We start from the raw sequence: 56,675 nt of genomic DNA on the forward strand, positions 1-56,675 counted from the left end.
GGGCAAGCCCGCTCACCACAGTTACAGTGTTCATCCTTAACTGACTGGCGTCAGGGCTCGCCCCCTCCCACAGTGGACAATGGGCGCCGATTCAAGCTGTCTGTTTTTCTACCCATTTGCCGTAGGCATCAATAAATGCCTGCAGGAACGGCCTGGTCTTTTCCGACACCTTGCCGGCGTCGTCGAACACGCTGCCCGCTCCGCCCAGGTAGGCTTCCGGCTGCTGCATGCATGGCACATCGAGGAACACCAGGGACTGACGCAGATGGTGGTTGGCGCCAAAACCGCCAACGGCGCCCGGCGATACGCTGATGATCGCCCCCGGCTTGCCGCTCCAGGCGCTTTGGCCATAAGGGCGGGAGCCGACGTCAATCGCATTCTTCAATGGCGCGGGTACGGAGCGGTTGTACTCCGGCGTCACAAACAACACCGCGTCGGATGAACGTACCTGCTGACGGAAAGTACTGTAGGCTGCGGGCGGTGATGCCCCGTCGATGTCCTCGTTGTAGAGCGGCAAATCGCCAATTTCCACAATGTTCAACTTCAGGTTGGCGGGGGCCATTTCGGCCAGTGCCAGGGCGACCTTGCGGTTGATCGAGTCTTTTCTCAGGCTGCCAACCAGGACGGCAATCGTGTAGACCTTGCTCATTGGGTTTCTCGACGTCTGACTAAGGGAGCTTGTAGTTATAAAGGCTTCGCAGTGCGTTCACCAGAAGGTTTTGATAATCCTCCAGACGTTTGGCCCGCGATTTGATGCGTAGGAACCGTCTGAAAATGTCAGCGAATAGTATTTTTTTTCAATAGGTAAACTCCCCCTCTTTATGACGGTCTACAGCACCGCGAATTGAGTGTTTATCTCCAGAGGTTCTAAACAGATGGCAGCAGTACTAGTCGGACAGTTTCATGCCAGAGACGCAGAAGGACGCGTGTATTCGGTGCATGAGTTCCAGGAATCCAACCCGGCGCAAGGCGACCTGGCTGGCTCGGCACCCACCACCACCTACAAGCTGGCCATTGGCGACCGGGTAGAAAAACTCGAAGGCGATGAGTTCAAACTGATTCAGTCGGGGACCATTATCGTCCGCGAATCGCAGACCACCCTCGCCTCATAAGCTTGATCGCCCAGGCGTACCTGCTCAGTCCCGGCCATTGACGGCATCGACTGGGCCGGGCGGTCACGGGCTGCGAATTTCCGTCACTTCAAGCCCCGACTCACCGTCCACTTGCTTGAGCGTCACCATCAACCGGCCCCGCTCGCCTTCCACCGCGTACATCACCCGCCTGTAGCCCGGCGAGTTGTACCCCGGATACGCCACCACCTGCTTGACCTGCGTCATGCCCAGCACCGTGCCGACCTGCGCGGCGACTTGCTCCTGGGCACGGATAAATGCCTCAAGCACGAGGTTTTCCGGAACTGATTCATCGTGATTGCTGATGAGGTAAGCAGCCACGCACCCTACGGTCACCAGGACCAGCAGTTGCTTGACCGTTACCCCGAGAACTGTCGAGGGCAGAGGCATATGAGACCAGACCTGTTTTTGTTGTATGTGCCGGTAATCGGCATTGGTCGTTGATGATCAGACTCGCCATTCTAGTGAGGTCCTGGCTGAACGCCAGCGACATACGCGACCCGCACTGTCTTTTTTGCGCACGACGGCATGCGCCATTGAATCCCCACTGCGCTGCACATAGACTCCGGCCATGCGTTTACGTCATATCGAAGTGATTCAGGCCATCCTGCAGACCGGACACCTCGGCACCGCCGCCGAATGGTTGCAACTTCCCGTGGGCGATGTAGACGCGGCCCTCAAGGAGGCCGAGCAGCAATTGGGCTTCATGCTGTTTGCCAGTGTGCGCGGGCGTTTGCAGGCGACACGGGAAACCCTGGAACTGCAGGCAGAAATGGCCCATGTGTACGAAGCCCTGGAACCGGTGCAACGCCTGGCCAGCCGCTTGAAACACCATCACGCCCCCACGTTGCGCGCCTTGTGCACGCCGCCCCTGGCCAATCAACTGCTGCCCCAGAGCATCGCGCTGCTGCGCCGGCGCTTCCAGGACACGCCGTGCAACCTGTCGAGCCAGCCAACCCGGGAAATCGTGCGCAGCCTGCTGCTGCACGAGGCCGAGGTGGGCCTGAGCCTGCATGACCCGGAACATCCGCAAATCCACAGCACGGTGCTGGTCCAAGGCAAATTGCAATTGCTGGCGCCCCACGGCTGGCTCAAGCCCAAGCAGAAGTACATTGCGCTGCAGGACCTGGCCGGGCAAGCGATGATCGGGCTCGAAGGACACGACCCGCTCAGCCGCCTGCTGGACGCCAAGCTGCAAGCATTGCGCCCGCTGCCGGTGGTGCAGACGCGGGTGCAGACCTACCAGATGATGCGCAGCATGGTGGAAGCCGGCGAAGGCCTGGCGATTGTCGACCCGTTCACCGCCTTTGGCGCACGCGAGGCGGGCCTGGATACATGCCCGGTGTCGCCGCCGATCCTGGTCAGCCTGTATGCGCTGACACTCAAGGATGGCGTGACCTCGCCTGCGCTGAATGCGTTACTGGAGATCGTCACGCAAAAGGCCCAGGGCCTGCTGGAAAGTTAACGCCGCTCGGCATCGGTCTTGAACAACCGATACCAGAAAATCGCCACTTCACGGGTTTGCGGGTCGATGCCGCGATAGCGCAGGTGGTCGATCCCGCCCATCACGTAGCCGCAACGCTCATACAGTCGGCAGGCGCCCAGGTTGTTGTTCTGGGTCTCCAGCATCATGCCCGGCAGGTTTTTCTTGCGGCTCCAGAACTGCGCCACATCCAGCAGCGCCTTGGCCACCCCGTGCCGACGGGCAGGCAAGGCCACCGCCAGTTCGTCAACGTGGGCAAAGCCGTTCCAATTGGTGCTGACCACGATATGCCCGACCGCACGATCATCCAGGTAGGCCATGAAGATCGCACTGTCCGGCGCATCGCGAAAACTGGCGAATTCTTCCGGGTCGATGCCATAGCACTTGCGATACGGCACGATGCGCTCCACGGGCCATTGATCGACCCGCCTGCCCATCTCCGGTACGCCATAGGCACTGACCTCAAAGCTGAAATCATTGCCCCACACGTAGGCGTCGAAGCCCTCGTCGGCGACCCGCACACTGAGCCCTGGATACTTCGGGTTCATTACAGCTTGCATAAACATCCTTAACCCTTGATGCAATCGACGGTGTAACAACGACCACTGCCGTCATCTTCGTGTTGTAGCCCGTGAACATCGGCAACAAAACCGGGGAAACTGCTATCGAACGTCCGGGCAAACGCCAGGTAGTCGATGATCGACCGGGTCGACTCGGTAAAGCGCTCGCCCGGCATGATCAACGGAATGCCCGGCGGATAAGGCACCAGCATCACGGCTGCGATGCGTCCTGGCAAGGCATCAATGGACACGGCCTCTACCTCTCCCCTTACCAATTGGTCGTAGGCGTCGGCGGGTTTCATCGCGATTTCCGGCAACACCGTGTACATGCGCTTGAGGTGCCTGGCGGTGGCGTTGCTGCGGTAACAGCCGTGCAATTGATCACACAGGTCGCGCAAACCCAGGCCCTGATAGCGAGCCGGGTCCTGGGCAAACACCGATGGCAAACAACTGGCGAGGCTGACATTCCCGTCGTAACTGCGCTTGAACTCCAGCAACTCGGTGAGCAAGGTACTCCATTTGCCCTTGGTGATGCCCATGGAAAACAACACGAGGAACGAATACAGCCCGGTCTTTTCCACCACCAGCCCACGCTCCCAGAGGAATTTGCTGACCACCGCGGCGGGAATCCCGCGCTCGCTCAAGGCGCCGCCGGCGGTGAGGCCGGGCATCACCAGGGTCACTTTGATCGGGTCCAGCAGCACGTAGTCTTCGGCCACGTCACCAAAGCCGTGCCAGTCATCCTGCGGCAGCAACAGCCAATCCGCGGTGGCGACGCGGTCGATGCCCGCCACCGACGGCGGCTGCCAGATGGAGAACCACCAGTCTTCGGCGGCAATGTGTTGGCGCAGGTTGGCCAGGGCGCGGCGAAAACTCAGGGCCTCGTCGAACATTTCCTGCAGCAGCGAGCGCCCGGCCGGACCTTCCATCATCGCCGAGGCGACGTCCAGGGAGGCGATGATGCTGTACTGCGGCGACGTGGAGATGTGCATCATGAAGGCTTCATTGAAACGGTCGCGGTCCAGTTGGCGCGCGCCGCCGTCCTGCACATGGATCATCGAGGCCTGGCTGAACGCCGCCAGCAGCTTGTGGGTGGAGTGGGTGGTGAACACCAGCGGGCTGTCCGGGGTACGGGAGGTGCCCATGCCGTAGCGCCCGGCAAAGAACTCGTGGAACGCCGCGTAGGCATACCAGGCTTCGTCGAAGTGCAGCACCTCGACACTGCTGCCCAATTGCTGCTTGATCAGCTCGGCGTTGTAGCACAGGCCGTCGTAGGTGGAGTTGGTGACCACGGCCAACTTCACCTTGGGGGGCCGGCCACGGGTCAAGGGGCTGGCGTCGATCTTGGCGCGGATCGATTCCGGGCTGAACTCGCTCAGGGGAATCGGACCGATGATGCCCAGTTCGTTGCGCTCCGGGCACAGGTACAGCGGGATGGCACCGGTCATGATGATCGAATGCAACACCGACTTGTGGCAGTTGCGGTCCACCAGCACCAGGTCATCGCGCCCGACCATGGAGTGCCAGACGATCTTGTTGGCGGTGGACGTGCCGTTGATCACGAAAAAGGTATGGTCGGCGCCGAAGTTGCGCGCGGCACGGGCTTCGGCTTCAGCCAGGGGCCCGGTGTGATCCAGCAGCGAGCCCAGTTCGGGCACCGAGACCGACAAGTCCGAACGCAGGGTGTTCTCCCCGAAGAACTGATGAAACGCCTGCCCCACCGGACTTTTGCGATAGGCCACGCCACCGCCATGGCCGGGGGTGTGCCAGGAATAGTTGGAGTCGGCGGTGTGTTGCACCAGCGCCTTGAAGAATGGCGGCAACAGGCCATCCAGGTAAGTGCGGGCAGCACGGGCCACCTGGCGGGCGAGAAACGGTACGGTGTCTTCGAACAGGTAGAGAATGCCGCGCAGCTGGTTGAGTTCGCTCATGGCATCGGCCGGGGCGTTTTCCAGGGTGACCTGCTCGCCCAGGGCAAAGATCGGCAGGTTCGGCGCCCGCAGGCGCGCCAGGCGGATCAGCTCGACCATGTTTTGCAGCAGGTGGGTATTCTCACCGGCGCCTTCGGCGGCGATCAGCATGCACGCCAGGCCGTGATGGGTCGACGCCACCAGCCGGCCTTCGGCGTAGTCCACGGCGGAAAAGATACTGAAGCCCTCTTGTTCCAACTCCCGGGCGATGCCGCGAACCCGGTCGCCGGCAACGGTGTCGGCCTTGATGTCGCGGTGCACGATAAGCACGGGGAACTTCAGGTCTTTGTACATGAGGGCGTGTAGTCCTGAGGGCTATGCACTCAAGGGTAGAAGCTCGGGGACGATGACGCGAATGAAGATTCTGAAAGCAACGGAGATCAACTGTGGGAGGGGGCTTGCTCCCGATGACGGTATGCCAGCTCATATTTGATTGGCTGATACACCGCTTCGGGGGCAAGCCCCCTCCCACATTTTGATCATACCTACGCAGGGCTATTGTTGTGTTAGCTGGGTCCACAACGCCGGCGCACCCGCCGACTTGGCGATAGCCTCCAACCGCTCCGCATGCTCGGCCAGATCCTGCTCGCTGGCGCGAATGATGGTGGTGGGCTTGCGATCGGCTGGCAGGCGGCGGATTTCCGAAGGGCGGTTGCCGGAGCCTTCCGCCGAGCCACTGCCGTCGGAGGCGTTGCCGGCCAGGGACAGGCTGGTCTGCCCGCCGGTCATGGTCAGGTAAACGTCGGCGAGAATCTCGGAGTCGAGCAAGGCGCCGTGGAGTTCACGGCCGGAGTTGTCGACGCCATAACGCTTGCACAAGGCATCGAGGCTGTTGCGCTGGCCCGGGTGACGCTCACGGGCCATCATCAGGGTGTCGAGGATCGAGCAGTGCTGGGAAATGTCCGCGCGATCCATCTGCCCCATCAGGGCAAATTCGTTATTGATGAAGCCGACGTCGAACGCCGCGTTATGGATGATCAACTGGGCGCCGTTGATGAACTCGAAGAACTCATCGGCCACTTCGGCGAAACGCGGCTTGCCCTTGAGGAACTCGTCGGTGATGCCGTGGACGCCGATGGCGCCTTCGTCACTGTCGCGGTCCGGTTGCAGGTAGACGTGAAAGTGACGACCGGTGAGGCGCCGACCCATGAGTTCGACACAGCCGATTTCAATGATCCGGTGGCCGTCGGTCACCGGCATGCCGGTGGTTTCGGTATCGAGTACAACAGATCGGATCGCCATCAGGGTTCAGCTCTCAACGGTGTGGTGTGCAGTGTGGTGTGAGTCAAGGAGCGCGATGTTAACACGTCGGCCAGCATCAGCTCTGCTTGTAGCCCCGCACTTCGTCCACACCTCTATTGGCAAGCTGGTCGGCGCGCTCGTTCCCCGGATGGCCGATGTGCCCACGCACCCATTTCCAGGTGATGTCATGGCGGTTGCATTGCTCATCGAGCAATTGCCACAGGTCGGCATTCTTGACCGGCTCCTTGGCCGCGGTCTTCCAGCCGCGCTTCTTCCAGTTGACCATCCACTCGTTGATACCTTTCATCACGTATTGCGAGTCGGTGACCAGCAGCACGTTGCAGCGGCGCTTGAGTTCTTCCAGGCCGCGAATGGCGCCCATCAGCTCCATGCGGTTGTTGGTGGTGTTGGCTTCGCCGCCCCACAACTCTTTCTCTACGCCCTTGCACACCAGCAAGGCGCCCCAGCCGCCGGGGCCGGGGTTGCCCTTGCAGGCGCCATCGGTGAAGAGTTCTACGCTATCGGTCATCGGTTACATCCATCAAGACGGGCAGGTCTGAAATCAAAAAAGTTCTACGGTTCGCTTTGCGTGCGGTTGACCTTGGCCATCGGCATCGGCACCAGTTTGCCCATGGGCTGGCGCAGCACCTGGCGCACCGGCCGCAGCCCGACCACGATCTTGCGCGCCACCAATAAATAGAAGCCGCCACCCGACAGTTGCCAGGCGCCCGCGCGACGTTCCCAACCGGCCAGGCGGCCTTGCCACTTGGCCGAGGCAAGCGGCGGACGATAGCACCCGAAGCGGCGTTTCTCCAGCGCGAAGCCCAGCAGGTTCAGCCAGTCCCCGACCCGTGATGGCGAGATGCAGCGCGCCTGGCGCAGGCCATCATGGGCGAACACATGGCGCAGGCCCCAGCTGCTCCAAGGGTTGATGCCGATAATCAGCAAATGGCCACCAGGGCGCACGCTGCTCGCCGCTTCACGCAGCAGACCGTGGGGTGACAGGCAGAAATCCAGGCCATGCTGCAACACCACCACATCGGCGGCGTGCTCGCTCAATGGCCAGGCCTGTTCTTCGCAGACAATCTCCACCCCCGGCAACGGCGCGCCCAGGCGCACATTGCGTTGCACCTGGGGCGCGGCAGGCGGGGTCTGGGCCGACGGACCGTAATGCACCAGGTAGCCGCCAAAGAAACGACCCAACTCGTCTTCGAGCATGCGCCGCTCTTCACCCAGCAAAAATTGCCCGATGGGCCCGGACAGCCATTCACGGGCTGCGCCGATCAGGGCCAGCCACTCAGGATCGGCCTGGGCGAACGCTTTATCAGTCATTGCATTCTCCAACTCGCCTAGACGTTCTAAGATGCACCAATGTGTTCAGCTTGGCGAATCGAAGAATGATACAGATCAGTGCCCTGCCCGCCTTCACCGACAACTACATCTGGTTGTTGCAGGACCCGCAGACCCAACGTTGTGCCGTGGTCGATCCCGGCGACGCCGCGCCGGTACTGGCCTGGCTCGAGCAAAACCCGACGTGGACCCTCAGCGACATCCTGATTACCCACCATCACCACGACCATGTCGGCGGTGTCGAGCAACTCAAGCGGGTGACCGACGCCAAGGTGTATGGTCCGGCCAACGAGACGATCCCGGCGCGGGACATCGCGCTGCAGGATAACGACCGCATCAACGTGCTGGGCTGGGACTTCGACGTCTATGCCGTGCCCGGCCACACCCTGGGCCATATCGCCTTCTACCACCAGGGCGTGCTGTTCTGTGGCGACACCCTGTTCGCCGCCGGTTGTGGCCGCCTGTTCGAAGGCACGCCGGAACAGATGCACACCTCCCTCGAGCGCCTGGCCGCCCTGCCCGCCGACACCCTGGTGTACTGCACCCACGAATACACACAAAGTAACCTCAAGTTTGCCCAGGCGGTGGAACCGCAGAATGCCGACATCTCCGAACGGGTGGAAAACGTCCGTCAACTGCGGGCCCGCGGCGAGATGACGCTGCCGTCCAACCTGGCCCTGGAAAAGCGCACCAACCCCTTCCTGCGTACCTCTGAAACATCCGTTAAACAAAAAGCGGACGAACGGAATGGCCGCGACAACCGCTCTGGGGCCGAGGTATTTGCTAGCTTGAGGGCGTGGAAAGATAAGTTCTAAAGGGACGCAATCTGATACGTAATTTCTGAATGGTTGACCGGAACCAAAGTGCTTTCTAGAATCGCCCGACATTTTTGCCCGGAACTTACTTCCAGCCAATGTCGTCATCTATTCGTAAATCCAACCATTCAGACGCATTGACCCGCCTGGCTCAAGCTGTGGCGGTGGCTGTGTCCGCCACGCTGGCGGGCTGCCAATCGACAAATTTCGCCGCACAATCCACCGTGCAACCCAAGCCCAACCTTGCCGCCAAGATCAAACAGAAACCCGTCATCTGGCTTTCAGAGAAACCTGCTCCAGAAGTGCCCCAGGATGTCTGGGAACGCATGCGCCGGGGCTTTCAATTGCAGGACAACGTGGGTGTCAACCCGCGCATCGAGCAACAGCGCCTGTGGTTCGCCAGCAACCCGTCCTTCCTGGAGAACGCCGGTGAACGCGGCAGCCTCTACATTCATTACATCGTCGAACGCCTTGAAGAACGCAACATGCCCCTGGAGCTGGCGCTGCTGCCGGTGATTGAAAGTGCCTACAACCCGATGGCGTATTCGCGCAGCGATGCCGTCGGCCTGTGGCAGTTCATCCCCTCCACCGGGCGCTACTTCAACCTGCGCCAGACCCGCGCCTACGACGGCCGCCGCGACATCACCGCCTCCACCACAGCCGCCCTGGACTACCTGACCCGTCTGCACGACATGTTCAACGGCGACTGGCTGCTGGCCCTGGCCGCCTATAACGCCGGCGAAGGCACGGTGAGCCGGGCCATCGAGCGCAACGAGAAGCTTGGCCTGCCCACCGACTACTGGAACCTGCCCCTGCCCCAGGAAACCAAGGACTATGTGCCCAAGTTCCTGGCGCTGTCCCAGGTGGTGCTGGCCCCCGAGGCCTATGGCGTCAACCTGAACCCGATTGCCAATACGCCGTACTTCGAAGTGGTCGAGGTCAAGCAAAGCATGGACCTGTCGCGGGTTGCCGCGCTGGCCGAGATCGACGAAGACGAACTGTTCCAGCTCAACCCGGCGCTCAAGCAACGCACCACCCTGGATGGCCCGCAACACCTGCTGGTGCCGAGCTCCAAGGCACAATTGCTCACCAGCACCCTTTCGACGATGAAGCCGGAAGAATTGCTGGCGATGCGCCCGAAAAAGCAGGTGTTCGACGAAGTCGAGACCGCCCGGGTGGCCGGCCGCACCCGCAGCTACAAGGTGCGCAGTGGCGACAACCTCACGCTGATCGCCAAGGCGAACAAGGTCGACGTGCATGACCTGCAGCGCTGGAACAAACTCAACGGCCAGGCCCTCAAGGTCGGCCAGACCCTGGTGATGCAGGACACCCGCAAGCTGGTGGCCAAGGCCGACAGCAAGAAGCCGGTGCAGTACAAGGTCAAGAAAGGCGACTCGCTGTACATCGTCGCCAAGCGCTTCAACGTCGAGATGCAACATCTCAAGCGTTGGAACCCCCGTACTGGCCAGGCGCTGAAGCCGGGGCAGATGCTTGTAGTGTCTGGGCCGCGCTAAGGTTTTAAGAACACTGCAGAACCAATGTGGGAGGGGGCTTGCCCCCGATAGCAGTTTATAAGCCACCAGATTCATTGGCTGATCCACCGATATCGGGGCAAGCCCCCTCCCACACTGAATCTCCAGTGTTCCCAACTGGCTTTTTCCATCCGGAACAAGCTGTTACTGTACCGATCATAAAGCCCAAGCCGCCTGGATCGGATCCCTGACTTGAAGCGTCCCCTCCTTCTACTAATAAGTCTGGCCTTGAGCTTTGGTGCGAACGCGACAATAACCGAGAGCCACGGTTACACGCAGTTCGGCACGCTCAAGTACCCGGCCAAATTCACCCACTTCGATTGGGTAAACCCTGCAGCGCCGAAAGGCGGGACCTTGCGGGTCATGGCATTTGGCACCTTCGATACCCTCAACCCCTACACGTTCAAGGGTTCAAGCCCGGTTTCCACCCCCAACTTCCTGCAATACGGCGTCAATGAGCTGAACGAGCCGTTGATGGTCGGCACTGGTCAGTACGCGCCTTCCGGCGACGAGCCCACCTCCAGCTACGGGCTGATTGCCCAGTCGGTGGAATACAGCGAGGACCGCAGTTGGGTGGTGTTCAACCTGCGTCCGCAGGCGCGCTTCCACGATGGCAAGCCGATCACGGCCTATGACGTGGCATTTTCCTATCGCACCCTGCTGACCGAAGGCCACCCCCAGTACCGCACCAACCTGCAGGAAGTGGCGCGGGTGGACATCCTCAACCCTCACCGCATCCGCTTTGTGTTCAAGCGTGCCGGCAACCCGTTGCTGATCCTGCGCCTGGGCGAATTGCCGGTATTGCCTCAGCACTATTGGAAAAACCGCGACTTCAAGGCGACCACCTTCGAGCCGCCCCTGGGCAGCGGGCCGTACCGTATCAGCAAGGTCACCCCTGGACGCCAGCTGGTGTTCGAACGGGTCAAGGATTACTGGGGCAAGGACTTGCCGGTCAACCAGGGTTTCTATAACTACGACAAGGTCGAGGTGGAGTTCTACCGCGACAGCGATGTGGCCTTCGAAGCGTTCAAGGCCGGCGAGTTCGACATTTATATCGAGCACCAGGCCAAGAACTGGGCCAATGGCTACAACTTCCCGGCGGTGAGCCGTGGCGAAGTGATCAAGGCGCAGATCGCCCACCAGATCCCGACCCAAAGCCAGGGCCTGTTCATGAACACCCGGCGCCCGACCTTCAGCCAGACCAAGGTGCGCGAAGCCCTGGGGTTGATGTTCGACTTCGAGTGGACCAACCGCACCCTGTTCAGCAGCGCCTACAAACGCACGCTCAGCTATTACCCCAACAGCGAATTCGCCGCTACCGGGGTGCCAACCGGCCATGAATGGCTGATGCTCTCCCCCTACCGCGACCAGCTGCCGCCCAACCTGTTTACCCAAGCCTTCAGCCTGCCCCAGACCGACGGGCGCGGCATCCCCCGCGAAACCCTGCGCCGCGCCCTGGCGCTGCTGGGCGAAGCCGGCTGGAAGCTGTCGGGCCAACGCCTGCTCAACAAGGACGGGCAACCGCTGCGCTTCGAGATCCTGCTGGTCAACCCGAACCTGGAGCGCATCCTGCAGCCCTATGTCGAGAACCTGATCAGCATCGGCATCGACGCACGCCTGCGCACCGTCGACCGCGCCCAGTACAAGCAACGCCTGGATCAATTCGATTTCGACATGATCCTGATCACCCTCAACCAGACCTTGAGCCCCGGCCTCGAACAGTGGCAGTACTTCCACTCCAGCCAGGCCGCGATCAAGGGCAGCAAGAACTATGCGGGCATCGCCAACCCCGTTGTCGATCACCTGCTGGAACAACTGCTGGCGGCGCAGACCCGCGAAGAACAACTGGCCGCCGGCCGCGCCCTGGACCGGGTGCTGCTGTGGCAGCACTACAGCATTCCCAACTGGTACCTCAACTATCATCGCCTGGCGTACCGCAACCGGTTCGCCTTTGTCACCACGCCGCCCTACAGCCTGGGCCTGAGCGCGTGGTGGCTGAAAGCTTCGGAGAAAGCCCAATGATGTATTTGCGCAATGTACTGCTCGGCAGCCTGTTGCTGTGCACCACGGCCCACGCCGCGCCGCAACACGCACTGACGCTGTACAACGAGCCGCCGAAATACCCCGCCGACTTCAAGCACTTCGACTACGTCAACCCGAATGCGCCCAAGGGCGGCACCTTCCGCGAGTCGAGCATGGGCGGCTTCGACAGCCTTAACCCGTTTATCAGCAAGGGCGTGCCGGCCGACAACATCAGCCTGATCTACGACACCCTGGCCATGCAGAGCCTGGACGAACCCATCACCGAATACGGCCTGGTCGCCGGCAAGATCGAAAAAGCCCCGGACAACAGCTGGGTGCGTTTCTACCTGCGGCCCGAAGCGCGCTTCCACGACGGCCACCCGATCCACGCCGAAGACGTGGTGTTCACCTTCCAGGAACTGATGAAGGAAGGCTCGCCGATCTACCGCACCTACTACGCCGATGTCGATGAAGTGGTCGCCGAAGACCCATTGCGGGTGCTGTTCAAGTTCAAGCGCACCAACAACCGCGAACTGCCGCTGATCCTTGGGCAACTGCCGGTACTGCCCAAGCATTGGTGGGCCACGCGGGACTTTGCCAAGGGCAACCTGGAGGTGCCCCTGGGCAGCGGGCCGTACAAGGTGGCCGAGGTCAAGGCCGGGCGCATGATCCGCTACGAGCGGGTCAAGGACTACTGGGCCAAGGACCTGCCGATCACCAAGGGTTTCTACAATTTCGACAACCGCATCACCGACTACTACCGCGACAGTACCGTGTCCCTGGAAGCGTTGAAGGCCGGGCAGTTCGACTACTGGCTGGAATTCAGCGCCAAGAACTGGGCCAACGCCTACAACATTCCGGCCGTGACCGAGGGCCGGCTGATCAAGGAAGAAATCCCCAACGGCAATCCTACCGGCATGCAAGGTTTTGTGTTCAATACGCGCAAGCCGATGTTCCAGGATGTGCGCGTGCGCAAGGCCATCAGCCTGTTGCTGGACTTCGAGTGGAGCAACAAACAGCTGTTCAACGGCGCCTACACCCGCACCCGCAGCTACTTCGAAAACTCCGAAATGGCCGCCACCGGCCTGCCCGGCCCGGATGAGCTGAAGATCCTCGAGCCCCTGCGCGACAAGATCCCCGCCGAAGTCTTCACCCAGGCCTTCGAGCCGGCCAAAACCGACGGCAGCGGCATGATCCGCACCCAGCAACGCGAGGCCTACCAACTGCTGCAGGAGGCCGGCTGGCGCATCGTCGACGACAAGATGGTCGACACCACGGGCAAACCGGTGACCATCGAGTTCCTGCTGGCCCAGACCGAGTTCGAGCGCATCCTGCTGCCGTTCAAGCGCAACCTGGCGGACCTGGGCATCGACCTGGTGATCCGCCGGGTGGACGTTTCGCAGTTCGTCAACCGTGTTCGCTCGCGGGACTTCGACATGATGGTGGGCAGCTTCCCGCAATCCACCTCGCCGGGTAACGAACAACGGGAATTCTGGAAGTCCTCCAGTGCCGACAAACCCGGCAGCCGCAACTACATGGGCCTCAAGGACCCGGCGGTCGACCAGTTGGTGGAAGAACTGATCGACGCCGACTCGCGCAACAGCCTGATCGCCCATGCCAAGGCCCTGGACCGTGTGCTGCAGTTCGGTTACTACGTGATCCCCAATTGGCACATCAAGACCTTCCGCGTGGCGTATTGGGACCACCTCGGCCATCCGAAAACCCCGCCACGCTATGACGTGGGCACCGCCACCTGGTGGGCAAAACCCAACGTAAAACCTGCCGTCACCCTGGAAACGGCTACCGACACGAGCGCCGATGCGGCGAGCGGAGGCGATTAAATGCTGGCCTATATTGTTCGCCGCCTGTTGCTGATCATCCCGACGTTGTTCGGGATCCTGCTGATCAACTTCATTATTATCCAGGCCGCCCCCGGGGGGCCGGTGGAACAGATGATCGCCAAGCTCGAAGGCTTTGAAGGCGCCACCAGCCGCATTGCCGGCGGCGGTGCCGAAGTCTCGGTGGCCGGTTCCAGCAGCTACCGTGGCGCCCAGGGCCTGGACCCGGCGCTGATCAAGGAAATCGAAAAGATGTACGGCTTCGACAAGTCGGCGCCGGAACGCTTGTGGATCATGGTCAAGAACTACGCCCGGCTGGATTTCGGCGACAGCTTCTTCCGTGACGCCAAGGTCATCGACCTGATCAAGGAAAAGATGCCGGTATCGATCTCCCTGGGGTTATGGAGCACGCTGATCATGTACCTGGTGTCGATCCCCCTGGGGATCGCCAAGGCCACGCGACACGGCAGCCACTTCGATGTGTGGACCAGCTCGGCAATCATCGTCGGTTATGCGATCCCGGCGTTCCTGTTTGCGATCCTGCTGATCGTGGTGTTTGCCGGCGGCAGCTATTTCGACTGGTTCCCCTTGCGCGGGCTGACGTCCAACAACTTCGATGAGTTGAGCTGGGGCGGCAAGGTGCTCGACTATTTCTGGCACCTGGCGCTGCCGATCACCGCGCTGGTGATCGGCAACTTCGCGACCATGACCCTGCTGACCAAGAACAGCTTTCTCGACGAGATCAACAAGCAATACGTGATCACCGCCAAGGCCAAGGGCCTGACCAACCACCGCGTGCTCTACGGCCATGTGTTCCGTAACGCGATGCTGCTGGTGATCGCCGGCTTCCCGTCGGCGTTCATCGGGATTTTCTTCACCGGCTCGTTGCTGGTGGAAGTGATCTTCTCCCTCGACGGCCTGGGCCTGATGAGCTTTGAAGCGGCGATCAACCGCGACTATCCGGTGGTGTTCGGCACGCTGTTTATCTTCACCCTGCTGGGGCTGGTGGTGAAACTGATCGGCGACCTCACCTACACCCTGGTCGATCCGCGTATCGACTTCGCCAGCCGGGAGCATTGAGATGAATCTATCCCCCCTCAATCGCCGCCGGTTCGAGCGGTTCAAGGCCAACAAGCGTGGCTGGTGGTCGCTGTGGCTGTTCCTGATCCTGTTCGGGCTGAGCCTGGGCGCCGAGCTGATCGCCAACGATAAGCCCCTGGCGGTGCACTACGACGGCGACTGGTATTTCCCGGCGCTCAAGCGCTACCCGGAAACCACCTTCGGCGGCGAATTCCCCCTGGAAGCCAACTACAAGAGCCCGTATATCCAGGAACTGCTCAAGGCCAAGGACGCCTGGACCCTGTGGGCGCCGATCCCGTTCAGCTACCAGAGCATCAACTACGACCTGAAGGTACCTGCCCCGGCGCCGCCTTCGCGCGTCAACCTGCTGGGTACCGATGACCAGGGCCGCGATGTGCTCGCGCGGGTGATCTATGGCTTCCGTGTGTCGGTGCTGTTTGCCCTGACGTTGACGGTGCTCAGTTCGATCATCGGCGTGATCGCCGGCGCCTTGCAGGGCTTCTATGGCGGCTGGGTCGACCTGGCCGGGCAGCGTTTCCTGGAAATCTGGTCCGGTTTGCCGGTGCTCTACCTGCTGATCATCCTCGCCAGCTTCGTGCAGCCGAACTTCTGGTGGCTGCTGGGGATCATGCTGCTGTTTTCCTGGATGAGCCTGGTGGACGTGGTGCGCGCCGAGTTCCTGCGCGGGCGTAACCTCGAATACGTGCGTGCGGCGCGGGCACTGGGGATGCAGAACGGCGCGATCATGTTCCGCCATATCCTGCCCAATGCCATGGTCTCGACCATGACCTTCATGCCATTTATCCTCACTGGCGCCATCGGCACCCTGACCGCCCTGGACTTCCTCGGCTTTGGCCTCCCGGCCGGTTCGCCGTCCCTGGGCGAACTGGTGGCCCAGGGCAAATCCAACCTGCAGGCACCGTGGCTGGGCATGAGCGCGTTTGCCGTGCTGGCGATCATGTTGAGTTTGCTGGTGTTTATCGGCGAGTCCGCTCGCGATGCCTTCGACCCGAGGAAATGAGATGAATCAGGACAATCTGATCGAAATCCGCGACCTCTCCGTCGAGTTCGTCACGGGCGCGCATCACCACCGTGTGGTCAACAACGTCAGCTTCGATATCAAGCGCGGCGAAACCCTGGCCCTGGTTGGCGAAAGCGGCTCAGGCAAATCGGTGACCGCCCACTCGATCCTGCGCCTGCTGCCCTACCCGCTGGCCCGGCATCCGTCCGGCACCATCACCTATTCCGGCCAGGACCTGCTGACCCTGAAGGAAAAGACCCTGCGGCATATTCGCGGCAACCGCATCGCGATGATCTTCCAGGAGCCGATGACGTCGTTGAATCCGCTGCACTGCATCGAGAAGCAGATCAACGAAGTGCTCGGCCTGCACAAGGGCCTGACCGGCAAGGTCGCGACCCGGCGCACCCTGGAACTGCTGGAACTGGTGGGTATCCCCGAGCCGCACAAACGGCTCAAGGCCCTGCCCCATGAACTGTCGGGCGGCCAGCGCCAGCGGGTGATGATCGCCATGGCCCTGGCCAATGAGCCGGAGTTGTTGATCGCGGATGAACCGACCACGGCCCTCGACGTCACCGTGCAGTTGAAGATCCTGGAGTTGCTCAAGGAATTGCAGGCGCGTTTGGGCATGGCCTTGCTGTTGATCAGCCATGACTTGAACCTGGTGCGGCGCATTGCTCACCGCGTCTGCGTGATGCAGCAAGGCTGCATCGTCGAGCAGGCCGAGTGCGAGACGCTGTTCCAGTCGCCCCGACACCCTTACACCCAGGAACTGCTGGCGGCCGAGCCCAGCGGTGGCCCGGCCAGCAACGACGTCGGCCCGCCGTTGCTGGAAGTCGATGACCTGAAAGTATGGTTCCCGATCAAGAAGGGCTTCTTGCGCAACACCGTCGATTACGTCAAGGCGGTGGACGGGATCAACTTCAGCCTGCCCCAGGGCCAGACCCTGGGCATCGTCGGCGAAAGCGGCTCGGGCAAATCCACCCTGGGCCTGGCGATCCTGCGCTTGATTGCCAGCAAGGGCGGGATTCGTTTCGAAGGCCAGCAGCTGGACACACTGACCCAGCAACAGGTACGCCCGTTGCGCCGGGAAATGCAGGTGGTGTTCCAGGACCCGTTCGGCAGCCTGAGCCCTCGCATGTGCGTCAGCGAGATCGTCGGCGAAGGCCTGCGCATCCACAGGATGGGCACGCCGGCCGAGCAGGAAGCGGCGATTATCGCGGCGCTCAAGGAGGTGGGCCTGGACCCTGAGTCCCGTCATCGCTACCCCCATGAGTTCTCCGGCGGCCAACGCCAACGCATCGCCATCGCCCGCGCACTGGTGCTCAAGCCGCGCCTGATCCTGCTGGACGAACCGACCTCGGCGCTGGATCGCACCGTGCAACGGCAAGTGGTGGAATTGCTGCGCAGCCTGCAGGCCAAGTACAACCTGACCTACCTGTTTATCAGCCATGACCTGGCGGTGGTGAAGGCGCTGAGTCACCAACTGATGGTGGTCAAGCAGGGGCAGGTGGTGGAGCAAGGCGATGCGCGAGCGATTTTCGCTGATCCGCAGCATGGGTATACGCGTCAACTGCTGGAAGCGGCCTTTCTGGTGCCCTGCCCGGAGCGCCTCTGAGCGATGAACACGCCCACCTCCTGCGTGGGCGTGCCTCGCCATTGGATCACCGTGGCCGCCTACTCGACCTACAGCAACTCGGGATGACGCAGGCTATCAAGCTCAGGTAAAAACCCCCGACCATGAAGTTCCGCTCAAGAGCGTTTTCTTGGGCAACCTTGAAACGGAACTTCATTCATGTACGAATTTGCCCCGCTGATTGCCGCTGCGGCGACCGAGCCACTGCCTGCCAGCCCCGTCTTGTTTGCCACCCAGGATGATCTGAAGCTGATCAACAGCCTGGTTGCACTGCTGTCCCCCGCCGTACCGCACAATTGGACGCTGCTGGGGCCTCCCGCGTTGATCGCGGTCGACCGCAACTCCAGGCTTGGCCAATGGATGGTGCTGTTCGGCAAGGCTATCAACCAGAGCGTGTTCCTGGCATGGGCCGACGCGCAGCACCTGGAGTATCGAAGCATCAAGGTCATGGGAAGCTCCCTGCACGCCAATGTCATTCACGAGGACCAAATGACACCCAGGGCCTTTCATCTTCATGACGACCCAGGCTGGCTGGAAGTGTCCGCGCCGATCCTGGGCATCTCCGAGATCATTGATCCCAACCAGCTGGGCGTGCCCTATATCGACTTGCCAAACGGGCACAGTACGTTTGAATTGCCACTCGAGTTGACGCTGGCGTTCTACGGCTACACGTTGCCCAAAAACCAGATCCAGGCGCGGATGATTGTCGATGAGCTGCAGGCCTACCATGCCTTTCCAACGATGGGTGACAATGGCCGCGCGCAGTCGGCGACACGCCATGAAATGCACGCCCAGCACCTGGATTTGCTGCAACTGGCCGATAACCTCGAGCAATGCATGGCCAGCGCGGCAGCCACGGATGAACCCCATGACAGCTACCTCGCTTACCGCCAGCGCCTCACGCTGAGGTCTGACTCTTTCGTAGCTCACACCTTGAAAGAAGCCGCGCAATTACTGCAGAGCGTGATCAATTCGATCGAGTTCACGCAGACGTTCCCGACTGCGCTGGGTCCCGATGAATACTTTATTTATTCCGGCGAGGATCATTCCCTGCGGGCCTCATCCGCGCAGATCCAGGGGACCAGTATCAGCCTGCGTACGCACCTGGGCGGTGCGCCAGTGGCGGGTCGGCTGATTCGCCTGGCGCAATATGCGTCGTTGCTGGGAGAACAGGTGGCCTCCAATAACAGCCTGAGCCTGGCGCAGCTCATGCACTTCTACGCCATCGAGGTCCCCCTCCAGGCCAGCGAGGTGCACGCCCTGATCGCGCGCCTGCGCCAGTCATCCGTGCCTGGGCAGCCGTACTGCAGTGAAGCGGCCCAGGATGCGCAATGGCTCAAGCGCAAACAAAACAGCCTGAGCGCCCTGAATAACTTCAATCGGCTGCAGACAGAGCTGGAGCGAGTCAGCGCTGGCAAACAACCCGATGAAAAGGTTGAGCTCGACGATACGGTCGAGCTGGACACTGACTCGATGTTCTACCAGTTGCTGGAGGAGAGCGCCGAAAAACTGCTGATGATGATCAAGCACAGATCATTTGTCGCCATTTGCGTGAAACGCGGTATCGACGACGAAAAGGCGCTGGTACTGCTGACTGAAGAGGGGTACGTGGGCGCGGACGACAGGGACGGCAGGCGCAGAAACCTCACGGACGATATCGTCTCCAGTCCAGCGCTCAAGCGCTGTCTCACGCCCTTGCAGGAGCTGGCCAAACAATTGGGTGGCGAGCTGCGCAGTGATATGAAGGCCACCCTCAAGCAGTTGATGAAGTTCCTGCGCATGCCCGAAGTGAAGACAGCGGAGCAGGCCCGGCAGGCGGCGCACTACCTGAGGGCCGTCAGGGCTGCGACACCACGGCTGGGCAACTACTGGCAGGGCCTGGGCCAGCCGCAGCCGTCATTGCTGACCTTATCCAGCACACAACGCCGACAGGTATACGAAGCGCAGCAGGCATTTGCACAGGCGCAGGGAGCGCCCCTGTTCAAGTGGCTCGGCGAACCTTGTTGGGCGGGCAAGAGTGCCCCCAGGATCCGTGCCGAAGCGGACATGCTGCTGAACCAGATGGTGCAGAGCCCGCGCAGCCAGCTATTGGTCGAGCGCCTGGACACCCTCGTCATCTGGTCCGATGCAGCACTGCATGGCACAACGCCGCAACAGCGCCGGCAGACGCTGCTGCTCAGCGCGCTGATCCTGAGCCTGGACGAACAGGCCGGCACACAACGCAACCTGGTCGGCGGGCTGGCCATCGACACCGATTACTACTGGGGTGACAACTGCGCACTGGTGCGCAGCAATCTGGAAGCCCTCCTGCGCCAGACCCTTCTGGAGGGTGCACCATTGGCCGCGCATTTGCTGCTCAGTGGCAGCGCGCCACAATTGCTCGTGCGCAACATCCCCGAAACCTTGCCTTACCTGTGTAACCAGAACTGGGTCGTGTTCAAGCAGTTCGTCGATTTCATCGAGCTGAAAACCCCTGGCGCCAGCCGGTACATGACACTTGAGAACATCATGACCCTGGTCCATAACCCTGCCACGACGCTCAACCGGGAATTCTGGGCGCTGCCTCCTACGGTCGATCCCGTCCTCGACTGGGCGCGTGCCAATGGCGTGGTGGATGCGACGGACACGGACCTGCCCTTTAAAGGCGAGCTCGCCGTGCGCACCTATGAGAAACAGAAGCGCACACTCAACGATGCCTTCGGATCGCTGCACACCCCCTATCCGGATCAGAAGGAGGCGGCATTGAGGTACCTGCGTGAGGTCTATCCGGATAACGCTCACCTGGACAAAACCGTGTTCATGCCGGCGCCCTTCCTTCCGCCCGGTATTCGCTATCCGCAAGTCAGCACCCAGGATATTTCCTTTTCCCTGGCCGAACTGTATCTGGCCGGTGAGTTAAAGCACATGGAACGCTGGAGGGCGATTCAGCCACAGGTACGTGTCAACAGGTTTTCGCCGCCCTTGAGAACGCTCAAGGACCACAACGCTGATGAAAACTTCCACGCCGCGCTCGAATCCATCCGTGAGAGTTATATCGTGTACATTGCCTACCTGCTGGCCTGCCTGCCGCTGCCCAGGCGTGTCAGCCTGGAGCAGGGAAACATCGCACTGTACCTGCTGCGCAAACCGTCCCCCGCTGCCCGGGACACGATGATCACCGCACATTTTGGATGCCTGTTGCGTGTTCGCTACCAGCGGGATCGCTACCTGCTGCAACTGCTGCCCAGGCAGATGCTGGTCACGCAGCTGGCCAACCCGCCATCCGGCTTGCTGAATGACCCGGTCGCCCCAGGCCCTGTTCAGTTGCAGATCGATTGGAGTGCTTATCTCACCGGTTCCGAACCCGTGGCGGGCGCCAGTTCGCAGGTCCTGCTCCATCCCCTGGACACCACCCTCATAACGGATACCCAGGGTGACCCCGCCCCCATACCGAAGTCCTGGCAATCGGCACGACTCGAAGCGATTGCCAGGATGGTCGTTGACCAGTGCCTGCTCAGTAACCACCGGGATCTGAGTGAGTCCACGCAGAACCTCAACAATGTGGAAAAGGTCCTGCTGATCAACAAACGCCGAAACGAGCGTTTGCACAATCTGAAACCCTATTAAGTCATCGGCTACCCAAACGCCAGGGTCTGTGCAACGATCCGTTTCTGATCTTGACTGCCCTGGAGTCGCGCCCATGACACCGCCCGCCCCTTTCCCCGCCGCACCGCGCTTCTGGCGCGACGAGCGCCTGCCGTTCATCGAAGCGCGCACCATCGCCGACGGGCGCAAGGTCACTTACACCCGTCACGCCCATGAGCATTTCTCCATCGGCGCGATCACCACCGGGCGCAGCTATTACCATTACGGCGCCGATACATTCCAGATCAGCGCCGGCACCGTGGTGTTGATGAACCCCGGCGATGTGCATGCCTGCAACCCTATCCACGACCAGCCCTGGTCCTATCACATGCTCTACCTCGATACGCCCTGGCTGACCGAATTACAGTACCAACTGGGCTTCAGCACCGACCAGGGTTATCGCGCTTTCAATACGCCGTATACCCGTGACCCGCTGCTGTACAGCGGCTTGCTGGCGTTGTACCGGATGCTGGTGAACGAGCAGGCCGAATTGCTGCAAAAGCAGAGCGCACTGGTGAGCTACTTCACTGAAGTCCAGCAGCGCCTGAACCCTTCACCCACACCGGTGCGCGAGGTCAACCACAAGCTGGAGCGAGCCGCCGAGTACATCCGTGCGCACTGCACCGAGGCGTTGAAACTCGAAGACATCTGCCAGGCGGCCGAACTGTCGCCGTCCTACCTGATCCGCGCCTTCAAGCAGTACTACGGGCTGACGCCCCACGCGTTCCTGGTCAACCAGCGCATCCAGTTTGCCCGCACCCAGCTGCGCAAGGGCGAGTTGATCGCCGACGTAGCACTTGCTGCGGGCTTTGCCGACCAGGCGCACTTCCAGCGCACCTTCAAGCAACATTTCGCCGCCACCCCCGGGCAATACCGCGAGGTGCTCAAGCCATCAGCAAATAACCCACACTGGCCACCAGCAACGCGGCCATCGAGCGGTTGAACAGGCGCACGCCGTGGGGATTGTCCAGGTAACGGCGTAGAAAGGTCCCGGCATAGGCCCAGCACGCCACCGACAGGTAGCAGATCACCAGGTAGAGACTGGCAAACAGCCAGACTTGCCGCCCATCGCCGTCGGCCACAAACAGGCCCATACCCGCCACACAGGCCAGCCAGGCCTTGGGGTTGAGCCATTGCATGATCGCGCCGTAGAGCATGGATGGCGCTGTCGCGCTGCCCTCTGCGTCGAGCTGGCCGTCATCCACCGCCAGTTTCCAGGCCATGTACAGCAGGAACGCCACCCCGCCCCACTGGATCAACTGGGTCAGGATGGGCCAGCGCACCAGCACCTCGTGCAGCCCCAGGCCGATCAGCACCAACAGCAAGGTAAAGCCAACGGCAGCGCCGAACACATGCTTCTGGCTGGCGACAAAACCGAAGCGCGCGCCTGAACTCAGGGCGACCACGTTGACCGGTCCCGGCGTGATGGACGTGGCCAGGGCGAAGGCGGCCATGGAAATGATCAAGCTCATTGCGGTTCCCTTTTTATGATGAGGCGTAAACAGGGTTCCACGGTATAAGGCCGGGTCAAATCGGTATTGAACAAAATCACCCTGGGGCGTGGACCACACAGTCTTCGACGCCACACACCCGCCCATCCTCAGCCAGGATCTGGACCTAGTGCAGTGGCTTGGGCAAAGGTGTGTGGATGCCGGCGTTAACGCTGCGTGGGGATGCGAATTTCGCCATCCCGGCATTGGGTTTTCACACTGCGCGGGCAACCGGCGAAGGCCAGGTCCTTGGTCAGGCACACACGCACCTCCGACAGCACCTTGCCTTTGCAGATCACCGCCAGCCCATGGTTGCCCATGCGCGGGTTGCTTTCGCGAAACAGCGCCTCGATCTCGCGGGCCGGCAACGACGGCGGCGTGTTGAACGGCTGCAGTTGCGCAGGGATGGCAACCACGCCCAGCGCCGCATCGGTTTTCTCCAGGTATGCCAAGGGATCCAGCCCGCTGCAGGTGCCGTGCTTGGCCCATTCGTGGGTGAGCAGCGAGCGCGTCGGGAACAGCGCCGCGCCTTTGTCCATCTCTTCGCGGCTCAAGCGCGATTGCGGCGCGCAGGTCGCCGGCCACCCTCCCCGCGCGTATTGCGGCCACAAGCCGTGCAGCACAAAGCCGTAGCCCTTGCCCGAACACTGCTCGTTGTCCGGGTGCGTCAGGCAGAAGGTCGGCGACCATGACAGCGACAACACATAAAAATCAAATTCCCCAGGCGTCCCTTGGCTACGCGGGGCCGCCATCGCCGTTGTGGCAAGTGCCAGCCACAGGATCATCCAGTATTTCATTGAGCTATTCCTTGGAAAATCATCCCGGCAGATTGGGATTTCGTTGCAGGACCTTGTCCAGGATCCGATCGGTCTTCAACGCCTCGATGGCCAGCGACGGATGCTCGGCTTCGCCGCGAATATGCGCGTTCATGGCCACTACGTGGTGCCATTGGATATGCGGGTGGCATGGCACTTCCAGCACCTCGTTGGTCTCGCCCTCCAGGTGCAGCGGCTGGTCTTCGAAGACCGAGAACTGGATGCGCCCACGGCTGCCGATCAACTCGACCCGGTCCTCACGGCGGTCGGCGACGAAGTTCCAGCAGCCCATGCCCAGCGCGCCCGAACTGAAGGTCCAGCAGGCCGTCACGGCGTCCTCGGCGGCATAGTGCCCGGCCTGTCGTGCCGTAAAGCCCGCGACCTCGACAATATCCCCGGCCAGGTACTGGAACAGGTCGAAACCGTGGCTGGCCAGATCGGCAAAGTAGCCACCACCGGCAATGCTCGGGTCGGTGCGCCAGTTGGCGGCGCTGGCGTCCTCGGCGGCCGGCGGTTTGCACAGGGTCCAGGTCAGCTGGCGTAACGTGCCGATGCGCCCGTCCTGCAGCCACGCGCGCACTTGCTGGAAGCGTGGCAGCGAGCGCCGGTAGTAGGAAACAAACAGGTGCAGCCCGGCGCGCTCGAAAGTGCGCTGCATCAGCGCGCTCTGTTCGGCGTTCAGCGCCATCGGCTTCTCGACGCAGCAATGCTTGCCGGCCGCCGCCACCATCAGGCTGTATTCCAGATGGCTGTCGGGCGGCGTGGCGATGTACACCGCGTCCACTTCGGGGTCGTTGATCAGTGCCTGGGCGTCGGTGTAGTAACGGGCAATCCCATGGCGCGATGCATAATCGCGCACCGCCTCCTCGCGCCGCCCCATCACGGCCACCAGCGCCGAACCTGGCGCTTTGTAGAAAGCGGGTCCACTCTTCAATTCAGTGACACTGCCACACCCGATCATGCCCCAACGTACGCTGCTCATCTGTTTTCCTCGTCCGTTTTCATCAATCGGGCAGTATCCACATCCCCACCGCGGCGCGCCATCACCACTTAGCATGACAATTGCATTACACTTTTATGACACTCATCCCGCTGCGGGGGCACAGACGATGAAAATACGCGCAACGGTCATTTGCGAACACGAGGGGCATATCCTCTTCGTGCGCAAGGCCAGGTCAAAATGGGCCTTGCCGGGCGGCAAGGTGGAACGGGACGAGCGCCCGGTCGGTGCGGCCGAACGGGAGCTGGAAGAAGAAACCGGATTGAACGTGGACGGGCTGCTGTACTTGCAGGAGCTGAAGGCCCGCGACACCGTGCACCATGTATTTGAAGCCTCGGTGGTGAATATCGCGGATGCGCGGCCGCTGAACGAGATCGTCGACTGCCAGTGGCACGCCTATGGCGCCGTGGACCAACTGGACACCACCGACGCCACGCGGCACATCGTCAAAGCCTTTCTCCGGCGTCTGTAATACAGCGCCCAACCTGCTATCCAGCCCCCTTCGTTAGACCAGGCCATTTGCTCTCTGCCGTTCGACAAAGGATCTGTCGAGCGGCAGCCGCTGTGTATGTCAAAGGCACCCACATGACCTGGTGAAGGGCGGCAGGCGGAGGTATCAGTGGCGAGGGCGCTTCCCCTCACCGCTGGGGGCTAAGACTCAAAAACCGATCTGGGACGGGCCATTTCCTGACGCCGGTTCTTCTCCCGGGCGTTTCACCCGCGTTTGCTCTGCCATGTCCTCCGGTTGTACGCCGCCGAAATTGGTGATCGCATCCAAAGAGTTGGGTTGAGCAGCAGTCTGCGCGGGACCTACGATGTTAGAGCTATCGATCATCGTTCTTTACCTTCTTGCTCTACCCAACGGAATGTCGGGTTTCTCTGAGCTCTACCTTCGTGGCACTTTGAGATTTCCAGTTCCATCAGCCTGCTCACGACCGAGGTTCTTTGCCTGCCAACTTTGCTTGGGCCTTTGCCTGCCCGCGCCTGTACAAGGCCTCCACCAGCTGCTGCCGTTCATCCTGGGGCAAGGTATCGGCGAACTGCGCCAGGGTACCGTCCACCAACGCCCGCAGCGCCATATCGGCCTCCCGTGCCTTGGCCAGTTCCGCTAGCAACGCCTCACGATCCAGGCTCGGCGCTTCCAATTGCTTGATCACCCCCAGCCGCGCCTCACGCCCGGCCATGATCAGCGGCTGGCTGTCGTCGCGATTGCGGCGCAGCAGTTGGCGCAGTTCCCTGCGCCGCTCCGGCGGCAACTTGACCATCGCCTGGCGCAGGCCGTGCTGGTTGACCACCACTTCGGCAGGCCGGGCGTTGGCCATCCAATGGTAAAGACCGCCGCCCACCCCACCGATCAAAAATACGTTGAGCAGGATCGAGACAAACAACCACGGTTTCAGGGATCTGGCGGTCATTGTTCGGTTTCCTCGGCATTGACGCTGAAGACGACTTCCGCGTCGCCCTGATCAAAGACACTGGGCAGCACGTCGGAGGACAACATCGGCAGCGGCACGCTCATGGACGCCACCAGCATCCCGGTGACGATGCCGGCAATGCCCGCACCGACAAGGCCGGCGGGCGATAACCAGTTGGCATAGCGTGACCAGAATGAGCGTGGGCCGGATTGGCGTATCTGCCGGACCAACGCCGGGTCGGGGAACGCCAGTTGATGGCTGTCCAACTGGCTGTCGAGCCAGCGCGCCTGCTGCAAGGCTTCGCGCGCATGCACATTGCCACTGCGGAGCAACGCCTGGGCCGTTGCCCGTTCAGCATCGGGCCAGCGACGCAGGTCCGCCCCATAGACGTCGGCCAGGTACACAAAGCGTTCGGGTGTCATGATTTTCCCCTTCCTGGGCGGGCAAGCCCGGGTGTATCGGCAAGTTGGCTGCGCAACTGGCGTCGGGCCCGCGACAGCAGGCTCTCCAGTGCCTCGACGCTGATATTCATCAGGGCCGCGGCGTCAATGTTCGACAGCTCCTGGTAGTACTGCAACACGATGGCTTCGCGCTGGCGTTCGGGCAAGGCCGCCAACGCGGCGGCCATGCGTGTACTGCGGTCCCGGGTCTCCATCTGCTCTTCAGGCGATGGCGAGCTGTCTGCCACCTCCACCGCCGCCTCATCGCTCAGCGGGCGCTCCTTGCGCCGCCGCAAGCGGTCGTGGCACAGGTTCAGCGCGACCCGGTGCAGCCAGGTGTCGAAACGCGCCTCGCCACTGCGCCAGTGGGCGGCCTGGCGCCAGATGCGCAGGAAGCTTTCCTGGGCCACGTCCTTGGCCTCGTCGGCGTCCCCGAGGATCCGACTGGCGAGCGCCAGCAAACGCGGGAGTTTGCGCGTCACCATTTCGTTGACGGCGGCAGGTTCGTTATTGCCGATACGTGCCAGCAGCTCAACGTCCGGATCAGTCTCGTTCAATCGGGCAGTTCTCAGGGCCAAGGGTCAGGGTTCAGCGGATCCAATGCCCTTCGCGCCAGTACCAGTTCGGGCCATGGGCTTCCCAATGGCCAGGTTCCCAGCGTGCATGGCGCATTACCGGCTGCCAGTGGCCCGGCACCCAGCCGTAACCGCGCCCTTCCCAACGCCAGTGGCCAGGGTCCCAGGCATAGCCGGGGCGCTCGGCCGGGATCATTTCCACGCGCTGCGGCGGCGGCGCCTGCTGGAGGATGATGTCGGTCTGGGCAAACGTCGGGGTGCTGACAAACGCGGCGAGGGCCAGCGGAGCAAGCAAGGCAAAACGCAATGTGGCCTGGGGTCTCATGGCAACTCCTCCATGCAACCCGCGAAAGTGCAGGTTGCTGATGGGTTGAACGGCGCGTGCGCAAAAATCCGTCGCGGGCTGCGCAGATTTTTCAGCAGGGGGCGAGACCAGTATTGCTCGGGGGCTGGCGGGGCTTGATGAAATGTTTGAAAGGAATGCGACGGATTTTCGCCGGTCGCCGCGTTAAAGGATCAACCCCGGTCAACCCAAGAGGAAACACCATGTACCGTCGACTTACCCTGCTGGTTGCCGCTGTGCTGATCGTCAGCCTCAGCGGCTGCGTGATCGTGCCGGAACACCGTCATTGCTGCTGGCGTTACTACGGCGCAGTGGATGCGCCCAGCCATGCTGTCATCGGCTAGCTGGCCGCCGCCATGCCCGTCACACGACCTCTCGTCTGCTGCCTCGGCAAGCGCTTGACTCCCACCGTCGATCACACGACGCTCTGGGCACTTAGCCATCACTCGAGCCGTCCACCATGAGCATTGCCCCTCCGAGCCAGCCCGACAGCGACGTATACCGGACACTGCTGGAGTCGACCAAGGCCATCCCGTGGCGTATCGACTGGCAGAGCATGACCTTCAGCTATATCGGCCCGCAGATCGAAACGCTGCTGGGCTGGACCCCGCAAAGCTGGGTCAGCGTCGACGACTGGGTCTCGCGCATGCACCCCGATGACCGCGAATACGTGGTGAATTTCTGCGTGTCGCAATCCCGTGCCGGGGTAGACCATGAAGCGGATTACCGGGCCCTGACGGTGAACGGCGACTATGTATGGATCCGCGACGTGGTGCACGTGGTGCGCAAGGACGGTGAAGTCGAGGCGCTGATCGGCTTTATGTTCGATATCAGCGAACGCAAGAAGACCGAAGAACACCTGGTGCGCCTGCAAAAGCAACTCGAGGAATATTCCTACCAGGATGGCCTGACCGGCATCGCCAACCGACGCATGTTCGACACCGTGCTCGAGCGCGAATGGGCCAGCGCCCAGCGCAGCCAGTTGCCGCTGTCGTTGATCATCCTGGATATCGATTTTTTCAAGCAGTACAACGACCACTATGGCCACATCAAGGGCGACGAATGCCTGCGCCAGGTCGCGCATACCCTGTCACTGGCCGCCAACCGGCCCCGGGACTTCATCGCCCGTATCGGCGGTGAGGAGTTTGTGTGGTTGCTGCCGGAAACCGACGCGGCATCGGCGAAACAGGTGGCACAGCGCTGCCTGCACCTGATCTGCCAGCAACAGATCGAACATGGCTTTTCAGCGGTGTCGAACCTGCTGACCCTGAGCCTGGGCGTAGGTACGCGCATCGTCAAACCCAACAGCCCGATGCTGGGTTTTGTCGAAGATGTCGACAAGTTGCTCTACCGGGCCAAACGCAATGGGCGGATGCGTGCGGAGTATGCAGAAGGTGAAGTTTGACCCCGGGGGTTAAATCCCAGGCAAAAAAAATCCCAAGTAGCTGATGGAAACTTGGGATTTAAAATGCATAAACCGTGGGAGGTGAACGCCCGGCTATAGTAACCAGTGTAAAAAGCTGTAACAAGAAAATTTTATATCCTTTCGTCGGATTAAAAGCATTGTAAGTCCTTCAATAACCACATGTTTTTTAAGGTAGAGAGACATATAAGTGCCACTTTTTGGTGCAACTACTGTCGATATTTCCACTTATAAAAAAGGGTTATTAGTTAAGGCGGCGTAACACTCTTCGACCCGCTCTCCTCCAATTGCTGGCAGGTATCGCGAAGTTCGAGACCCGCGGAGGTGGCCACACTGGCGACCCGCTCAACCTGCCGGCAAAGTGCCAAACGCTCGGCCGCTTCTTCGCGCTGGCGATCCTCCTTGGCGTTGAGTTGCATGAAATAGCCCCCGAGCAACATCGCGGCACACAGCACGCCAAGCGCAAAATAGCGCAGGCTGTTGGCTGAAGGGGGGGTTGCCGGGGTCACGGGCTTACCCTGCCCGGCTCTGTTTTGACAGCAAACCTGGAGCGCCTCGGGCAGCCCCGTCCCGGGACCGGCATCGCGGCGCGAATAAGCGTGTGCATACCTGTCTCCTCTACCAAGGGAGCAATTGTATGCAAATAGAAACATCGGTTTGTCGTGGTTTTGTAAAGCCTGCACTCGATTACTTGCGTGCCACTTTGTAACGCACGCAATCCTGGTAGAAACTCTGGCGAATCGCTTCGGGCTTGAGCCGTGAACGACTGTCATAGGTCTGTTCGGTGATGCCCATGGCCATCATGCGCATCCAGGATTTACTGAACTTGATGGTCTGGATCTTCTGCCGCGCGGCGTACAGCGACACCCCCGACAGCTTGAGCTCCTGGGCCCTGGCGGCCGTGCCGGCGCCCCAACTGCACATGTACTTGTCACCCTCGCGCAGCTCCCGTGCCTGCACGGCAGCCGCGCCGCCGGCCAGGGAGCAGGCGATCAGCATGATTCCAACAGTGCGCATTTGCTTCCTCACCTAACCACCTGAAAATAAAAGCGATTCTGGCGAGAATTTTGTTACAAAGGGGCCATTAAATTGCCTTATCGTCGTGCCATCACCATTGGTAGGTCGCACTCGCCTGGACCGTGCGCTGCGAGCCGTACCAGCACCACGAGTAGGAATAGCACGACGCGACGTACTCTTTGTTCGCCAGGTTGGTGGCGTTCAGGGCCAGGCGCAGGTTGTCCTTGAGGTTGGCGATGTTCGGAATGTCGTAGTGCACCGCCGCATCGAACAGGGTGTAGCCCGGCACCTTCAGGGTGTTGGCGGTATCGCCCCAGGACGAACCGACATACCGCGCACCCGCGCCGGCGCCGAAGCCCTTGAGGTTGCCATCATGGAAGGTGTAGTCGGCCCACGCCGACGCCGTGTGGCGCGGTACCGCATAGGTGGTGGTGCCCTCGGCGTTGATGGCCGGGCCTACGCCGATATCGCTGATGGGGGCGTAACGCACGGTGTTATTGGACTTGCTGATGCGGTTATCCAGGTAGGCATAGGCCGCCGTGATGTCCAGGTTGTCATTAAGGCTGGCCTTGCCTTCCAGTTCAAAACCACGGGATTGCACTTCGCCGTCCTGGCTCTGGCAGCGACCGCTGCCGCACAGGTGGGTGGGGTCCGGGTCGGTGGTGAGGACGTTGGTCTGGCGCAGGTCGAAGATCGCCGCTGTGATAAAGCTGTTGCTGCCCGGCGGCTGGTACTTGATACCGATTTCATACTGCTTGCCTTCGGTCGGTTTGAATACCGATCCGCCGTAACCGGTGCCCGACTGCGGGTTGAACGACTCCGCATAGCTGGCATAGGGCGCCAGGCCGTTATCGAAGAGATAGACCAGGCCAATACGCCCGGTAAAGGCCTTGCTGTCCAGGGAGGACTGGCTCTTGGCCCCGGTGCGCAAGGTCTTGGTGGTGCTGTCGGTGCTGGCCCAGTCATAACGACCGCCGAGCAACAGGACCCATTTGTCCCACTTCATCTGCTCTTGCAGATAGACGCCGGTCTGTTCGCTGCGCGACGTACCGTCGGTGGTGTACGCCGGTACCGGCACGGCCGCGCCATAGACCGGGTTGAAAATATCCAGGGTCGGCCCGGCGGTATACGTCCCTGAGCCCAACAGGGTGTCGGTGCTGGTGTTCTGGTAGTCGAGCCCCATCAGCAGGGTGTGTTGCAGTGGGCCCGTGTCGAATCTGGCCTGCACCTGGTTATCGAGGGTGTAGGCATCCATGTCGACGTCACTGGCAATGGTGGAACGTCGAATGGTGCGGTAATCCGCCATCAGGTAGTTGCTGTAGAGGCTGCGATAACGCCCTTCGCTGCGCAGGTAACGCGCGTTCTGGCGCACCGTCCACACATCGTTGACGTGATGCTCGAAGGCCCAGCCAATGGAGTAGTACTCGCGATCGCTTTTCTCGAAGTTCTTTTCGCCGTCGTAGAAGTCCACGTCGATGCTGCGCCCGGTCGGGCTGTGCAATACCGAGCCCCAGGCCGGCACCGAACCGTAGGACGCGCCCTTGGGGTCCTTCTGGAAATGCCCGAGCAAGGTCAGCGAGGTGTCTTCGTCCGGCCGCCAGGTAAACGCGCTGGACAACGATTGGCGACGGGTTTCGGTGTGTTCGACCTGGCCATCGGCATCGTCGAACAGCCCCGCCACGCGGTAGGAATACACGCCTTGATCGTCAATCGGCCCGCTCAAATCGAAGGTGGTGCGCTTTTTGTTAAAGGTGCCGTATTCGACGCCCACTTCATGGAACGGCGTATCCAGCGGGCGCTTGCTGACCATATTGATCACCCCGCTCGGCGTGCCCTGCCCGTACAGCACCGACGCCGGGCCGCGCAGCACTTCGACGCGCTCCAGGTCGAAGGCATCCTTTTGCGGCAAGGCATCACGGCTCGACGGCATGCGCAGGCCGTCGAGGTAAGTGGCCGGGGCAAACCCACGGATGGTCAATTGGTCGAGACGCGACGCCGTGGCACCGCGGGTTTCCGGGATGACCGCGGCGCTGTAGCGCAGGATCTGGTTGAGGCTCTCGGCGTTCTGCGCACGCATCTGGTCTTTGGTGACGATGGAGATCGACTGCGGGGTTTCGATCAGCGCGGTATCGGTCTTGGTGCCCGACAAACTGCGCGTAGCCACATAACCGGACACCGGCCCGGTAGGGCTTTCGGCCTGGTACGCGCCGCTGATGGTGGTGGCCTGCAACTCCATGGCACCGCCGTTATCCGGGATGGCTTCCAGGCGGTAGCGGTCGGCCGAGAGCTTCAGCGCCTGCAGGCCGCTGCCGGCGAGCAACTGGGCCAGCGCCACGTCGGTGGCGTACTGCCCGCTCAAGCCGTTGCTGCGTTTGCCGCGTGCCAGGCTCGCATCAAACGCCAATACCAGGCCCGCCTGCTCGGCCAGGCTGTTGAGCGCCTGGCTCAAGTCACCGGCCGGAATCTGGAAACTGCGTACAGCGCTGCGGCTTTCTTCGGCGAAGGCGGATTGGACGTTCAGCAACGGCACGGCGGCGAAAGCCAACGCCACTGACAGGGCCAGTGGGTGCAAGGGGCGAGCAAGGCGCGACATGGGAAATCCTGGGTAATAGAGGTTCTATTAACCATGACGGCCAGGTCGGCAAATCGGGCAAGGATGAGAGCAGTTTTTATTTGAGCGGCGTAGATCGGTGTGTTGTGTTTCCCTCATTAACCCCACGCCACCACCAACAACCCCACCCCCAACGCCAGGCACAACGGCGAATAGAACCACGTATCCCACCGCGCAAACCGTGACCCGCCGACCTTCTTGAAAAACCCCACCAACTCCGAATCCCCAATCGCGCGGGCAAACATCAGCAGGGCAATCGCGCTGATTCCCCATTGCAACGCCGCATGGGAGACCGCCGAAAAGTACAGCCCGGCCCGCAGACACACCAGCAGCGCAATGCCGACCAAGCCCATCGCCACCAGAAAGGTACCCAGCGCCGAGGGCCTGAATGCAAGGCGAGGCCCGCTGGCGAATTCGCCGGGCAGTTGGGGAATGGCGGCGAGGCTGCCGAGTTTGCCGCCGGCAGCCCAGTACAGGTGCACCATGCTGATGCAGGTAAAAATGCCGACGATCCAGCGTGCGATGACAAAGCTCATGGCGGGCGCTCCCAGAAAAGGTGCGAGACAGGATAGTCGCCCTGGGATTTTTTGCAGGCATTTCGTCGGCGGCTGATGGTAAAGTGCCGCCCCATGAAATTCGCCCGCGCCGACCGCTCGCTCATTGCCTGGATGCTCTATTGCTGCGTCCTGTTCAATGTGTTCGCCTGCAGTATCGGTCACGGGCAGATGGTGGGGATGCAGCTCAATGGCATCGGCGGGCAGTTCTGTACCGTCGACCCGCGTACCCAGGCGCCCACGCCGTCCAACTCCAGCGATGAGAACCTGCCGACGCTGGCCAAGGCGTTCGGTTGCCCGCTGTGCTCCACCGGCGGCATGGGCCCGGCGCTCAGTTCCAGCCTGAATGTGGCGGTGTTGCCACAACCCCATGCACCACCGCCGGCCGTGGTGCTGGCTGCTGACATCCCTGCCCGCTTCACCTGGCCCACGGCTAACCCGCGCGCGCCGCCCGCCTTCGCCTGATCCCTTTGCTTTCCCATCTGCACTGACCACCGGTTCCACACGGAATGACGGACGGCCGTGCGTTGTTTTCAAGCCAAGTTTTTCAGGATTCAACCATGAAACATCTACCCCTGTTGGCGGGCCTGTTCGGCTGCCTGCCTGTCTGCGCCTGGGCCCTCGAACTGGCTCCGACCACCATTGATGGCGAATCAACTGCCGAACCCGGCCTCACCCTGGATCAATCCAGCGGCGTGGCGTCGCGGCTGGGACTGAGCGTGCGGGAAACCCCAGCGTCGGTTGCCATCGCCAATCGCAACGACATCGAACGCCATGGCGCCAAGACGTTCCGCGATGCCGCCAACACCCTGCCCGGCGTCAACGCCAGCGCGCCGCCGGGTTTTGGCGGTTTTGTCTCTTACCGTGGGTTTACCAGCAGCCAGATCACCCAGATGTTCAACGGTATCAATGTCGCCACCGGCCTGGCCCGCCCCGTGGATGCCTGGATCTATGACCGCGTGGAACTGGTGGGCGGCCCCTCCTCCCTGATCAACGGCGCCGGCTCCGTCGGCGGCTCGCTCAACTATGTGACGAAGCTGGCCACCCGTGAGGAGCAGGCCGCCGAAGGTCAGCTCACCTATGGCAGCTACGACACCACCGGCATGGCATTCGGCGTCAATCACGCGCTGACCGAGCCCGGCGCCGAAGTGCAGCATTACGCGCGCCTGGATGTGAGCCGCAACACCAACCACAGCTACATCGACCGCGACCAGCGTGAGGCCTGGAGCCTGGCGTTTTCCCTGCTCAGCGACCTCACCCCCGACCTGTCCCATACCCTGGCCCTGGAATACCAGGATGAACAGGAAGACAGCCCTTACTGGGGCACGCCGGTGCTCAACCCCAAGGCCGGCGAGCTGAAGATCGACAAACACAACCGTTTCAATAACTACAACGTCGCCGACGGCCGTTACGAGCAGCGCACGATCTGGGCGCGCTCGATCATCGACTACCGGGTCAACGACAGCACGACGCTGAAAAATACGCTCTACCACCTCGACAGCCAGCGCGATTACCGCAACCTCGAAACCTACCAATACAACGCCGGCAACAGCGCGGTAAACCGCTCGACCGCCTACCAGGTGCGCCACCAGGGCGAACAGCACGGCAACCAGTTCGAGCTGCGCCATGATGACCGTCTGTTCGGCCTGTCGACCACCTGGTCCGTTGGTTTTGAGTACAAGGTCAACAGCACCACCAACACGCCGTTGAATGTGCCGGGCAACAGCACCGTGGACCCGAACGGCTTCGCCCCCGGGTACTTCTACGACATCCCGCGTACCCGGGAGAACTTCGGCAAGGACAAGACCAATGAGGTCACCACCAAGGCGTTGTTCGTGGAGAACCGCCTGGGCCTTACCGAAAAACTCTCGCTGCTGAGCGGCCTGCGTTACGACGCCATCGACCTGGATGTGACCAACCACCGCGGGGTCACGGCCACCAACCCACGGCACTTCAAGCGCCGTTGGGAACCGGTGACCGGTCGCGTCGGCCTGACCTACCAGTTCATCCCATCGGCCAATGTCTACGTGCAATACAGCACCGCCGCCGAACAACCGAGTACAACCACCCAGGTGTTCGATGTGTCGACCGGCAAACAATGGGAGGTGGGCAGCAAGTTCGACTACCTGGACGGCCGTGGCTCGGCCACCGTTGCTGTCTATAAGATCGAACGCAAGGACTTTGCCGTAACCGACCCGCAGGACCCGACCACGAGCATCCCGGTCGGCGCGCAGTCATCGAAGGGCATCGAGCTGGCCAGTTCATTGCGCATCACGCCCAGGCTGCTGGCGGAAGGCAACATCGCCTGGGTGGATGCCGAATACGATGAGTTCAACGAGAAAATCGCCAGTGGCGCAGTGGTTTCGCGCAAGGGCAATACACCGACCAACGTGCCCAGGCGCGTCGGCAACCTGTGGTTGACCTATGACTTTGCCGAGGACTGGCAAGGCGGCGTGGATGCACGCTATGTCGCCGAGGTGTATGCGGACAATGCCAACACCCAGACGGTGCCGGCCTACACGCTGTTCGGGACGTTCCTGCGCTACCAGGTGGACTCACACACCTCGGTGACCGGCCGGGTGCGCAACCTGACCAATGAGGTGTATGCCGAGTTTGCCCATGTGTCGCCAGCGTATTACCTGGGAGCGCCACGGACATTCGAGCTGGCGGTGCAAACCAGATTCTGAAGCGACACTGCAAACAACATGTGGGAGGGGGCAAGCCCTCTCCCACATTATTTTTGATCTCCGCTCGGCAATAAGCGCCGTGCTTACTTCAAGCTGGCTTCGACCTTCTGCGCCACATCCTCGGTCAACCAGGCCTTCCACACCTCCGGATGCTCCTTGAGGAATGCCTGGGCCACCTCCCGAGGCGCGGTGTGATTCTCGCTCATGGTCGCGAGGGCTTGGTTCAGCGGCCCAATCGGCAACTCGACCTTCTCGAAAAACCCGGCAATCTGCGGATGCTCCTTCTGGAACGGCGTGGACACGCCAATACTCAGCTTGGATGCCAACGACCGAGTGGGCTTCGGGTCGGGGTTATCCGCATCCGTCAGGGTCTTCCAGGCCTCGGCATCGAACGGTGGCTCCTCCAGCTGGATCAGCTTGTAGCGCCCCATCAACGGCGTCGGTGACCAGTAGTAGAACAACACCGGTTTGCCGCGACGGATGGACGAGGCAATTTCGGCATCCAGGGCAGCTCCCGAACCGCTGCGAAAGTTCACGTAGCTGTCATCCAGGCCATAGGCCTTGAGCTTCTGTTTGTTGACCACTTCCGAGGTCCAGCCGATGGGACTGTTGAGGAAGCGCCCCTTGCCGGGAGACTCCGGGTCCTTGAACACGTCCTTGTAGCGCGCAAGGTCTTTCACGCTCTTGAGGTCCGGTGCCAGGGGCTTGATACCTTTGGACGGATCACCCTTGACCACGTATTCCGGCACCCACCACCCCTCGGTGGCCCCCTTGACCGTATCCCCCAGGCCCACCACTTTGCCTTCGGCCTCGGCCTTGACCCATACCGGGCTGCGGCCGGCCCACTCTTCACCGATGACCTGGATGTCGTTCTTGGCCAGGGCGGTTTCCAGGGTGATGGTGGTACCGGGCAAGGTGTCGGTGGGCAAGTCGTAGCCCTTCTCGACGATGACCCGCAGTATTTCGGTGATCAGGCTGCCGCTTTCCCAGTTCAGGTCGGCAAAGTGCACCGGCGCTGGCGCGGCCGAAACGGGCAGCGAAGCCACTGCCAGACCCAGGGTCGTCAGCGATGCAGCCAACAGCGTTCTCAATCCTTTCATGCCCTTGCACCTCGCGATGTCGCAGCAAACAACGAACGGCTTTGCTGTCTATGCGCGAAGCCTCTGAATAGTTAAGTCAACTCAACTGTAGTAGAGGTTCCGGGAGATAGGAGATGTTCGCAGTATTTACCGATTATTCACTGGCCTTGAACGTCACCAGCTCACCCTTGCGCCATTTGGCGGCCTTGCCGGTCACGGCCTTGAGGGTCTTGGTCAGGCCTTCCTGCAGTTGTTCATGGGCCGCAAACACCAGCATCACACTGTGGCCTTCCTTGAAGACGATGCCCTGGCCTTCGGGCGAGGACACAAAGGCATAGTCGCCCAAGCCATACACCGTCAACTTGATGTCGCGGAACTTGAGTTCGAACTTGCCACCTTCGCGACTGGGCAATACCGCAGCACGGAAGTGGTCGCCCACCTTGAGTTCCAGACGGGGTTTGTCATCCACAACCATTGCCGCTTCGGTATCGATTTCGGCGATGTAGATGCCTTCCGGCGTCTGCTCAGTGATGTAAACAAAACGGGATTGAAACTGCTTGACCAACTTTGCGCGCAAATCACCCAGCACGAACAACGCGTGCATATCCAGATTACTGACTGCCAAGGAAACGCCCCCACATCGAAAAGAGCACTGTCCGCCGGAGCGGGCAGCACAAAGAAACGGCCATCTCGGCACGATCACACAACACATTCATGGAAAAACTGAAGAAGACCCCGTTGCTGCGCCCAAAGCCCCGGACAGGCATGCACGATGGGCCTTGCGCAGGGACATCAGGCATCGCAGGAGATCACAGGTTCAATAACCAGAGAATACCGGTCGACCCGCTTCAGAGAATAACACTATTAAAAACGCAGTTTCCGACAGCTCATACAAACAAAAACACCTCGGCGTGGAACCAGACGCCGACTGCCGACGACAATACTAAAACAGCAACACGGGTCAAAACCACCTGTAACGCCGCTGGTGGGTCAACAAGATCGATCGACAGGAGCTGACCATGCAACGACGCCAATACGACGCTATGTCTTCCCGCACTCGTTCATCATGTCAGGACGAACAGCAATACTACTGCTTACGCAGTCCCAACGGGTACCCCGATTCCGTTCTTTACCAGGTTGTACCCGCCGGAAGAAACTTCTTCCATATCCGCGAAGTCACCAGTGGCAGGATCAGAGGCTTTCGCAGCGACCACATCGAGGCCTGTGAACTGGCCAAGCGGCTGGAGGCCTCACTGCACGGCGGAATCGTTTCGTCACCCGGATGACTTTACTGCGCCGCCGCCCTTCAACAACTGCCATACTGGCCTGTCCATTGGAATTTGCTCCCTCACGGGCCAGGTTTCATCAGTGCTGTTGGTTACCTCGAAGGGAAGGCGATACGTGACGGAATTTGATATTGGCGAATTTTTCATCCATGGCGACGCAAGGGAAGTCGACGGGGAGTTTCAAGCAGTGATCGTGATGCGCGCCAAACCGCCGTTGACCACCGTCACCACGCATCAGGTCGAAAAAGACCGGTGGTTCAAGACCTTCGATACCGCCGCCAGCGCCGGAAAAGAATCCGCCCAGGCACTCAAGGCTGCAGTGGATTCAGGGGCACTGACCTCCTGACAATCCGATCGAACTCTACCGCGCCACAAGCCTCCCATGCATAACGATCCCGAAACCCGCACGGAGACTGACATGGACGCGCCAATACCGACACTCGAAACCTTATTTGAACAACTGGGCCTGGACTCAACCCCCGAAGCCATCGACGCCTTCATTGTCGCGCACCCGTTGAGTGACGACGTCAAGTTGATCGACGCGCCGTTCTGGACGCCGCAACAGGCACAGTTCCTCAAGGAAGAACTGCGTGAAGACGCCGATTGGGCCATGGCGGTGGATGAGCTGAACCAGCGCCTGCATCAACCGCAGTAATCCACACAATACCGGCTGCCTGGGCGCAATAGCGCTTGCCAGGCAGCTGGTATTTCCCCGTCTCACAGACGACCACAATCCCTAGCGCGCAGCCTTCGCCCCCTCCGGCTTATACCCCAGGCGCAAGCCCCCCCAATGCCGCCCCCGGACCATGATCGGCACCGACAAGTCGTGCATCAACTCGCCGGTATCGCGGGTGTAGGTCTGCAATAGCACCGCTTGCTGGTGGCTGCCGCAGCGGATCCCGGTGCGGTCTTCGAACTTGCGCTTGGTGCGGTTCTGCACCGCATCGACCTGGGCATCGCCGGTCAGCGCCTGGGAAAACGCCTTGTTGTGCGTCGGCACATAACCCTGGGGCGTGCAGGCAATGGCAAATACCAAGCCTTCATGGCGTGGCAGCAGTGCTTCCTGGATGGCCGGCAGCACCTGGTCGGTGTAGCCATCGAACCGGCTGTGGTACTTGCTCGGGCTGGTGTTGGGGATCAAGGTGTAGCTGCGGTCGAACAAGTCATCCAGGCTGATGCGGTTCTGCTGTACATCGGCTTCGAATTGCGCGGCAATCCGGCTCGCGCCTTCGCGCGCCAGGTCGTAGATGCGCTGGTGATAGTCATCCAGCCCGACTTCCGCCAGGCGCTCACTGATCGTTTCCGCCTGCCCTTCCATCTGCACAGCGGCATCGGCCAACTGGCGGGTCTGCTGGTCGCTCACGATAAGATCGCTGCGCATTTGCTCCACGGCATGGAACAGGCTGTCGAGTTGGGCGCGGTTGGTGTCGGTGCCCTGGGCGATTTCATTGACCTGGCCTTCCACGCCCGCCGCCAGGCCGGCAATGTTCTCCAGGTGCTCGCCGGCGTGCTCCACCTGCTCGACACCGGTGTGCAAGTCTGCCGAGAGCTGGCGAATCTGCTCAACCACCTGGGCAGTGCGTTGCTGGATATCCGCCACCATCACCCCGACTTCATCGGTGGCCGTGGCTGTGCGGCCCGCCAGCCCACGTACTTCATCCGCCACCACGGCGAACCCGCGACCGTGCTCACCAGCCCGCGCCGCTTCAATCGCGGCGTTGAGCGCCAACAGGTTGGTCTGGCTGGCGATGGACTGAATCACCAGGGTCACCCGCTGGATTTCTTCACTGCGTTGGCTCAGGGCTTCAATCAACTCCCGACTGGCATTGGCGCGCTGGCTGAGCTGGTGCATACGAATGATCGACTGGGCCAGCACTTCACGGCCTTCAGTGCTGCGCTGATGGGCCTGGCTGGCCGCCTGCAGGGCCTCGCGACTGAGTTGGGAGGTGACCTTTTCGGTGCTGATCATCACTTCGGCACTGCTGACGATCTGCTTGGCCGCGCCCAATTGCGATTGCACTCGAGCCGCCAGTTGCTTGACCGAGTAGGCAACGCCGGCAGCGGACAGTGCGTTGTGGCTGGTGGTATAGGACAGATCGCGGGTCAGCTCGCCAATGGCATCGGCAGTGGCGGGCGGTGCCGTGCGGGAGGTGCGGTTCATAAGGCCTGGCAGCCAGATCACCAGCAAGGCAATGGGCAGGCAGAGGTAGATCGGCAGGCTGGCAAACGCCAGGCCCAGCAGTACCAGCACCAGGGCGGCGCTCTGCAGGAGCGGCATCAACCAGCCGGGCAACCCGCGCACCACCGGTTGCGGTGGCACTGCTGCGCCCATCAGAGCTCCGTCTCCAGCCATTGTCGTTACCCCACTGTTTGTCATTTTTGTCCCTGCATTAAACGCCACTATCCAGCCATTATCCATGGGCCTTTAGTGGGGTAGCCTGCAGCAGATCAATAGACGGGGCGTAACGGGTCTTTCTCCGGGGAACCGCCCAGGCGATCCCCCAGCTTCAGCGCATCAGGCCTGGCGCTGGTGCTTGTCGATCTGCTCGTGGCGCTCTTGCGCTTCGATGCAGTACTTGGTGGTCGGGCTGATCAGCAGGCGCTTGAGGCCGATAGGCTCGCCGCTGTCATCGCACCAGCCGAAGGAATCTTCCTTGATGCGTTCCAGTGCACGCTCAAGCTGCGGCAGCATGCGCTGGTCGCGGTCGATGGCGTTGACCAGCCAGGTGCGCTCTTCTTCAACGGAAGCGGCGTCGGCCGGGTCGGCCGGGGTGTCCAGGCTTTCAATGGCGATGCGGTTCTGCTCAATGCGCTCGTGGTGTTCCACCTTCATGTCCTGCAGCAACTTCTCGAAAAAAGCGTGCTGTTCGGCATTCATGTAGTCATCCGCCGGCATGGCCAGCAACTTTTCCTTTGTCATTGATTTCTCTATAAAAAATACGTGCATTAAGGCGAATAAGGGAGCGTTCCGGTCGACCTCTGCAGGTCTCGGAAAGGCGCCATCCATTCCAAGCGCCACCCGGCACTCAATTTACGAGGGGCGGCAGTCTAAGGCCGACTTGAGGGCACAGCAACTGAAATGACAGGCATTTTTACCGATATAACCCCCAAAGGCACCAGGACGGGCTTGGCGAATGGTTATCGGAGTGCGTTTATAGCAGGAAAGTTCGTACAGCAGCTATAAGCCGCAGGCTGCAAGCGACAAGCTGTAGAGCTCATCGGACTTGCAGCTTGCAGCTTGAAGCTCAGCGCTTGAGCTTGCGCTTGTTGCGGTACTGGTCGATCACCACCGCCACCACAATGATCAGGCCCTTGATGATGTCCTGGATATACGCATCCACCCCGACAAAGGTAAACCCGCTGGCCATCACCCCAAGGATCAGTGCGCCGATCACGGTACCGGTGATACGCCCTACCCCGCCCGCCAGGCTGGTGCCGCCGATCACCGCGGCGGCAATCGCATCCAGCTCATAGGACATGCCCATGCCCGCCTGGCCGGTGGCGGCGCGTGCCGAGGCCACCACACCCGCCAGGCCTGCCAGGAGACCGGCAATGCTGTAGACGATGATCAGGTGGCGCTTGACGTTGATCCCCGACGTCCGCGCCGCCTGCATATTGCCGCCGATGGCGTAGGTGTACTTGCCGTACTTGGTGTAGCGCAGGGCGATATGGAAGATCACCGCCACCACCAGGAAGATGATCACCGGCATCGCGCCATGGCCGATGGCCGTGTACGAATCCGAGAGCATGCTCACCGGCTGGCCTTCGGTGTAGTAACGCGCCAGGCCACGGGCCGAGACCATCATGCCCAGGGTCGCGATAAACGGCGGAATACCGGTGACGGCGATGATGCTGCCGTTGATCGCCCCCGCCAGCAGCCCCACACCCAACCCCATCGCCACCGGAATCCACACCGGCAAGTCTGTCAGCGAAGGGAACACCGCCCGGGAAAAGTCGGAGGTTTGCGCCAAACTGGCGGCGATCATCGCCGACAGCGCCAGCACCGACCCCGAAGACAGGTCGATCCCCGTGGTGATGATCACCTGGGTCACCCCGATCGCCAGCAAGCCGATGATGGACACTTGCAGGATCATCAGCACCAGGCGCTGGGAGTTCATCAGGAAGCTCTGGTCCCGCACGATCCAGCCAAACAGCTCAAACACCAGGCCGATGCCGATCAGCACCAGGAAGATGCTCAGCTCGGTGGGCAAGCGCCGACGGTGCTTGACCGGGGCCGTGGCAGGCTTGTTGTCCGTTATTGCGTTCATAGCCAATCACCTTCTTATTCTATGGCGCGGGCCAACCGCAGGCCCGCGCGGCTGTTCGTCAGTGGACCGCGGTCATACCGGAGGCCAGCTGCATGACTTTTTCCTGGGTCGCATCGGCGCGGTCCAAGGTACCCATCAGTTCGCCTTCGTGCATCACCATCACCCGGTCGCTCATGCCCAGCACTTCAGGCAGCTCGGAGGAAATCATGATCACCGCCATGCCTTCGCTGGCGAGGAAGGAGATCAAGCGATAGATCTCGGCCTTGGCCCCCACGTCGATGCCCCGGGTCGGTTCATCGAGGATCAGCAAGCGTGGGTTGGTCATCAACCAGCGCGCCAGCAAGGCTTTCTGCTGGTTGCCGCCGGACAGGGTGTCGATGCACTGCTCCAGGGACGGCGTCTTCACCCGCAGTTTCTTGCACATGTCCTCGCACAGGGCGCGCAGGGCTTTCTGCTGGATAAACCCGTTGCCCGAATAATGCGGCAGCACGGCCATTTCCATGTTTTCCAGCACCGACAGGCAGGGGAACAGGCCACTGAGCTTGCGGTCCTCGGTCAACAGCGCAAAGCCTTTTTCGATGGCCATGTGCGGGTCGCTGATGCGCACCGCCTCGCCATCCAGGGTGATCTGCCCACCGCTGCTGGGGGTGATGCCGAAAATGGTTTCCGCCACATTGGTGCGCCCCGAGCCCATCAGCCCGGCGATGCCGAGGATCTCACCGGCATGCAGGTCGAACGACACGCCCTGGAACACCCCGTCCAGGCGCAGGTCGCGCACCGACAGCAGCAGCTCGCCAATGGGCGTCTCGCGCACCGGGAACAACTGGCTCAGCTCGCGACCTACCATCATCGAGATCAGGCTGTCGCTGTTCATGCTGTCGGCGCGTTGCAGGCCGATGTACTGGCCGTCGCGGAACACCGCCACTTCATCGGCAATGGCGAACACTTCGTTCATTTTGTGCGTGATGTAGACGATGCCTTTGCCCTGGGCCTTGAGGTCGGCAATGATCGAAAACAGGTGGGCCACTTCCTTCTCGGTAATGGCCGATGTCGGTTCATCCATGATCAGGATGTCGGAGTCATAGGACACAGCCTTGGCAATCTCGACCATCTGCCGCTCGGCGATGCTCAGGTTGCCCACGTGTTCCTCGGGGTCGAGGTTGATGCGCAGGCGCGCCAGCAACTCGGCGGTGCAGCGATGCATTTCGCGGTGGTTGACCATGTGCAGGCTGTTGAGCTGCTCGCGGCCGATCCAGATATTCTCGGCGATGCTCATGTGCGGCATCAGGTTGAGTTCCTGGTGGATCATCGCGATCCCCGCTTTCTGCGCAGCCAGCGGCGTGTCAAACACGATGGGCTTGCCGCGCAGGCGGATTTCACCGGCGTCGGGCTGGTAGATGCCGGCGATGATCTTCATCAAGGTCGACTTGCCCGCACCGTTCTCGCCCATCAGCGCCAGCACCGTACCGGGGCGTACACGCAGTTGTACGTCGGCCAGGGCCACGACGCCGGGAAAGCCTTTGCTGATGTTGACGATTTCCAACAGGTAGGGTTCGTCCAGCGGCAACGGCTGGATCCCGGGAGGCTGCGAGACAGTGGCTTGAGCGAGCATAAGACGGTACTCCATCAGCAGGGCGGGCACGACCGCCCTGCCGGTTCATTGTTGTTATGTCAGGGCTACTTGAACGTGGCGACGTTTTCCGGGGTGATCAGCTGGAACGGGATGATCACGTTCTGCTCGACCGGTTCCTTCCTGGCCATCTTGCGCGCCGCTTCCACCGAACCCACTGCCTGACCCTTGGCGTCCTGGAACGCGGAGGCGGCCATGTCACCCTTGGTGATCGCATTCAAGCCATCCGGCGTACCGTCGACCCCCGCGATCAGCACACTGCCCTTTTCCTTGCCGGCCGATTTCAGCGCCATGGACGCGCCGATGGCCATCTCATCGTTGTTGGCCAGCACCGCATTGAACTCGCGGCCCTGGGTCAGCCAATCGTTGACCAGGGTCATGCCCTTGTCCCGCAGCCAGATACCGGTCTGTTCCTGTTCGATCTTGATGTCCGGGTACTTGGCCAACACTTCCTTCACGCCCTTGGTGCGGTTGGTGGTGGAGTTGTTCGCCAGGTCGCCCAGCAGGATCACGATCTTGCCCTTGCCGCCGAGCTTCTCAGCGATGTATTGCATTTGCAGCTTGCCGGCCTCGACGTCATCGGAGGTCACGGCCACCACGTCCTTGGGCAAGTCCTTCTGGTCGGGACGGCGGTTGACGAACACCAGCGGGATGCCGGCCTTGGTCGCGGCATTGATGATGTTCTTGGTAGAGGCCGTGTCGACCGGGTTGACGATAATGGCGTCGACTTTCTGGCTGATGAAGTTCTCCACCTGGCTCAGTTGCTTGACCACATCGGCGCGGGCGTCTTCGAACTGCAGCTGCACGCCGTCACCCTTGGGATAGGACTTGGCCTGCTTGTCCATGTCTTCGCGCAGGTAAGTGAGGAAGGTGTCATCGAAGGCGGACATGCTCACGCCGACCTTGATGTCGGCGGCACTGGCAACACCGCTGGCCAGCAGCATGGATAAAGCCAGCGCGGTAAAACGGATCGGGGTCTTCATGAACGGTCTGTCTCCACTTTCTTGTTGGTTTTTTGGACGTTGCGTTTATCAGAGCTCGGCAGGCACGCGTACGACCGGTGCGCCTGGAATGCAGCAGACCAGCGCGCCCTGGTTTTCGACGCACAGCACATTAAGGAAGGAGAAGTAGAACGGCCGGGCGCGGGGCAGGCCGCGGGGCGTGTGGGCAGGGCGTAAAACTCGCAGTACAGCGTTGAAGATTTTCATCTGACGGTACCTGGTTGTTTTTGATCTTGTTTTTGTTGAGTCGTGCGAATCGAGTCCGAACGTACTTTATGCAACCTGGAAAAGACTTTATTGGAAAATAATTTCCATATCAACCTGTTTTAGAATTTTATTCTATTTTTGTTGAAACCACCTGCTGGCGCTCGGCGCTGAGGCGTGCGGCGTCCAATATACGCGTGGTTTCCAGCGCATCATAAGCGTCCACGGGCAACGGGCCCTGCCCGTTTACCGCCGCTTGCAACTGGCGATAGAACTGGGTCCAGCAGCCCTTCTCCGACGGCACTCGCTCACGTTCCGGCCCCTGTTCGAACCAGCCCCAGCGGCGATGTTCTTCCGCGCCCCAGTGTTCGCCTTCGGTTTTCGGCGACTTGCCGGCCATCAGCGCCTCTTCCTGGCCATCCAGCCCGTCCACGGTGTAGCAACCCAAGGTGCCACTGACGCGAAAACGCGGGGCCTGGCTGTTCTGCAGGGCGTTGCCCCACAAATGGGAAACCACCCCGTTAGCGTGGGTCAGGGAGACGAAGAAGCCGTGGTCGACAGTGGGGTATTCAGGGGTGAACTGTAACTGCGCAAACACCCGGTCCACCGGGCCGAACAGTTGCAGCGCCTGGTCCACCAGGTGGCTGCCCAGGTCGCGCAACCAGCCGCCGCCGCTGGCATTGCCCACGGCCTGCGGGCTGTAGCGCTCGACGCGGGATTCAAAGCGGGTGATCTCGCCCAGGGCACCGGCGTCGATCAATTTGCGCAGGGTCAGGTAGTCCGAGTCCCAGCGCCGGTTCTGGTAGACGCTGAGCAACACCTCATGGCGCTCGGCAGCCGTGATCAGCGCCTGGGCCTGTTCGGCGTTGGCGGCAAAGGGTTTGTCACTGACCACCGCCACGCCGTGCTCGATGGCTTCCAGCACCAGCGCCGGACGGCCCTTGAGGGTGGTGGAAATCACCAGGGCATCGACGCCGGCTTCGACGATCTGGCCGATGCTGTCAAAGGCCTGGACGCCGGGGTGGTCGGTTGCCAGTTGCTGGCGACGTTCGGGTGAGCGGGTGACGACACCGACAAACGTTGCGCCGGGCAAGGTCGCAATCAGCGGCGCATGAAAGAAGCGCCCTCCGTGGCCATAGCCGACAAGTCCGATTCTCATGATCAACTCCTGAATTGAATTGGAAACCAATCAACTGTGGGAGGGGGCAAGCCCCCTCCCACATTTTTGACAGAGTTCCTTCAGTGATTTAGCCGTAGAAGTGTGGGCGATCCGGCAGGCTGACCTTGACGATCTGCTCACTGCCCTGGGCCTCGATGCACGCATCCGCCGCCACCGCCGCCGCAAAGCCATCCCACGCCGACGGCCCGCCGACCTGACCGGCGCGTACGCTGTCAATAAAGGCCTGCAATTCCACGTCATAGGCCCCGATAAAACGGTCCTTCCAATCCATCAGGATCGCGTTCGACAGCTTGGCCCCACTGCGCAACTGCACCTGGGACGGCTCCGGCAGTTTGGCGATGCCGGTCTCCCCCACCACTTCGCACTGGATGTCGTAGCCGTACTGGCAGTTCACAAACACTTCCACATCGATACGGGTGCCCTTGGCGGTTTCCAGCAGCACGATCTGCGGGTCGCGCAGATGGGCCAGGGCCTTGCTGGTCTTGCGCGGGAACACCACCTGCACCGACACGTAGTCGTCGTTGAGCAGCCAGCGCAGGACATCCAGCTCGTGAATCAGGGTGTCGGTAATCGCCATGTCGGTCTTGTAGTTCTCGCCCACCGTCGGGTTGCGGTGCGCGCAGTGCAGCATCAACGGCTCGCCGATCTGGCCGCTGTCGATCACCGCCTTGAGGGCGCGATAACCTTCGTCATAGGGGCGCATAAAGCCCACTTGCACCAGGCGCTTGCCGTAGGCCACTTCGGCGTCGACGATCCTGCGGCAGCCTTCAGCCGTCACCGCCAGGGGCTTCTCACAGAACACTGGTTTGCCGGCGGCGATGGCGGCGAGCACGAATTCCTCGTGGCTCGGGCCCCAGGACGTGACCAGGATCGCCTCGACCTGCGGCGAGTTGATCAGCCCATGGCCATCCGCGTACACCTCGGCGTCCAGCTTCAACTCCGCGACCACCTTGGCGGCCTGCTCAAGGTTGATGTCGGTCACCGCCACCACCTGGCTGTTGAGCAGGGTCTGGCTGCAACGACGAATATGATCGCGGCCGATGGCGCCGGTACCGATTACACCAAGCTTCAAAGACATACAAACGCTCCTCTTGTTATTAGTACTGCCGGGCCTTGGCCAGGTGTTCATTGAGTTTTTTCGCCGCCGCGTTGGTGCGCTCGCTGGTGGACACCTGCGCCACCCCCACCCGCCACCACGACAGGTAGCCGTGGACCATGGTCTTGGGCAACACCTTGATGTCGATCAGGGTCGAGATGCTTTGCGTGCGCGCATCGGCCAGGGCCGCTTCCAGCTGCTCCACCGTGCTGACCTTGTAGGTCTTGCAGCCATAGGCCGCCGCACTCATGGCGAAATCCACCGGCACCAGGCCGCCGTCGAGCTTGCCGCTCTCGGGGTTGCGGTAGCGGAACTCGGTGCCGAAGCTGTCCATGCCGTTGCCGATCTGCAGGTTGTTGATGCAACCGAAGGCCATGTTGTCGAGCAGCACCACGTTGATCTTGCGGCGTTCCTGGATCGAGGTGGCCAGCTCCGAGTGCAGCATCATGTAGGAGCCATCGCCGACCAGGGCATAGACCTCCTTGGTCGGTTCGGCGAGCTTCACGCCGAGGGCGGCGTTGATCTCATAGCCCATGCACGAATAACCGTACTCGACGTGGTAGGTGTTGACGCCCTTGCTGCGCCAGGCACGCTGCAGGTCGCCGGGCAGGCTGCCGGCCGCGGCGACAATGATCGCGTCGTCGGCCAGGGTCTGGTTGAGGACGCCGAGCACCCGGCTCTGGGTCAGGCACGAGCCGGTCAGTTCGATAAATTCACGCAGCACGGCGCGGTCCAGGTGGTCGTCGACTTCCGGTACGAAATCATCGCCGTGGTACTCGACCTGATGCACACGGTCCACTTCGGCGTCCAGCTGCGCCTTGGCGTCGGCGATCTGCTCGCCCCAGCCGGAACGGTAATCACCAAGGGCATCGGCCAGCGCTTCGAGGGCGACCTTGGCGTCGGCCAGCACCTGCACGCCGTCGAGTTTCAAGGCGTCGCAGGGGCTGATATTGAGGTTGAGAAACTTCACCTCGGCATGCTTGAACAGCGACTTCGACGAGGTGGTGAAGTCGGTGTAACGGGTGCCGATGCCGATGATCAGGTCGGCCTCGGGCGCCAACAGGTTGGCGGCCAGGCAGCCGGTTTCGCCGATGCCGCCCACGTTCAGTGGATGGCTGGAGACCACCGCGCTCTTGCCCGCCTGGGTTTCGGCGAAAGGAATATCAAAGCGCTCGGCAAAGGCTTGCAAGGCAGCATTCGCACCAGAGTACTTCACGCCGCCACCGCAGATGATCAGCGGCTTGCGCTTGCCCCGGAAAGCCGCCACCCCATCGCTGGTCATCGCGGCGGTGGCCGGGCGGCGGTCGATACGGTGCACGCGTTTTTGCAGGAAGTAATCGGGGTAGTCCCAGGCCTCGGCCTGCACGTCCTGGGGCAGCGCCAGGGTCACCGCGCCGGTTTCGGCGGGGTCGGTGAGCACGCGCATGGCATGAATCGCCGCCGTCATCAGTTGCTCGGGGCGGTTGATGCGGTCCCAGTATTTGCTCACGGAGCGGAAGGCATCGTTGGTGCTGATGCTGAGGTCGTGGAACTGCTCGATCTGTTGCAGCACCGGGTCAGGCTGGCGGCTGGCGTAGACATCGCCGGGCAGCAACAGCAACGGGATACGGTTGGCGGTGGCGGTCGCCGCAGCGGTGAGCATATTCGCCGCACCTGGGCCAACGGAGGCGGTGCAGGCGTAGATCTTGCGACGCAGGTGCTGCTTGGCAAAACCGATGGCGGCATGGGCCATGCCCTGCTCGTTACGACCCTGATGCACCACCAGGTCGCCGCTGTCCTGCTCCAGGGCCTGGCCCAGGCCCAGCACGTTGCCGTGGCCGAAAATGGTGAACACGCCGGCGACGAACTTGCTCTGCACGCCATCGACTTCGATGTACTGGTTGTCCAAAAACTTTACCAGGGCCTGGGCCATGGTCAGTCGGGTGGTGGTCATGTCGCGCCCCTTATCGTTTCTGCAGGTGGGCGATGCTTGCCCCCAAGGCCTGCTGGATATCCGCCAGCTCGTGCACGCTTGTCGCAAACGGTTCGAACGACAGGTAGCCGCTGTAACCGCTGCTGAGCAAGGTGTCGATCTGCGCGGTATTGCCGAGGATATCGCCCTCGCCCACCAGCACGCGGTGGCCGTCGCGGATCGAATTGAGCGGCGCCTGGGCGTCTTCCACGCCGGAGATATGCACCAGCCCGGTCAGCTCCGGGAAGAACTCATGCTCGCTGGCCAGGTGGTGGTGGAAGGTGTCGTGCACCAGGCGGAATACATCCAGGCCGCCGATGGACTGGATCGCATCCACCGCCACGCGCTTGCGGCGCATGGCACATTCTTCAAAGCCCAGGGGCTCGATAAACCCGAGAATCCCGTACTCGCGCAGGATCGGCGCCAGTTGGCTCAACGCGGTGCGCAAACCGGCGGCGCGCTGGGCTTCGTTGCGGGTGTCGCCGGGTTCGTTGAACGGGCACATCACCAAGCCTTGCGCACCACATTCGCGGGCATAGGTGGCGAGCGCTATCGCCTGGGCGCGGCGCTCGTCATTCCACACGTCAAAGGGGTACAGCGCGTTGATCGACAGCACCGTGATGCCCTGGGCCAAGCACAATTCGCGCACGCGGCCGGCCGGGGCGCCGTATTCGATCTGGCGATCCTTGAGGTCGTTGCGAATCTCGATGGCATCGCATTTCAAGGCCACGGCCAGCTGGATGAAATCCGGCAGGGACAGGTTGGGCGCGACCATACGGTTGAGGGCAAAGCGTAGAGGCGACTTCATTGTTGTTCTCCGTCCAACACCGTTCAAAGGTCCAGCAGCCAACTGTGCTGCGGGTCGTTGTGGAAATGCCAGGCGCGTTTGGGGCCGGCCATCACGTTCAGGTAGTAAGACTCGTAGCCATACGGCACGCTGACCGGGTGATAGCCCTTGGGCACCACCACCAGGTCGCTGTTTTCCACGGCCATGGCCTGGTCGATGCTGCGGTCGTCGGTGTACACCCGCTGGAACACAAAGCCCTGGGGCGGGTTGATCTGGTGATAGTAGGTCTCTTCGAGAAAGCTCTGGTGCGGCAGGTCGTCGGTGTCGTGCTTGTGCGGCGGGTAGCTCGACGAATGCCCGGACGGCGTGCGCACCTCCACCACCAGCAGCGAATGGGCCGGGTCGGTATCCGGCAGGATGTCGCACACGTAACGGGTATTGGCGCCTTTGCCGCGGACGCTGCGCTTGCACTGTTCGGGGCGGATCAGGCGTGGCTCGAAACCCGGCGCACCCGGTGCGGCGCACACGGCAATCTGCACGTCGCTTAACGCGGTGACCTGGGCATCGGTACCCGGCGGCAGATAGGCGGCGAACGGCGATTTGTCCTCGAACACCGACTGGCGATCACCGAGGTTCTGCCAGTTGAAGCCCTCGCCTTCGATAGTCACCCGGCCGCTGAGCAGCACCAGGCACAGCTCTTTATCGCCGGCGGTGACCGGCAGGGTTTCACCCAGGCTCAAACGGTAGGCGGCAAAGCCTACGTATTCCAGGCGGCCCTCTTCCAGGGCGACCATGGTCTGCCCACGTTTATTGCTTTTTACCAGCAAGCTCATGGTTGGGTCCTCTCATCGAGAAGCGCACGCAATGTGTCATAGCCCTTTTTCGCATAGACGTAGCTGGGCGCCACGGCCGGGTCCTGCTCGGCTTCCACCACCAGCCAGCCCGCGTATTTCGCGGCCAGCAGCACATCGAGCAACTCGGCAAAATCGATATCGCCGTCACCGGGCACGGTGAAGGTGCCGTTGACGATGCAATCGGGGAAGCTCCACATCTGGTTGCGCGCCAGTTGCACCACGGCTTTGCGCACGTCCTTGAAATGCACGTGGCAGACGCGGTCGATATGCTTGCGCAACACCTCGATGGGTTCGCCGCCGCCCATGTAGCAGTGGCCCGAATCGAACAGCAGGCCGACTTCCGGCCCGGTACGGCCCATCAACTGATCGATGTCTTCAGGCGATTCGACGTACGCACCCATATGGTGGTGGTAGGCCAGGCGCACGCCCTGGGACAGGGTGAAACGCGCCAGCTCGGTGAGCTTGTCGGCGTAGTCCTGCCAAGCCTGTTCGCTGTGGAAACGTGGGCGCTCGATCAGGCGAATGCGCGAACCCTGGATCGAATCGGCCACCTCGCCGTACACCAGCACCTTGGCGCCGTTTTGTTTCAGCAGTTCGACATGGCCGGCGATGGCCTCGATTTCTTCAGCCACCGAGCCACGGGCCAGGCGACTGGAGTACCAGCCAGAGACCAGCGCCAGGTCATAGGGGCGCAAGACGTCGCCGACGCCCTTGGCGTCCTTGGGGAATTTGCCGTTGAGCTCGAAACCTTCGTAGCCGATTTCCTTGCCTTCGCTCAGGGCGGTGCTCAGCGGGGTTTCACCGCCGAGGGCCGGAAGGTCGTCGTTGCTCCAGGAGATCGGGTTGATGCCAATTCGGATTGCGGGCATGGCTGCACCTTTATTATTTTCAGGTATCACTGAGATCTGCTTTCTGCTTTCTGTGGGAGGGGGCTTGCCCCCGATAGCGAAGTGTCAGGCAACACTGTTGTAACTGCACCACCGCCATCGGGGGCAAGTCGAATCGTCGCACTGCCCCTCCCACATTGGATTGCATTTCAAATTAAGAACTGGGTTCAGCCTCGGGCACTGCGCCAGGCGTTGATCAACTGCTCAAAGGTCGCCTGGACCTGCTGGATCAACGTCTCGTCATCGATCTCCCCCGCCATCCACAAACGGCTCGGTTCCTGGAAGATCGTGCGGCCCACGGCAAACCCACGGCAGGTGCTGCTCTGGCTGGCTTGCTGGAAGCCGGCGGCCAGGCATTCGGCCGAGGCATTCAGGCCCAGCAACACCACGCCACGGCAGTACGGGTCGCGTTCCTGGATCAGTTCGTCGAGCTTTTTCCAGTCCTCGGCCGACTGTGCCTCGATCTTCCACCACGCCGGGTAGATGCCCAGGTTGTACAGGCGCTTGAGGCTGCGGTAGAGCACGTCCGGGTATGTGGACGGATGATCCTTGGGCGGGATGACCTCCAGCAGCAGTTCATGGCCGCTGGTCACCGACGCCTCGTACACCGCCTTGAGCTGCGCTTCCTGTTCCAGGCGCAACAGGGGCTCGTCGTCGGGGTGGTATTGCACCAGGCACTTGATGATCTGTTCCTGGGGCCAGGCAATCAGGTTGCTGCCGATCGAGCGGCCATGTTCGAACGCCAGGGGCCGCGAGTTCTGCACTTCCACCGGACGCGCGATCCACCAGCCGCGCCCGCTGGCGGCATTGAGCGCGTCCTGGCCGAAGCGCTGGTCGGCCAACAGGCCCACATCGGCCTCGACGCCCTGCTCGGCGAGCTTTTTCTCCACGCGTTCGATGGCCTGGATAAACAGCTGCTTGATCTCGCTGATCCGGGTCAGGTCCTGGCCGCCGCGTTGCGCCAGGTCCACCAGTTGCCAGCGGTGATCGAAGGCAAAGATGAACAGCTGCTTCCAGGCCTTGCGCGGCACGGTGACGCGGTGCAGGCGTTGCAGGGTCGCGTCCTGGTCAGGCCGGGTGATCGGCACCGGGCTGTTGAACAGGTAATCCAGTTCGGCCGGGGTCGGCATGGCCGGCGCACAGGCGTGGCGCGAGACCACGAGACCGCCACAGGCATTGGCCAACTGGCTGCAACGCTCATCGCTGGCGTCATTGATCCAGCCGCTGAGAAAACCCGACATAAAGGCATCGCCGGCGCCCAGCACGTTAAGCACTTCAACCCGCACGCCAGGGTAGATGGCGCCCTCTTCCAGGCGCGCCGGAATCGCGCCGTGGATCACCGTGCAGCCTTGCGGGCCGAGCTTGACCACCAGGGTCGCCGGGGTCAGGTCACGCACGGTGCGCAGGGCGGTGAGCAGATCTTCGCTGCCGCCGGCGATCAGGAATTCTTCTTCGGTGCCGACGATCAGGTCGAAACGCGGCAGGATTTTCTGCACATGCTGGCTGACGTTCTGGTCGGCGACAAACCGGGTTTCGCCGTCGGCCTTGCCCGCCAGGCCCCACAACACGGGGCGGTAGTCGATATCCAGCACGCGCTTGACGTTGTGCTTGGCCGCATAGTCCAGGGCCTGGAGGCTGGCCTTGTACACGCCGTCGGTGGAGAAATGCGTGCCGGTGATCAGCAAGGCCTTGCTCGAGGCAATAAAGGCTTCGTTGACGTCTTCGGCGCGCAGGGCCATGTCGGCGCAGTTTTCGCGGTAGAACACCAGCGGGAAGGTTTCGCGGTCCTTGAGGCCCAGCAGCACCATGGCGGTGAGGCGTTCCGGGTCGACCTTGATGCCGCTGACATCGCAGCCTTCGCGGGCCAGGGATTCCACCAGGAAACGGCCCATATGGTCGTCCCCCACCCGGCTCAACATCGCCGACTTGAGCCCCAGCCGGGCAGTGCCGAACGCGATATTGGCGGACGAACCGCCGAGGTATTTGGCGAAGCTGGACACGTCCTCAAGCCGCGCACCTACTTGCTGTGCGTAGAGGTCGACGCCCAGGCGCCCGAGGCAAATCAGATCCAATTGACGCCCACTGGCAAAACGAGTCTGGCCCATGCTGGCTCCTGTTATTTTTATCAGCCTGCGTTGTGCCGCCGTGGCGACGGCAAACGCTCTTGGTGGGAGCAGACTAGAACGTCCGGCGGCAGCAATCAATATTTATTCCATAATTATTTTTAGTGGAATATTTTTTCCAATACGTCAGCATAGGCGCACGCCAGCCGCCGTGCATCGTTTCAGCAGGCCACGCGGGCCGTGATGCCGGGGTATTTTTTTGCGCCTACCCTGTAGACTTGCGCCACCCATCAGCGCATCAGAAGAACACGCCAGAAGGATTGCCCATGTCCCGCACCGATCCCGAGACCACCCTGGAAGACACCATCGCCAGCCCTCCGATCAACGCCGAACGCCTGTTGCAGCTGATCACCGACGAATACGAAAGCCTGCCGCGCCAGCTCAAGCGCATCGCCAGCTACATGAGCCAGCAGAGCGACCGGATCATGGTCGACCGCATCAGCGACATCGCCCGCGAATGCGAAGTGCACCCTTCGGCGATCGTGCGGTTTTCCCAGCGTTTCGGCTTCAGTGGGTTCAGTGAGATGCAGGCGCTGTTTCGCGAGGCCTACACCCACAAGACCACACCGGTGCAGAACTACCAGCAGCGCATCCGCAGCATGATCGCCAACAAGTCGCAGAAAGCCAGCGGCGGCGACCTGGCCCGCGAGTGCGTCAATGCAACCCTGTCGGGTATCGAGCGCCTGGGGCTGGAGCTCGATGACGTGGCTTTCGACAAGGCCGTGGACCTGGTGGTCAACGCCGACAACATCTACGTGGTCGGCGTGCGCCGTTCATTCGCGGTGGCCGATTACCTGGTCTACAACCTGCAGCACACCAACAAGCGTATTCACCTGATCTCCGGCCTGGGCGGCAGCTATCGCGAGCAGATGCGCAGCGTGCGTGCCAATGACCTGGTGATCGCCATCAGCTTCACGCCCTACGGCAAAGAGACCCAGCACTGCCTGCGGATCGCCCAGCACCATCAGGCCAAGACCCTGATCATCACCGACAGCAACCTATCGCCCCTGGCCAAGCGGGCCAACGCGGTGCTGCTGGTGAATGAAGGCTCGTCGTTTGCCTTCCGTTCGTTGAGCGCCACCTTGTGCCTGTGCCAGGCGTTGTTTATTGCCGTGGCGTACCGGCTGGAGTTGAAGGTGGATGAGATTCACGAGCAGGTCGGGTTTGATGACTGACCGGCAGTAATTGGGCTAACGCGCGCCCATGAAAGCGGATCTGCGCCAGGGTCAACGCGGTGTAGCCGATGATGACCGCCGGCGGCAGGATCGCCTCGACGCAGAACGTGCCCAGGGGCTGTAACGTCAACCCGACGGCAGCAGCACGGGAACAGAACTCGCCCTCCTCGACACCGCTCGGCAACCACAATACAAAGTGCAGGCCAGCCTGTTGCCCACTGATCGTACAGTGCGCTCCAAGGCAGTCGAGCAACACATCGCGCCGCGCCTGATAGGCCTGGCGCGAAGCCCGCAAGTGGCGCACGAAAGCGCCGCTGCCGAGAAACTCCAGCAACCCCGACTGATCGCTGGCGCCCACCGACTGCCCGGTGAGTTGCAGGGTGCGCAGCAAGGCCGCGCGCAGTGCCTTGGGCACCACCATGAAGCCGACGCGCAAACCGGGGAACAGGTTTTTGTTGAAGCTGCCGCAGTAGATCACCCGGTCATGGGCGTCCAGGGATTTGAGCGCCGCCAGCGGTGCGCTGTGGTAGTTGTATTCGCTGTCGTAGTCGTCTTCCACCACCCAGGCCTCGGCACGGGCAGCCCAGTCCAGCAGCGCCAGGCGGCGCGACACCGACAGGGTCATGCCCAGCGGTGCCTGGTGGGCCGGGGTGACGTAGGCCAGGCGCGCCGTGTCAGGGAGTTGCGCGGTATCCAGCCCTTCGGCCGTGACCGCAATCGCCTGGACCTGCGCCCCCGCCAGCCCGAACAGGCGGCGCGCGGGTGGATAGCCTGGATCTTCGACGCAGGCGGTGTCACCGGGCTTGAGCAGCGTGCGCGCGATCAGGTCAAGGGCGTGACGAATGCCGCTGGTGACGATCACTTCATCCGCCTCGCAGTGCATGCCGCGATAGCTGCGCAGGTAGTCGGCGATGTGCGCGCGCAGTTCCGGCAGCCCGGCGGGATGGCCCGCTTCCAGCGCCCCCGGCCCTGCCGATAGCAGTCCCCGGGAAATACAGCGTGCCCAAGCCTTCAGATCAAACAGGCTGGCGTCCGGGCGCCGCGCGACAAAAGGCACATGGCTCTGCACGCCGGACTCGGGGCGATCAACCGCCACTTCGCGACGAGGCATCGCGCGTGGTGCAGGTGCGGCAATGAATTGCTCGGGGATCACCGCACACACCCGCGTACCGGAGCCGGCCACGCGTTGCACATAGCCCTCGCCGTGCAGGCGGTCGAATGCCGCCTCCAGGGTGCCACGGGATAATTGCCAGCGTTCGGCGAGGCTGCGGGTGGACGGCAAGCGACTGCCCGCCGGCAGCTGTCGGTTCAGGATCGCTGCGCGCAGGGCCTCGTAGGCCCCTTGCTGCTTTCCCCTGTCCAAGCTGTCGGGGCGCGGCAGGTCCAGGGCGGAAGGGGTTTTTCCTCGACTCATAGTGGTCCAATCATTTTTGCCACAAGCGGCCCTGAGGATTAAACCACAAAGCCGCTAGAGTCCGGGCTCT

55 protein-coding genes are annotated in these 56,675 nt (G+C 61.6%); 20 read left to right on the top strand and 35 right to left on the bottom strand.

The genetic code is table 11. The features are described from left to right. Positions 1-91: 91 nt before the first annotated feature. Positions 92-649, bottom strand: a complete 558-nt coding sequence (locus tag FX984_RS31195; protein WP_027606488.1) for an NADPH-dependent FMN reductase — start codon at positions 647-649, stop codon at positions 92-94. Between the two features lie 226 nt (positions 650-875). Between FX984_RS31195 and FX984_RS31200 the strand changes: the two genes are divergently transcribed. After that, complete coding sequence (locus FX984_RS31200) at positions 876-1,112, top strand: hypothetical protein (protein WP_027606489.1); 237 nt, start codon at positions 876-878, stop codon at positions 1,110-1,112. A gap of 63 nt (positions 1,113-1,175) precedes the next feature. Here the strand turns inward: FX984_RS31200 and FX984_RS31205 are convergent, their stop codons facing one another. Further along, complete coding sequence (locus tag FX984_RS31205) at positions 1,176-1,520, bottom strand: hypothetical protein (RefSeq protein WP_027606490.1); 345 nt, start codon at positions 1,518-1,520, stop codon at positions 1,176-1,178. Between the two features lie 181 nt (positions 1,521-1,701). On the opposite strand from FX984_RS31205, the gene FX984_RS31210 reads away from it, so the two are divergent. Next, positions 1,702-2,595: a LysR substrate-binding domain-containing protein gene (locus FX984_RS31210; RefSeq protein ID WP_092357799.1), complete on the top strand. Its 894-nt coding sequence runs from the start codon at positions 1,702-1,704 to the stop codon at positions 2,593-2,595. Here the strand turns inward: FX984_RS31210 and FX984_RS31215 are convergent. The 5 genes from FX984_RS31215 to FX984_RS31235 form a co-directional block, all read right to left on the bottom strand. Next, positions 2,592-3,161 (bottom strand): GNAT family N-acetyltransferase, encoded by a 570-nt coding sequence (locus tag FX984_RS31215; protein ID WP_027606492.1) that lies wholly within the window; start codon positions 3,159-3,161, stop codon positions 2,592-2,594. The two genes, FX984_RS31210 and FX984_RS31215, sit on opposite strands and share 4 nt — an antisense overlap. 20 nt (positions 3,162-3,181) lie before the next feature. Beyond that, complete coding sequence (locus FX984_RS31220; protein ID WP_092357797.1) at positions 3,182-5,437, bottom strand: Orn/Lys/Arg family decarboxylase; 2,256 nt, start codon at positions 5,435-5,437, stop codon at positions 3,182-3,184. A 201-nt stretch (positions 5,438-5,638) separates the two neighbouring features. Next, positions 5,639-6,379 (bottom strand): DNA polymerase III subunit epsilon, encoded by a 741-nt coding sequence (gene dnaQ / locus FX984_RS31225; RefSeq protein WP_166655325.1) that lies wholly within the window; start codon positions 6,377-6,379, stop codon positions 5,639-5,641. Between the two features lie 82 nt (positions 6,380-6,461). Then, positions 6,462-6,914, bottom strand: a complete 453-nt coding sequence (gene rnhA, locus FX984_RS31230) for a ribonuclease HI (protein ID WP_003173571.1) — start codon at positions 6,912-6,914, stop codon at positions 6,462-6,464. Between the two features lie 44 nt (positions 6,915-6,958). Beyond that, on the bottom strand, positions 6,959-7,717 hold the full coding sequence (locus FX984_RS31235) for a class I SAM-dependent methyltransferase (RefSeq protein WP_092357793.1): 759 nt from the start codon (positions 7,715-7,717) through the stop codon (positions 6,959-6,961). A gap of 65 nt (positions 7,718-7,782) precedes the next feature. Between FX984_RS31235 and gloB the strand changes: the two genes are divergently transcribed. The 9 genes from gloB to FX984_RS31280 all read left to right on the top strand — a co-directional run bounded on the left by gloB (position 7,783) and on the right by FX984_RS31280 (position 22,243). Beyond that, positions 7,783-8,550, top strand: coding sequence for a hydroxyacylglutathione hydrolase (gene gloB / locus FX984_RS31240; RefSeq protein ID WP_065941202.1), 768 nt, complete (start codon positions 7,783-7,785; stop codon positions 8,548-8,550). 98 nt (positions 8,551-8,648) lie between these two features. After that, entirely contained in the window at positions 8,649-10,064 is a 1,416-nt protein-coding gene (locus tag FX984_RS31245) for a lytic transglycosylase domain-containing protein (protein ID WP_092357791.1), read from the top strand. A gap of 210 nt (positions 10,065-10,274) precedes the next feature. Beyond that, on the top strand, positions 10,275-12,104 hold the full coding sequence (locus FX984_RS31250) for an extracellular solute-binding protein (RefSeq protein ID WP_146477896.1): 1,830 nt from the start codon (positions 10,275-10,277) through the stop codon (positions 12,102-12,104). Beyond that, positions 12,101-13,945 (top strand): extracellular solute-binding protein, encoded by a 1,845-nt coding sequence (locus tag FX984_RS31255; RefSeq protein WP_027606499.1) that lies wholly within the window; start codon positions 12,101-12,103, stop codon positions 13,943-13,945. Before FX984_RS31250 ends, FX984_RS31255 begins: the two co-directional genes overlap by 4 nt. After that, a complete protein-coding gene (locus FX984_RS31260; protein ID WP_027606500.1) occupies positions 13,946-15,022 on the top strand; it encodes a microcin C ABC transporter permease YejB in 1,077 nt (358 codons plus the stop codon). Between the two features lies 1 nt (position 15,023). After that, positions 15,024-16,043: an ABC transporter permease gene (locus tag FX984_RS31265; protein ID WP_027606501.1), complete on the top strand. Its 1,020-nt coding sequence runs from the start codon at positions 15,024-15,026 to the stop codon at positions 16,041-16,043. Position 16,044: 1 nt separating this feature from the next. Continuing rightward, positions 16,045-17,658 (top strand): ABC transporter ATP-binding protein, encoded by a 1,614-nt coding sequence (locus FX984_RS31270; protein ID WP_027606502.1) that lies wholly within the window; start codon positions 16,045-16,047, stop codon positions 17,656-17,658. Between the two features lie 177 nt (positions 17,659-17,835). Next, complete coding sequence (locus tag FX984_RS31275) at positions 17,836-21,282, top strand: hypothetical protein (protein ID WP_146477894.1); 3,447 nt, start codon at positions 17,836-17,838, stop codon at positions 21,280-21,282. Between the two features lie 73 nt (positions 21,283-21,355). Next, a complete protein-coding gene (locus FX984_RS31280) occupies positions 21,356-22,243 on the top strand; it encodes an AraC family transcriptional regulator (protein WP_098479720.1) in 888 nt (295 codons plus the stop codon). On the opposite strand, the gene FX984_RS31285 is transcribed toward FX984_RS31280, so the two are convergent. The 3 genes from FX984_RS31285 to FX984_RS31295 form a co-directional block, all read right to left on the bottom strand. Then, positions 22,185-22,772: a LysE family translocator gene (locus FX984_RS31285; RefSeq protein WP_027606505.1), complete on the bottom strand. Its 588-nt coding sequence runs from the start codon at positions 22,770-22,772 to the stop codon at positions 22,185-22,187. The two genes, FX984_RS31280 and FX984_RS31285, sit on opposite strands and share 59 nt — an antisense overlap. A gap of 185 nt (positions 22,773-22,957) precedes the next feature. Then, positions 22,958-23,587, bottom strand: a complete 630-nt coding sequence (locus tag FX984_RS31290) for a ribonuclease T2 family protein (protein ID WP_092357782.1) — start codon at positions 23,585-23,587, stop codon at positions 22,958-22,960. 19 nt (positions 23,588-23,606) lie between these two features. Next, on the bottom strand, positions 23,607-24,587 hold the full coding sequence (locus tag FX984_RS31295; RefSeq protein WP_027606507.1) for a Gfo/Idh/MocA family protein: 981 nt from the start codon (positions 24,585-24,587) through the stop codon (positions 23,607-23,609). A 127-nt stretch (positions 24,588-24,714) separates the two neighbouring features. On the opposite strand from FX984_RS31295, the gene FX984_RS31300 reads away from it, so the two are divergent. Beyond that, positions 24,715-25,077 (top strand): NUDIX hydrolase, encoded by a 363-nt coding sequence (locus FX984_RS31300; protein ID WP_027606508.1) that lies wholly within the window; start codon positions 24,715-24,717, stop codon positions 25,075-25,077. A gap of 186 nt (positions 25,078-25,263) precedes the next feature. Here FX984_RS31300 and FX984_RS32560 read toward each other — a convergent pair whose 3' ends face one another. From FX984_RS32560 to FX984_RS31320, 5 genes are all read right to left on the bottom strand, one after another. Beyond that, a complete protein-coding gene (locus tag FX984_RS32560) occupies positions 25,264-25,440 on the bottom strand; it encodes a hypothetical protein (protein ID WP_186511913.1) in 177 nt (58 codons plus the stop codon). 94 nt (positions 25,441-25,534) lie between these two features. Beyond that, entirely contained in the window at positions 25,535-26,020 is a 486-nt protein-coding gene (locus tag FX984_RS31305) for a periplasmic heavy metal sensor (protein WP_146477892.1), read from the bottom strand. Next, complete coding sequence (locus FX984_RS31310) at positions 26,017-26,442, bottom strand: hypothetical protein (RefSeq protein ID WP_146477890.1); 426 nt, start codon at positions 26,440-26,442, stop codon at positions 26,017-26,019. The genes FX984_RS31305 and FX984_RS31310 overlap by 4 nt, the downstream gene beginning before the upstream one ends. Further along, positions 26,439-27,017, bottom strand: coding sequence for an RNA polymerase sigma factor (locus tag FX984_RS31315; protein WP_146477888.1), 579 nt, complete (start codon positions 27,015-27,017; stop codon positions 26,439-26,441). Before FX984_RS31315 ends, FX984_RS31310 begins: the two co-directional genes overlap by 4 nt. A gap of 31 nt (positions 27,018-27,048) precedes the next feature. Continuing rightward, positions 27,049-27,360, bottom strand: a complete 312-nt coding sequence (locus FX984_RS31320; RefSeq protein WP_146477886.1) for a YXWGXW repeat-containing protein — start codon at positions 27,358-27,360, stop codon at positions 27,049-27,051. Between the two features lie 221 nt (positions 27,361-27,581). Between FX984_RS31320 and FX984_RS32565 the strand changes: the two genes are divergently transcribed. Both FX984_RS32565 and FX984_RS31325 read left to right on the top strand, forming a co-directional pair. Continuing rightward, positions 27,582-27,722: a hypothetical protein gene (locus FX984_RS32565; RefSeq protein ID WP_166655323.1), complete on the top strand. Its 141-nt coding sequence runs from the start codon at positions 27,582-27,584 to the stop codon at positions 27,720-27,722. 116 nt (positions 27,723-27,838) lie between these two features. Next, entirely contained in the window at positions 27,839-28,783 is a 945-nt protein-coding gene (locus FX984_RS31325; protein WP_146477884.1) for a GGDEF domain-containing protein, read from the top strand. A gap of 266 nt (positions 28,784-29,049) precedes the next feature. Here the strand turns inward: FX984_RS31325 and FX984_RS31330 are convergent, their stop codons facing one another. The 4 genes from FX984_RS31330 to FX984_RS31345 all read right to left on the bottom strand — a co-directional run bounded on the left by FX984_RS31330 (position 29,050) and on the right by FX984_RS31345 (position 32,965). Further along, positions 29,050-29,310: a hypothetical protein gene (locus FX984_RS31330; protein ID WP_108574368.1), complete on the bottom strand. Its 261-nt coding sequence runs from the start codon at positions 29,308-29,310 to the stop codon at positions 29,050-29,052. Between the two features lie 178 nt (positions 29,311-29,488). Continuing rightward, positions 29,489-29,818: a hypothetical protein gene (locus FX984_RS31335; RefSeq protein ID WP_065941186.1), complete on the bottom strand. Its 330-nt coding sequence runs from the start codon at positions 29,816-29,818 to the stop codon at positions 29,489-29,491. 91 nt (positions 29,819-29,909) lie between these two features. Further along, a complete protein-coding gene (locus FX984_RS31340) occupies positions 29,910-32,411 on the bottom strand; it encodes a TonB-dependent siderophore receptor (protein WP_146477882.1) in 2,502 nt (833 codons plus the stop codon). Between the two features lie 116 nt (positions 32,412-32,527). Then, positions 32,528-32,965, bottom strand: a complete 438-nt coding sequence (locus FX984_RS31345) for a DUF3995 domain-containing protein (protein ID WP_027606517.1) — start codon at positions 32,963-32,965, stop codon at positions 32,528-32,530. Positions 32,966-33,058: 93 nt separating this feature from the next. On the opposite strand from FX984_RS31345, the gene FX984_RS31350 reads away from it, so the two are divergent. Both FX984_RS31350 and FX984_RS31355 read left to right on the top strand, forming a co-directional pair. Further along, positions 33,059-33,448: a DUF2946 domain-containing protein gene (locus tag FX984_RS31350; protein WP_146477880.1), complete on the top strand. Its 390-nt coding sequence runs from the start codon at positions 33,059-33,061 to the stop codon at positions 33,446-33,448. A gap of 95 nt (positions 33,449-33,543) precedes the next feature. Then, a complete protein-coding gene (locus tag FX984_RS31355; RefSeq protein WP_146477878.1) occupies positions 33,544-35,670 on the top strand; it encodes a TonB-dependent receptor in 2,127 nt (708 codons plus the stop codon). Positions 35,671-35,753: 83 nt separating this feature from the next. On the opposite strand, the gene FX984_RS31360 is transcribed toward FX984_RS31355, so the two are convergent. Both FX984_RS31360 and FX984_RS31365 read right to left on the bottom strand, forming a co-directional pair. Continuing rightward, positions 35,754-36,770, bottom strand: a complete 1,017-nt coding sequence (locus FX984_RS31360) for an ABC transporter substrate-binding protein (RefSeq protein WP_027606520.1) — start codon at positions 36,768-36,770, stop codon at positions 35,754-35,756. Positions 36,771-36,903: 133 nt separating this feature from the next. Then, on the bottom strand, positions 36,904-37,353 hold the full coding sequence (locus tag FX984_RS31365; RefSeq protein ID WP_051429370.1) for a hypothetical protein: 450 nt from the start codon (positions 37,351-37,353) through the stop codon (positions 36,904-36,906). A 415-nt stretch (positions 37,354-37,768) separates the two neighbouring features. Here FX984_RS31365 and FX984_RS31370 point away from each other — a divergent pair, with 415 nt between their 5' ends. From FX984_RS31370 to FX984_RS31380, 3 genes are all read left to right on the top strand, one after another. Further along, positions 37,769-38,035 carry a hypothetical protein gene (locus FX984_RS31370; RefSeq protein WP_081744443.1) on the top strand — a complete coding sequence of 89 codons (267 nt, stop codon included), beginning with the start codon at positions 37,769-37,771 and terminating at the stop codon, positions 38,033-38,035. Between the two features lie 115 nt (positions 38,036-38,150). After that, positions 38,151-38,381 carry a hypothetical protein gene (locus FX984_RS31375; RefSeq protein ID WP_027606522.1) on the top strand — a complete coding sequence of 77 codons (231 nt, stop codon included), beginning with the start codon at positions 38,151-38,153 and terminating at the stop codon, positions 38,379-38,381. Positions 38,382-38,453: 72 nt separating this feature from the next. Beyond that, a complete protein-coding gene (locus FX984_RS31380) occupies positions 38,454-38,690 on the top strand; it encodes a DUF2789 domain-containing protein (protein ID WP_027606523.1) in 237 nt (78 codons plus the stop codon). 81 nt (positions 38,691-38,771) lie between these two features. On the opposite strand, the gene FX984_RS31385 is transcribed toward FX984_RS31380, so the two are convergent. The 13 genes from FX984_RS31385 to FX984_RS31440 form a co-directional block, all read right to left on the bottom strand. After that, positions 38,772-40,454, bottom strand: coding sequence for a methyl-accepting chemotaxis protein (locus FX984_RS31385; protein ID WP_430714779.1), 1,683 nt, complete (start codon positions 40,452-40,454; stop codon positions 38,772-38,774). Between the two features lie 96 nt (positions 40,455-40,550). Further along, on the bottom strand, positions 40,551-40,955 hold the full coding sequence (locus FX984_RS31390; RefSeq protein ID WP_003191666.1) for a TraR/DksA family transcriptional regulator: 405 nt from the start codon (positions 40,953-40,955) through the stop codon (positions 40,551-40,553). A gap of 325 nt (positions 40,956-41,280) precedes the next feature. Further along, positions 41,281-42,303 (bottom strand): ABC transporter permease, encoded by a 1,023-nt coding sequence (locus tag FX984_RS31395; RefSeq protein WP_024076018.1) that lies wholly within the window; start codon positions 42,301-42,303, stop codon positions 41,281-41,283. Between the two features lie 58 nt (positions 42,304-42,361). Beyond that, the gene (locus tag FX984_RS31400; protein WP_092488690.1) at positions 42,362-43,915 is read right to left on the bottom strand and encodes a sugar ABC transporter ATP-binding protein; all 1,554 of its coding nucleotides are present in this window, start codon (positions 43,913-43,915) and stop codon (positions 42,362-42,364) included. A gap of 65 nt (positions 43,916-43,980) precedes the next feature. Continuing rightward, entirely contained in the window at positions 43,981-44,916 is a 936-nt protein-coding gene (locus FX984_RS31405; RefSeq protein ID WP_027606526.1) for a sugar ABC transporter substrate-binding protein, read from the bottom strand. Between the two features lie 48 nt (positions 44,917-44,964). Further along, entirely contained in the window at positions 44,965-45,141 is a 177-nt protein-coding gene (locus FX984_RS32570; RefSeq protein WP_162844258.1) for a hypothetical protein, read from the bottom strand. Between the two features lie 127 nt (positions 45,142-45,268). Then, positions 45,269-46,297, bottom strand: a complete 1,029-nt coding sequence (locus tag FX984_RS31410) for a Gfo/Idh/MocA family protein (protein ID WP_092357768.1) — start codon at positions 46,295-46,297, stop codon at positions 45,269-45,271. A gap of 88 nt (positions 46,298-46,385) precedes the next feature. Then, positions 46,386-47,396: a bifunctional inositol 2-dehydrogenase/D-chiro-inositol 1-dehydrogenase gene (iolG, locus tag FX984_RS31415; RefSeq protein WP_027606528.1), complete on the bottom strand. Its 1,011-nt coding sequence runs from the start codon at positions 47,394-47,396 to the stop codon at positions 46,386-46,388. Between the two features lie 19 nt (positions 47,397-47,415). Next, on the bottom strand, positions 47,416-49,347 hold the full coding sequence (gene iolD, locus FX984_RS31420; RefSeq protein ID WP_027606529.1) for a 3D-(3,5/4)-trihydroxycyclohexane-1,2-dione acylhydrolase (decyclizing): 1,932 nt from the start codon (positions 49,345-49,347) through the stop codon (positions 47,416-47,418). A 10-nt stretch (positions 49,348-49,357) separates the two neighbouring features. Continuing rightward, positions 49,358-50,173 (bottom strand): TIM barrel protein, encoded by an 816-nt coding sequence (locus FX984_RS31425; protein ID WP_027606530.1) that lies wholly within the window; start codon positions 50,171-50,173, stop codon positions 49,358-49,360. A 23-nt stretch (positions 50,174-50,196) separates the two neighbouring features. Beyond that, complete coding sequence (gene iolB, locus FX984_RS31430; RefSeq protein WP_027606531.1) at positions 50,197-50,985, bottom strand: 5-deoxy-glucuronate isomerase; 789 nt, start codon at positions 50,983-50,985, stop codon at positions 50,197-50,199. Beyond that, positions 50,982-51,875 carry a myo-inosose-2 dehydratase gene (gene iolE / locus FX984_RS31435; protein WP_027606532.1) on the bottom strand — a complete coding sequence of 298 codons (894 nt, stop codon included), beginning with the start codon at positions 51,873-51,875 and terminating at the stop codon, positions 50,982-50,984. Before iolE ends, iolB begins: the two co-directional genes overlap by 4 nt. A 185-nt stretch (positions 51,876-52,060) precedes the next feature. Beyond that, complete coding sequence (locus FX984_RS31440; RefSeq protein ID WP_027606533.1) at positions 52,061-53,998, bottom strand: bifunctional 5-dehydro-2-deoxygluconokinase/5-dehydro-2-deoxyphosphogluconate aldolase; 1,938 nt, start codon at positions 53,996-53,998, stop codon at positions 52,061-52,063. A gap of 284 nt (positions 53,999-54,282) precedes the next feature. Here FX984_RS31440 and FX984_RS31445 point away from each other — a divergent pair, with 284 nt between their 5' ends. Further along, on the top strand, positions 54,283-55,191 hold the full coding sequence (locus FX984_RS31445) for a MurR/RpiR family transcriptional regulator (RefSeq protein ID WP_010211026.1): 909 nt from the start codon (positions 54,283-54,285) through the stop codon (positions 55,189-55,191). Here the strand turns inward: FX984_RS31445 and pdxR are convergent. Continuing rightward, a complete protein-coding gene (gene pdxR / locus FX984_RS31450) occupies positions 55,121-56,605 on the bottom strand; it encodes a MocR-like pyridoxine biosynthesis transcription factor PdxR (protein WP_146477874.1) in 1,485 nt (494 codons plus the stop codon). The genes FX984_RS31445 and pdxR overlap by 71 nt on opposite strands. Between the last annotated feature and the right edge of the window lie 70 nt (positions 56,606-56,675).

The organism is Pseudomonas marginalis (genome assembly GCF_008692035.1).
Taxonomy (GTDB): domain Bacteria; phylum Pseudomonadota; class Gammaproteobacteria; order Pseudomonadales; family Pseudomonadaceae; genus Aquipseudomonas; species Aquipseudomonas marginalis.

Bases quoted from the DNA above. Each gene is read 5' to 3' on its own strand.
- FX984_RS31195 (WP_027606488.1), bottom strand. From the start codon at position 649: ATGAGCAAGGTCTACACGATTGCCGTCCTGGTTGGCAGCCTGAGAAAA.
- FX984_RS31200 (WP_027606489.1), top strand. From the start codon at position 876: ATGGCAGCAGTACTAGTCGGACAGTTTCATGCCAGAGACGCAGAAGGA.
- FX984_RS31205 (WP_027606490.1), bottom strand. From the start codon at position 1,520: ATGCCTCTGCCCTCGACAGTTCTCGGGGTAACGGTCAAGCAACTGCTG.
- FX984_RS31210 (WP_092357799.1), top strand. From the start codon at position 1,702: ATGCGTTTACGTCATATCGAAGTGATTCAGGCCATCCTGCAGACCGGA.
- FX984_RS31215 (WP_027606492.1), bottom strand. From the start codon at position 3,161: ATGAACCCGAAGTATCCAGGGCTCAGTGTGCGGGTCGCCGACGAGGGC.
- FX984_RS31220 (WP_092357797.1), bottom strand. From the start codon at position 5,437: ATGTACAAAGACCTGAAGTTCCCCGTGCTTATCGTGCACCGCGACATC.
- rnhA (WP_003173571.1), bottom strand. From the start codon at position 6,914: ATGACCGATAGCGTAGAACTCTTCACCGATGGCGCCTGCAAGGGCAAC.
- FX984_RS31235 (WP_092357793.1), bottom strand. From the start codon at position 7,717: ATGACTGATAAAGCGTTCGCCCAGGCCGATCCTGAGTGGCTGGCCCTG.
- gloB (WP_065941202.1), top strand. From the start codon at position 7,783: ATGATACAGATCAGTGCCCTGCCCGCCTTCACCGACAACTACATCTGG.
- FX984_RS31245 (WP_092357791.1), top strand. From the start codon at position 8,649: ATGTCGTCATCTATTCGTAAATCCAACCATTCAGACGCATTGACCCGC.
- FX984_RS31255 (WP_027606499.1), top strand. From the start codon at position 12,101: ATGATGTATTTGCGCAATGTACTGCTCGGCAGCCTGTTGCTGTGCACC.
- FX984_RS31260 (WP_027606500.1), top strand. From the start codon at position 13,946: ATGCTGGCCTATATTGTTCGCCGCCTGTTGCTGATCATCCCGACGTTG.
- FX984_RS31265 (WP_027606501.1), top strand. From the start codon at position 15,024: ATGAATCTATCCCCCCTCAATCGCCGCCGGTTCGAGCGGTTCAAGGCC.
- FX984_RS31270 (WP_027606502.1), top strand. From the start codon at position 16,045: ATGAATCAGGACAATCTGATCGAAATCCGCGACCTCTCCGTCGAGTTC.
- FX984_RS31275 (WP_146477894.1), top strand. From the start codon at position 17,836: ATGTACGAATTTGCCCCGCTGATTGCCGCTGCGGCGACCGAGCCACTG.
- FX984_RS31280 (WP_098479720.1), top strand. From the start codon at position 21,356: ATGACACCGCCCGCCCCTTTCCCCGCCGCACCGCGCTTCTGGCGCGAC.
- FX984_RS31285 (WP_027606505.1), bottom strand. From the start codon at position 22,772: ATGAGCTTGATCATTTCCATGGCCGCCTTCGCCCTGGCCACGTCCATC.
- FX984_RS31290 (WP_092357782.1), bottom strand. From the start codon at position 23,587: ATGAAATACTGGATGATCCTGTGGCTGGCACTTGCCACAACGGCGATG.
- FX984_RS31295 (WP_027606507.1), bottom strand. From the start codon at position 24,587: ATGAGCAGCGTACGTTGGGGCATGATCGGGTGTGGCAGTGTCACTGAA.
- FX984_RS31300 (WP_027606508.1), top strand. From the start codon at position 24,715: ATGAAAATACGCGCAACGGTCATTTGCGAACACGAGGGGCATATCCTC.
- FX984_RS32560 (WP_186511913.1), bottom strand. From the start codon at position 25,440: ATGATCGATAGCTCTAACATCGTAGGTCCCGCGCAGACTGCTGCTCAA.
- FX984_RS31305 (WP_146477892.1), bottom strand. From the start codon at position 26,020: ATGACCGCCAGATCCCTGAAACCGTGGTTGTTTGTCTCGATCCTGCTC.
- FX984_RS31310 (WP_146477890.1), bottom strand. From the start codon at position 26,442: ATGACACCCGAACGCTTTGTGTACCTGGCCGACGTCTATGGGGCGGAC.
- FX984_RS31320 (WP_146477886.1), bottom strand. From the start codon at position 27,360: ATGAGACCCCAGGCCACATTGCGTTTTGCCTTGCTTGCTCCGCTGGCC.
- FX984_RS32565 (WP_166655323.1), top strand. From the start codon at position 27,582: ATGTACCGTCGACTTACCCTGCTGGTTGCCGCTGTGCTGATCGTCAGC.
- FX984_RS31325 (WP_146477884.1), top strand. From the start codon at position 27,839: ATGAGCATTGCCCCTCCGAGCCAGCCCGACAGCGACGTATACCGGACA.
- FX984_RS31335 (WP_065941186.1), bottom strand. From the start codon at position 29,818: ATGCGCACTGTTGGAATCATGCTGATCGCCTGCTCCCTGGCCGGCGGC.
- FX984_RS31340 (WP_146477882.1), bottom strand. From the start codon at position 32,411: ATGTCGCGCCTTGCTCGCCCCTTGCACCCACTGGCCCTGTCAGTGGCG.
- FX984_RS31345 (WP_027606517.1), bottom strand. From the start codon at position 32,965: ATGAGCTTTGTCATCGCACGCTGGATCGTCGGCATTTTTACCTGCATC.
- FX984_RS31350 (WP_146477880.1), top strand. From the start codon at position 33,059: ATGAAATTCGCCCGCGCCGACCGCTCGCTCATTGCCTGGATGCTCTAT.
- FX984_RS31355 (WP_146477878.1), top strand. From the start codon at position 33,544: ATGAAACATCTACCCCTGTTGGCGGGCCTGTTCGGCTGCCTGCCTGTC.
- FX984_RS31360 (WP_027606520.1), bottom strand. From the start codon at position 36,770: ATGAAAGGATTGAGAACGCTGTTGGCTGCATCGCTGACGACCCTGGGT.
- FX984_RS31365 (WP_051429370.1), bottom strand. From the start codon at position 37,353: ATGCACGCGTTGTTCGTGCTGGGTGATTTGCGCGCAAAGTTGGTCAAG.
- FX984_RS31370 (WP_081744443.1), top strand. From the start codon at position 37,769: ATGCAACGACGCCAATACGACGCTATGTCTTCCCGCACTCGTTCATCA.
- FX984_RS31380 (WP_027606523.1), top strand. From the start codon at position 38,454: ATGGACGCGCCAATACCGACACTCGAAACCTTATTTGAACAACTGGGC.
- FX984_RS31385 (WP_430714779.1), bottom strand. From the start codon at position 40,454: ATGGATAATGGCTGGATAGTGGCGTTTAATGCAGGGACAAAAATGACA.
- FX984_RS31390 (WP_003191666.1), bottom strand. From the start codon at position 40,955: ATGACAAAGGAAAAGTTGCTGGCCATGCCGGCGGATGACTACATGAAT.
- FX984_RS31395 (WP_024076018.1), bottom strand. From the start codon at position 42,303: ATGAACGCAATAACGGACAACAAGCCTGCCACGGCCCCGGTCAAGCAC.
- FX984_RS31400 (WP_092488690.1), bottom strand. From the start codon at position 43,915: ATGCTCGCTCAAGCCACTGTCTCGCAGCCTCCCGGGATCCAGCCGTTG.
- FX984_RS31405 (WP_027606526.1), bottom strand. From the start codon at position 44,916: ATGAAGACCCCGATCCGTTTTACCGCGCTGGCTTTATCCATGCTGCTG.
- FX984_RS32570 (WP_162844258.1), bottom strand. From the start codon at position 45,141: ATGAAAATCTTCAACGCTGTACTGCGAGTTTTACGCCCTGCCCACACG.
- FX984_RS31410 (WP_092357768.1), bottom strand. From the start codon at position 46,297: ATGAGAATCGGACTTGTCGGCTATGGCCACGGAGGGCGCTTCTTTCAT.
- iolG (WP_027606528.1), bottom strand. From the start codon at position 47,396: ATGTCTTTGAAGCTTGGTGTAATCGGTACCGGCGCCATCGGCCGCGAT.
- iolD (WP_027606529.1), bottom strand. From the start codon at position 49,347: ATGACCACCACCCGACTGACCATGGCCCAGGCCCTGGTAAAGTTTTTG.
- FX984_RS31425 (WP_027606530.1), bottom strand. From the start codon at position 50,173: ATGAAGTCGCCTCTACGCTTTGCCCTCAACCGTATGGTCGCGCCCAAC.
- iolB (WP_027606531.1), bottom strand. From the start codon at position 50,985: ATGAGCTTGCTGGTAAAAAGCAATAAACGTGGGCAGACCATGGTCGCC.
- iolE (WP_027606532.1), bottom strand. From the start codon at position 51,875: ATGCCCGCAATCCGAATTGGCATCAACCCGATCTCCTGGAGCAACGAC.
- FX984_RS31440 (WP_027606533.1), bottom strand. From the start codon at position 53,998: ATGGGCCAGACTCGTTTTGCCAGTGGGCGTCAATTGGATCTGATTTGC.
- FX984_RS31445 (WP_010211026.1), top strand. From the start codon at position 54,283: ATGTCCCGCACCGATCCCGAGACCACCCTGGAAGACACCATCGCCAGC.
- pdxR (WP_146477874.1), bottom strand. From the start codon at position 56,605: ATGAGTCGAGGAAAAACCCCTTCCGCCCTGGACCTGCCGCGCCCCGAC.